The sequence below is a fragment of the Escherichia sp. E1130 genome (assembly GCF_005781065.1).
Taxonomy (GTDB): domain Bacteria; phylum Pseudomonadota; class Gammaproteobacteria; order Enterobacterales; family Enterobacteriaceae; genus Escherichia.
The window spans coordinates 1-57,671 of record NZ_VATL01000012.1 but is presented as its reverse complement, the minus strand read 5'-3'; the positions used below and the strand labels follow the sequence as shown (position 1 = coordinate 57,671).

Below are 57,671 nucleotides of genomic sequence, written 5' to 3'. Positions count from 1 at the left end.
CCAAAGGTTTTCTCGCCCTCGCCGTGCCGGTATTAAGCGTGCTGCCGTGGGTGGCGACGCAAAAACGCTGGAGAGATTTCTTTATTTACGGCTGGCTGGCAATCATCAGTTGTGTTCTGACGGTTCTCCCCTGGGGGTTAGCAATAGCGCAACGGGAGCCTGACTTCTGGCACTATTTTTTCTGGATTGAGCATATTCAACGCTTTGCGATGGATGATGCCCAACATAAAGCCCCGTTCTGGTACTACTTGCCTATCATCATTGCCGGTAGCCTGCCATGGCTGGGATTACTCCCCGGTGCGCTGCGTTCTGGCTGGAAAAACCGCAACCATTCCGCAACCGTCTATCTCTTGAGCTGGACGGTGATGCCACTGCTGTTTTTCTCCGTCGCTAAAGGCAAGCTGCCGACCTATATTCTTTCCTGCTTTGCGCCTCTGGCAATACTGGTGGCGTATTACGCGTTGCAGGCAGCAAAAAATAATCCTCTGGCGTTGCGGATTAATGGCTGGATCAATATCGCATTTGGCGTCACTGGCATTATTGCCACGTTTATCGTTTCGCCCTGGGGCCCCATGGGCACACCCGTCTGGCAGGCTTTCGAAATCTATAAGGTCTTTTGCGCATGGTCGATTTTTTCGCTGTGGGCATTTTTCGGCTGGTATACGTTAACGAACGTGGAAAAAAACTGGCCCTTTGCGGCGCTTTGTCCGTTGGGGCTGGCGTTGCTCGTGGGTATTGCGATCCCCGATAGAGTCATGGAAGGCAAACATCCGCAATTTTTTGTCGAGATGACGCAAGAATCACTCCAGCCGAGCCGCTATATTCTTACTGATAGCGTCGGTGTTGCCGCAGGTCTGGCATGGAGTCTGCAACGCGATGACATCATCATGTATCGCCAGACGGGGGAGTTGAAATATGGCCTCAATTATCCGGATGCGAAAGGCAGATTTGTCAGCGGTGATGATTTCGCCAGCTGGCTTACTCAACATCGCCAGGAGGGGATTATTACTCTCGTGCTTTCGGTCGACCGCGATGAGGATATCAACAGCCTTGCCATTCCACCTGCAGATGCTATCGATCATCAGGGGCGTCTGGTGCTCATTCAGTATCGGCCCAAATGATCTGGCTGATTTTAGTCTTTGCCAGCCTGCTTAGCGTAGCCGGGCAGCTCTGCCAGAAACAGGCAACTCGCTTTGTGGCAATAAGTAAACGGCGCAAACATATTGCACTGTGGCTGGCGCTGGCATTGATGTGTCTGGGGCTGGCAATGGTGCTCTGGCTGCTGGTATTACAGAACGTGCCGGTAGGCATTGCCTATCCAATGTTGAGCCTGAATTTTGTCTGGGTGACGCTGGCAGCAGTAAAACTGTGGCACGAACCAGTGTCTTTTCGTCACTGGTGTGGGGTGGCCTTCATTATTGGCGGCATTGTGATTCTCGGGAGTACGGTGTAATGGGCCTGATGTGGGGATTATTCAGCGTCATTATTGCCTCAGTTGCGCAATTAAGCCTGGGTTTTGCGGCGAGTCATCTGCCGCCAATGACGCAATTATGGAATTTTATCGCGGCGCTTTTTACTTTTGATTTCGGTGCCCGGATGCTGGTCGTCGGCCTGGTTGGCTATCTGATCTCCGTTTTTTGCTGGTATAAGGCGTTGCATCGGCTGGCACTCAGCAAAGCCTATGCCTTACTGAGTATGAGTTATGTACTGGTATGGATTGCATCAATGGTACTTCCCGGCTGGGAAGGGACCTTCTCGCTGAAGGCTATGCTGGGTGTAGCCTGTATTATGGGTGGATTAACGCTGATTTTTCTACCAGCAGCAAAACAACGCTACTGACTTTTGCAGCCAGACTGACATTGTCGCCCCCATTCCTCAACACTATAACTGCTCGCCGAAATAACTTTCACCGTGCGCTGCTTTTCCCGGTTGATGCAATAAAGCGCATCCTGTAGCGGAGAAAGCAGGTCACCTGATTCAACGCTAAAGTCAGTTTGCACTTCGGCAATCATTTTTATCGTGCCGCCAGTATCACAAAGCTTTAGTACATGTCTGTTGTCTTGTTTATCGCTGCATGATTTTTTAACCAGCCATTCCATTGCACTATCCTGTCTGATAAGAATTGTCACATTAATTTACAGATTAACAGATAAACTCATTATCAATGGCAATGGAATAGCGGAAATGAGAGATGAAACTAATGATTTCTTAATACTGGCGTTGCACCCACTCTTTTAATGCCTGACGTGAAATCTTAATGCCGCCGTTTTTCAGCTCCGGCGGAAGCGTCAGCCAACGCACCGGTTGTTGAAAACGGGCCAACTTGTCTTTCACCCATTCGCTAAGATCAACGGTTTCGTGGTCATACTCCACCACCGCTACCGGTCGATGACCAAACTCCTTGTCAGTAACGGGGACGATAAACACCTGCAAAACCGCAGGATGCGCGGCAATCACACGTTCGACTTCTTCTGGCTGAATGCCTTCGCCACCACTGAAGAACAGATTGTCTAAACGTCCGACAATGGTCAGCTTGCCATTATGCATCTCACCGCGATCGCGCGTGGCGTACCAGCCTTCGTCATTAACCAGCGGCACCAGTTTCCCGTTACGCCAGTAACCTTCTGCCATACTGGCAGCCCGCAGCCACACTTCATCATTAACGATTTTCACTTCCCGCCCCGGCAGCGGCGAACCGACGTCAGCCAGGCCGTCCGCTTCTTTCGCGCAAACCGTGGAAGCGAACTCCGTCAGACCATAGCCGCAAAAGCAACGAATGCCCTGCTCGCGCGCCTGCTCCGTCAACTCAACCGGAATTGCCGCGCCGCCAAGTAACACCGCTTTCAGGGAAACTGAACTGCGGTTAACCAGCAAACGCCAGAGCTGTGTTGGCACCAGTGAAGCGTGAGTACAGCCTGCCAGCATTTGCTCCAATGGCTGTTTATCACGTACCGTCATCCGCGCACCAGCGTATAACCAGCGCCACATAATTCCCTGACCAGAGACGTGAAACAACGGCAAAGAGAGCAACCAGTCATCGTGATCGCCAAACGGAATCAGCGATAACACCCCTTCGGCACTGGCAAGATGGGCCTGATAAGTATGAACTGCGGCTTTCGGCAAGCCAGTGGAGCCAGAGGTTAACGTCATTGAGCACAGACGCGTCGGCTGCCACGCAGCGGCATATGCGCCTTCAACCAGCTGAATGTGCAGCGACGTTAACGCCGGAAACGTGTTTTCCCCTTCCGGCACCAGCGCAAATTGCAGAGTGAGATTTGGCAGCAATTCCTCAAGCAACGGTTGCGGCAGTTGTGGATTCACGGGCAGCACCCGCGCCCCACATTGCAGTAACGCCAGCCAGGCCAGCAGCGTTTGCGGCGTATTCCACGCCCGCAACATTACGCCGCTGCCCTCAACCACACCCTGCGCCGCAAAGCCGGAGGCTAATTCATCGACGCGAGCACAAAGCTTGCGCCAGTTGAGTTGCTCGTCATTAAGACGTAAGGCGATGGCTTCTCCCCGCACCTGCCGCCAGTGACGCCACGGCCAGTCAGAGAAGATCATAACAGCCGCTCCAGTGCATCAACTTCCACTAATGGCAGCGGGCTACCCGGCCAGCGACGAACCTGCTGCGCCTGCATCAGATCCAGCGTATCCAGCCCCGGAATGGTGTCTGGCGTTAACCAGGCAGCAATCCGCGCCAGTTGCGTTAAGCCTAAGCTCGACTCGATGGAAGAACTGATCACCGCCGTCAGCCCCAGCGCGTGCGCCGCCTGCACCTGCTCGCGGACTTTCTCCAGGCTGCCCGTGAGCGTGGGTTTGATCACCACCGCACGCACGCCCTCTTCCGCCACAAAGGCAAAATCCGGCTCGCGCAGGCTTTCATCCCAGGCAATGGCAATGCCGGTTTCACGGGCAAATGCACGCGAATCATCGCGGGTTTTGCACGGCTCTTCGAGAAACGCGATGCGGTGGCGATAGTCCGGGTTAACGTATTTGGCAAACTGCTGGCCTTTCAGCGGCGTCCAGGCGCGGTTCGCGTCAAGACGCAAATTCAGATCCGGAATTGCCTCCAGCAAAAGATTGACCACCATGCCGTCGCGCACGGCTTCGTACAATCCCACTTTGACCTTCGCCACTTTCTCGCCAGGCATATCGGCAAGTTTGAGGATCAGATCGTCCGGATCGCCATTACACAGCGGCGCAGCACGGTAATTGGCCGCCTGCGGGAGCGTATCTGCCAGTTCAGCCAGCGCGCAGCTCACGCCAAAGGCGACGGAAGGCATCTGTGGTAGCTCGCAATAGCCTGCCAGCCAGTTATGTACCCAGGCAAGCAGCACACTTTGCGCCTCTTCCCAGTTTTCCTGACTGAAGCCCGGCAATGGGGAGATCTCCCCCCACCCTTCGCGCTCGCCCTCACGCAGGCAAACGTATAGCCCGTCGCGGGTTTTTAACCGCCTGTCGCGCAGAACCACCCCCGCGTCCATGGGGATCTGCCAGCGGTATACCTGCGCGCTACGCATTACGGATTCCGTTTAAATTTGCTGAAATCAGGCTGACGTTTCTGGTTGAAAGCGTTGCGACCTTCCTGACCTTCTTCCGTCATGTAGAACAGCATGGTGGCGTTACCCGCCAGTTCCTGCAGACCTGCCTGACCGTCACAGTCAGCGTTCAGTGCAGCTTTCAGGCAACGCAGCGCCATCGGGCTGTTTTGCAGCATTTCACGGCACCAACGGACGGTTTCTTTTTCCAGATCGGCCAGCGGCACCACGGTGTTCACAAGGCCCATATCCAGCGCCTGTTTTGCGTCGTACTGACGGCACAGGAACCAGATTTCACGCGCTTTTTTCTGCCCGACGATGCGAGCCATATAGGAAGCTCCCCAGCCGCCGTCGAAGGAACCGACTTTCGGGCCAGTCTGACCGAAGATGGCATTATCTGCCGCGATAGTCAGGTCGCACATCATGTGCAGAACATGACCGCCGCCGATGGAGTAGCCAGCCACCATCGCGACAACCGGTTTCGGACAGGTACGGATCTGACGCTGGAAGTCCAGCACGTTGAGGTGATGTACGCCGGAATCATCTTTATAACCGCCGTAGTCACCACGTACTTTCTGGTCACCGCCGGAGCAGAACGCTTTATCGCCCGCGCCAGTCAGAATGATCACGCCGATGTTGTCGTCATAACGGGCATCCGCCAGCGCCTGGATCATCTCTTTTACCGTCAGAGGACGGAAGGCATTGCGCACCTGCGGACGATTAATGGTGATTTTTGCGATACCGTCGGTGGATTTTTCATAACGAATGTCCTCGAAACCTTCGGAGCAGTCGTGCCATTCAACCGGTGCGTAAAGCATTGCTTCATCAGGATAAATCATATTGTGTCCTTTAGTCAGAAACGCAAGATCTGCGCCAGACTTGCGATTACGCCAGCGGGATTTTCCCGATGCGCGTTATGTCCGGCGCGAGGAATGACATGGCAGTCGGCAGCCAGTTCCGCTGCCAGAGCGCGGAATTTGCTGTCACGTTCACCACATAAATAATAAAACGCAAATGTGCGAGCGCTAAGGTTAGCACGTAAATCAGGCTGGACGGCGAGAGAAGTGGCCTCCAGCATCGCGGCAAGGGTTGCGCCGTTATTGTTGCTGCGCAGCGCCACCAGCTCCCGGCGTTGATCGTCATTGAGCGAGGCAAAAACAGGCTGTTGATACCAGTCGGCAAATACCGCCGTTAACGGTTCTGAACAAAAACGCTGCGCCCAGCGATGATCGGAAAGCTGACGTTCCGTGCGTTGTTCAGCACTTTGCAGCCCGGGATGCCCACCTTCGACAATCACGCCACAAAGCCCCGCCATCCCCTGACAAGCCGCCATCATCGCCACCCGTCCACCGAGCGAGTACCCCACCAGCCAGAAGTTAAGGATGTTGTAACTAACAAAGGTTTTACGCAGTAAGTCGGTGACATCATCAAATCCATCGACGCTAATTGCCGCCGAACCGCCGTGACCTGGAAGATCAACATACAACCGCGAGTAGTCTGCAAACGCCTCGCCGACTTCCTGCCATTCGAGGCAATCGCCGGAGAAACCATGCAAAAACACCAGCCAGGGTAAACCTGGCTTGCCGTGTTTTGCCTGTGCGTGCAGGATCATAAATGGCTTACCTGCGCCAGCAGTTGCTGGAGGGTTTGCGCGCCGTCGGTGTCGTTAACCACCATTTCAATCACCGTGGTGGTCGGAGTGCGCCAGGCGTCGGCAAGTGCCGTTTCAAGTTCCTGCCAGTTTTGCGGACGATGATATTTCAGCTCAAACATCGCGGCAGCGTGCTCAAAATGGACGTTTTGCGGCATCAGATAGAAACGCTCGCGCTCGCTTTTCGGCGTCGGCAACAGCGAGAAAATTTGTCCGCCGTTGTTGTTCACCACAATTAATACCAGCGGCGCGGAAACCTGACGCAATAGCGCCAGCGCGTTGAGATCGTAAAGTGCTGAGAGATCACCCACAATCGCCAGCGTCGGTTTGCCGCTGGCCCGCTGAACGCCTGCGGCGGTAGAGAGCAACCCATCAATTCCGCTGGCCCCACGGTTGCTGTACACCGGATAGCCTGCCGGAAGTTGCGAGAGAGCATCGATCAAACGTACCACCAGGCTATTACCGACAAACAGTTGCCCCTGTTCAGGCAAATAGTCGCTGATGCGGTGCGCCAGTTGTGCTTCGCCAAACGCATCACGACGGGCAACAACTGCCTGCATTGCCTGTTCAGCCAGACGCGGGATCTCCACGCACCAGGGCTGGCGTTTTTCAGCCGGATGCAGCTCCAGCCAGTCGGCAATATTGGCGACCAGGCGACGTCCACGGTGGTGTGCCGGGTCAAGCTGCCCTTCGATGTTATCAACAATCCAGTACTCTTCTGGTTCACAGCTTGCCTGCCATTGCAGTAACCGTTTACCGGTCAGGCTGCTCCCCAGTTGCACGACAATCTGCGCCTGTCGCAGTTCGCTGGTCGCTTTGGCATTGCCTAACCAGAGATCGGCACACGGCAGCGGCTGCCCGGTTTGCGACAGCACGTCGCCAATCAGCGGCCAGCCAAGTGTTTGCGCCCACAGGGCAACTTTTTTGCCCTCTTCCGCACTCATGCGCCCGGCAACCACCACGCCGCGCTTTTGCCGCCAGAAGAACCAGTCGCGCTGTTTTTCGCTCTCAAGACGAGGCGCTTCACGCAGCCACGGTTTGTCGCCCTGCCACCAGTCGCCAAGACGTTGTTGCCAGCTAAGTCCGGTATCGTCCATCTCGCCATAAAGCGGTTCGGCAAACGGGCAGTTGATATGGACTCCACCCGCATGCAGCGTGCCTAAAGCGTGGTCGATAGTAGAAACCAGCCAACGGGCGGGAATATCCTGCGTCGGGCGCGGCAGTGAAATGCTATGCGTAGGATGAGAGGCGAACATGCCCGGCTGACGAATTGCCTGATTTGCGCCGCAGTCAATCAATTCCGGAGGACGATCGGCGGTTAACAGGATCAGTTTTTCTCCGGTTAACCCAGCTTCAATCAGTGCCGGATAGAGATTCGCTACCGCCGTGCCGGAAGTCACTATCACCGCCACCGGCTGCTTGCTGACTTTCGCCAGCCCCAGCGCCAAATGCCCCAGCCCACGCTCATCAAAATGAGTGTGATGAATGAAAGCGGAATTTTCCGCCGCCGCCAGAGTTAATGGCGTAGAACGAGAGCCAGGGGCGATGCAGACGTGTCTGACGCCGTGACGTGTTAATGCTTCCAGAATGACCGCCGCCCAGCGTCGGTTAAATGCGCTTACTGACATGAGTTTGTCCGGTATCAATATTGCGGCTAAGTATAAGGAGCTACAAAAAGAGATTATTGATATGAATCGGTAATGATGCGACTCATTACTATTCCAATTGTAATAAAGTGCGCAGTCCTGCCGCTTTGTTGTCGATTTCCTGCCACTCCAGTTCGGGGTCTGAGCCTCGGACAATACCCGCTCCGGCATACAATCGCACGACATTGCCACTGATTTTCGCCGAGCGCAGGGAAACGCAGAATTCGCTTTGTTGTAATGAGAGATAGCCCGCAGAACCCGCATACCATTCACGGGTAAACGGTTCGTGCCGGGCGATGAACTGCCGTGCCAAATCGCGCGGTAAACCTGCCACCGCTGCCGTTGGCTGCAACTGATGCAGACAAACCACATCATCTGCCGTATTAAGCGAGGTCCAGATACAGCGACGCAGATGCTGCACTTTACGCAGACGAAGCACCTGCGGCGGTAAAACATCCAGCGCCTGGGTGTCGCTCTGTAATCGCTGGCAGATATCTTCCACCACCAGCATATTCTCGCGCTGGTTTTTATCATCCGCCATCAGCCACTCGCCCAGTTGCTGCGCCTGTTTATCATCAGGATGATTCGCCACCGTTCCCGCCAGTGCTTCAGTACGCAACGCTTTGTCACGCCGCCGCCAAAGCCGCTCAGGAGATGAACCCAGGAACGCGCTTTCGCCATCAAAGGCCATGTAGAAATGGTAGCAGTTCAGGTTCAACCGACGGCTGGCAGCCATCATTGCCGCCGCGTTAACTGAATCGGAGAAATGCAGGTCGGTCGCCCGCGCCAACACCACTTTATCCAGTTCACCTTCAGCAATGGTGTCGGTCGCCAGTTTAATTAACCCCGTCCAGGCTGGTTTGTCCGGCCAGTGATTTTCTTGGGTGATGGTTAAATGCAGAGCTGGCAACGGTTTAATGTTTGCCAGAGCAGCAATGTATTCCTTTGCCTGATGTGCGTCTTGCTGAAGGGAGTTTTCGCTGAAAAGGGTCAGTCGAAGGGTCGCTTTGCCTGCACAGCGTCGCCATTCCAACCGCGGGAGGAGTAAATTGCCCTGGGAAGGGTCAAACGCATTCAGCCCCCAGATACGTAAGTCGGTGTGATCCGGGTATTGTCGGAGAAAACGCTGCGCCTGCGCCAGCGACGAAAAGCTGGCTATTGTACCCAGCACGGCAGCCTCTTCATCACCATTGCGTTGTTGCCAGTAAAATTGCGGATACATTTGCTGGCTGGCCAGCCAGCTTAAGGCATCAAAGGCGTCATTTAATGGGAAAGGAACATCAAAAACCCGAATGCCGGGCGTCGCTGGAAACTCTTGCGACAGATGGCGCAATAGATTTTCCAGCGCCGTAGTGAGTGATTGCACGCGGACCTCTCCCTGTTAAAAGCCTCACATTATACGGGGTACTGCAAAAAAAATGCAGTACCCCAGTGTAGGGAGGTTTTAACGGCGTGCCAGCAACAGTCCTAATACCAAACCAACCGCAGCGCCAACGCCAATCCCCTGCCACGGTTTTTCATGAACGTAGTCGTCGGCGCGATAAACCGCTTGCTTCGCCCGATAGTAATAGCTGTCCGAAGCCTGACTGACTCTTTTTTTCACATCATCCAGCGCCTTCTCTGCTCGCGCCTTCAGCTCAACATATTTCTGATCGGCGGGATCGCCAGAGGAGCTCAGCACTTCTTCCAGTGTTTCACTCAGCAACGTCAGGTCGTCATCGATGCGTGTATCACCAAATTGATTAGACATTCTCGTTCTCCATTTGCTTAAAACCTGCCACTAACTATAGACAACGGTTATCAATTACGCCTGAATGACTTCGCGCGCCATCCCAATGTGGGGAATACCATCTTCCTCGTAGATATCCGTTACGGGGATAAAGCCAAAACTGCGGTAAAAGTTTTGTAAGTGCGCCTGCGCTCCCAGATAAATCGCCTTGTCCGGCCAGTGGCGCGTACATGATTCCAGCGCCTTACTCATCAGTTGCTGCCCCACTTTTTCGCCCCGCAACGCTTCGCTGACAATCACGCGACCAATCACCACCGGTTCGAGATCATCATCACTTTTCAGAATCCTCGCATACGCTACCAGTTTCCCGTTTTGCCAGCCGAGAACATGACGATTTTCACCTACCAGATCGTCACCATCGACATCCTGATAAGGACAGTTTTGTTCGACAACGAATACCGCACAACGCAGTTGTAATAAGGCATAAAGCTGAGAAACCGATAATTCAGAGTGATGAAGATCCTGCCAGTCGATCATGATGCGCTCCTTTTGGTTGTATGCCTTATACTAGCCGGATTATTTTTAGAAATGTGATGGTCTTATGGAATTAATTTTCTTAGGTACTTCGGCGGGAGTTCCGACCCGGGCGCGTAATGTCACGGCGATATTGCTTAATCTGCAACATCCGACCCAGGCCGGACTTTGGTTATTTGACTGTGGCGAAGGCACTCAACACCAAATGCTGCACACGGTGTTTAATCCCGGCAAACTGGACAGGATTTTTATTAGCCATCTTCACGGCGATCATCTTTTCGGTCTGCCCGGTTTGCTGTGCAGTCGTTCCATGTCAGGTATTGTGCAACCCTTAACCATTTATGGTCCGAAAGGTATCCGTGAATTTGTTGAGACAGCGTTACGCATTAGTGGCTCGTGGACCGATTATCCACTGGAGATTATTGAAATTAGCGCAGGCGAAATTCTTGATGATGGCTTGCGTAAAGTGACAGCTTATCCGATGGAACATCCGCTGGAATGTTACGGCTATCGCGTAGAAGAACATGATAAGCCTGGTGCGCTGAATGCCCGGGCATTAAAGGCTGCAGGCGTACCGCCAGGCCCATTGTTTCAGGATTTGAAAGCCGGAAAAACTGTCACACTGGAAGACGGTCGGCAGATTAACGGCGCTGATTACTTAGCCGCGCCTACACCAGGAAAAGCGATCGCCATTTTCGGCGATACTGGTCCTTGCGATGCCGCGCTGGCGCTGGCCAAAGGTGTCGACGTAATGGTTCACGAAGCGACTCTGGATTTGGCGATGGAGGCCAAAGCCAACAGTCGCGGCCACAGCTCCACACGCCAGGCGGCGGCACTGGCCCGTGAAGCTGGTGTCGGTAAGCTAATCATTACCCATGTTAGTTCACGCTATGATGATAAAGGCTGTCAGCACTTGTTACACGAGTGCCGGACGATTTTCCCGGCAACTGAACTGGCGAGCGATTTCGCGGTGTTTAGCATTTAAGTCGAAAGCGGTGGTTAGTTGGCAGATTAATTTAATGATACCAACGCACTTATTTGCCATTTTTTCATCTGTTTGCCGGATACGTTTGATGTCGATATCCGGCAAACAGATTTATCATTTATAGTTTTGTGAATTGTCCAGATCTTCCGCCAGCCCAATCAGACGAATAAATTCCGCTCTGTAGCCTTGTTGATCCGGTCCTTTTGCTTGCCGCGCCCACTGTTCGATCTGCTGCCAGGATGTATTATTCAGGTATTCAGAACCGCGCAATTTTAGCCCATACGCAGAGACTGCTGCGCGAAAACGCATATATTCTGAAGGTGCGTTTATTGTGGGTGCCAACGGGAATTCAACTAACTGACTTTCTTTTCCCTGCGGGTATTTCCAACGAATCTTTAACCAGGCCAGTTCTTTCGCTTTATCTGATTTCGCTGATTTGTTATCCGGGGCATAGCGTAACTTATCAATTGATGCTTTTTGCCCATTCAGCGTTAGCTGCCGGTGTCGACGTCAAGGCTAAACGTCGCCAACGGGTTTTGCGCTACCTGCTTAACCGGATTATCATCGAACTGCTGATAGCGAGCGGTTCCTGGATTTGCGATACGTGTAGCTTTTGCTTTAGCCGCTCTTTCAAATGTTGGCGCTTCCTGCAATCGCCCCTGCAAAGCCTGTTTGTCTGAGGATTGTTGCGCTTCATGCTGGGCTAAGGTTTTTGCTTTCGCGGCTTTAGCGGCGGCGGCTCTTTGCTCCGCCACTTTTGTTGCCGCTTGTTGCGCGGCAAGTACTTGCTGGTCTGTGGGTGTAGTAGATTGTTGTTGCTGACTTTCCTTATCATCAGATTCCGGCCCACATCCTGACAAAATCAAACTACTAATAAGCAACATGATTATATTTTTATTTCGCATATAAAATCCTTTTAAATAAACTCAACCACCAGACATAAAATAGACTCTTTGTATAATCCGGCTAATCTTAATAAAATACGATCTCGAAACCTATAACAAATAATGATTCAACAACGAAACCTATCAACAATTTATATATGAAAAAAATAACCTTTTCCTTTTTTATATTGTTCCTGTTTTCACTTCCTCTGATTGTTTTTTACCAACCCTGGGTCAATGCATTACCACCAACGCCCCAGCACGCAAGTCCCGAGCAATTAGAAAAAACAGTTCGTTATTTTACACAAACTGTGCATCCACGTAGTGCCGACAATATTGATAATCTGAATAGGTCCGCAGAGTATATAAAAGAGGTCTTTGTCAGTAGCGGCGCCAGAGTTACCGGGCAGGATGTCCCCATTACTGGTGGCCCCTACAAAAACATTGTTGCTGATTATGGTCCTACCGATGGACCACAGATTATTATCGGTGCGCACTATGACTCTGCCAGCAGTTACGAAAACGATCAATTAACCTATACGCCGGGAGCGGATGATAACGCCAGCGGTGTGGCAGGATTACTCGAACTGGCACGTTTGTTACAGCAGCAAGCGCCGAAAATAGGTGTGCAACTGGTCGCCTATGCGTCGGAAGAACCGCCCTTCTTTCGTAGCAATGAAATGGGGAGCGCGGTACACGCCGCTTCGCTTGAGCGTCCGGTGAAATTAATGATAGCACTGGAGATGATAGGTTATTACGACTCCGCACCAGGGAGTCAGGATTACCCTTACTCTGTCATGTCCTGGCTTTATCCCGACCATGGTGATTTTATTGCTGTCGTCGGCAGAGTGCAGGATATCAGCGCTGTGCGTCAGGTAAAATCTGCGTTGTTATCAGCAAAAGAGTTGCCTGTTTATTCTATTAATGCACCTGGTTTTATTCCCGGTATCGATTTCTCCGACCACCTTAATTATTGGCAACACGATATTCCCGCCGTAATGATTACTGACACCGCTTTTTATCGTAATAAACAATATCACTTACCTGGCGATACCGCAGACAGACTCAATTATCAGAAAATGGCTCAGGTGGTGGATGGCGTTATAACCTTGTTGCAAAACAGTAAATAATAAAAATTTCTCGAGGAAGATCCAGAAAAAGCAACATGCGCATTTTATTTTCCCTCGTCTGTTTTAAGATGCGAAAAATTAAATTCAACGGAGGAAAAACAAATGGGAATGATTGGCTATTTTGCAGAAATTGACTCAGAAAGAATTAACCGACTGCTTGAGTCTACTGAAAAACCCTTAATGGACAATATTCATGACACGCTTTCAGGTTTACGGCGACTGGATATTGATAAACGCTGGGATTTTTTACATTTTGGCCTAACGGGTACCTCTGCTTTTGATCCAGCGAAGAATGATCCGCTGAGTCGTGCCGTGCTTGGTGAACACAGCCTCGAAGATGGCATAGATGGTTTCCTGGGATTGACCTGGAATCAGGAGTTAGCCGCGACAATCGACCGCCTGGAATCACTGGATCGAAGTGAGCTGCGTAAACAGTTTTCCATTCAGCGACTCAATGAAATGGAGATTTATCCGGGAGTGACCTTTTCAGAAGAGTTAGAGGGGCAACTCTTTGCTTCGATCATGCTTGATATGGAAAAGCTGATTAGCGCGTACAGACGTACGCTACGGCAAGGGAATCATGCGCTGACGGTTATTGTTGGGTGACATAGCTTGATGTCTGGGGGAGAAAGACCTATCAGTTTAGATTTATGCAAAGATCATCTTAAATAAATCTTTAACCAAGACCCGGTTTTGATCCCCTTGTATAAACACTGCTATATGCTTGCTTTATCGCATTCTTAAGTTAAACCCGTTTATTCAGTATATAACAGCGATACCACTAGTGCTGGCAACGATCTGGCCTGTTAGATGAAAACAGTGTTTAACCATTCGTTACCTGAAAATAATCAGGCGAGCAAAAAGCCTGTTCAATTTTGCGATGATTTTTTATAGTTCGTGTTGGTTATGGCGACAAGGAAAAGCATCAATGTTATCTTTCACAAATTGCAGTAATACAGAATCAACATCTTTTGCAAGTTGGTCACAATGTGTGATAAGCATTTTGAATATTTCATCCTTTGTAATCTCATGAAAATTTTCTACCTTCTCTTTTAACTCATTATATCGGATTCTTGCAGTAACCATTTTTTTGGCAAGTTCTAACAATCCCAACGCTTGCAATTGTTGGTGAATATGATCACTTTCAAAAAAGATCCCACAATCCATTCCTTCCCAACCAACATATTCATGCCATTCATAAACCAGCATAAAAGTTTGTAAAACTGGCTGTAATAATTGAATATCTGCAAAACTAAACCAAAACTTACGCTTGAGATCCCACTCATATTCAATCGCCAATGCTATTTTGTTTAAGGCATCTCCAGCATCCTTATTTTTACGAAAAATCAATTCCGTCAGTGTATAGCGTTGTTCATCAATACGCCGAAGAGCTTCTGCAATATCATAGTTTGTAGCCAACAAAACATTCTCTGCTTCCTGATGTGTGACGTCTACTTTTGCAGTCAATATATTGATTTGATCAATATGAAAGAATTTAATGGCCTCATCAACATTACCGCCAGTCCTCTCTAGCAAACGTCTGGCAGACTGGATACCGACAGGTACGTGCTCCCGAAGTTTGCGAATTTCACTTAACCATTCCATGTCAAACCCCTTTAAATATTTATGATGCTATATATAACAACGTCTGGATCACGACCCAGCCTGACTGAATATTTCACCTTTTCCTGCTTAACATCCATGTTATGATGCGCCTGAAACTAATAAGACGTGTGGCATTGTCATTATTTATCCGCTAATGAATTCAAACAATGCCATTCATTTGATGAATACATTATTTCAGGGAATAATTATGACACCTTTAGAACGCATTACCCAACTTGTTAATATCAATGGTGATGTTAACGAGCCTGCTACCCCCCGTCCATTGTTATCTCTTGAGGATTTTTTTATCGGCAATAATATCCTCGGTTCAATATGTTGCAATGTGACTCCAGAACAATCTCCGCAAGCTATCTACCACCATTTGCTGAAAATTCGTGAGCGTAACGATGTCAGTGATGTTTTGGTAGAAATTACGATGTTCGATGACCCTAACTGGCCCTTTAGCGAAAGAATTTCAGTTATCACTTCTGCCTCACCCGAAGAAGTTCAGAATTGGTTTGCAGAAGAAATTGCCCCTGATGAGTGCCGGGAAGGATGGGAAGAAGATACAGATCATGGATGGGTTGAAGTCCCTGCGGGTATGCATCCGGTTAATTGTTGGTGGGATTAAAACATATTGCTCATTACGAAAAACTTTTAAAATACTTCATGGAGGATGTATATTGTCATTTTCAACGGGTGCTGTAATTATCATTTTTGCGTGTTATGCATTAGCCTTTATCATACCAATACTCTTTATCGTACCGTTTCTTCTTCGATGGGATAAAGAGAAAATGGATAACACCGGTTTCATTTCTTTAATCTATCTGGAATTGCCAATCGGCACTACCGCATTAGCCTATTTATTTTATTTCATAAGTATTTCGATTCTTTCTTTGAATATATTTTCAACCTGATACCCTATACATTAATTTTATGGTATGTGTGTTTTCTAAGGAAAAGCATATATTGCAGCCCACGAAAGATTTTATTTACAGGCTGGCGCGCCTTTGCCATTATATTTGTTTTACATACATTCTATTTATTCCCCATGAAAAACGAATCAGATTATGACACTGCTGTGAATACGGCACTAAGACAAGGGGATGGTACTGCATTGGATAAACTTTGGAAAACATGCCCGGAGGGTATCAATTCACTTTTGTTCAATATGAAATTTAACTATAACAGAACATATAACTTTGACTACCCAATCACTTCATTCGAGAAAGTTATCCAGTGTAGTGAATTTAAAGACGACTTTACCAGCGATTATGCTGTCAACTATTCTTTTGCTAACGTAACAAGCATTAATTTCTTAAAATTTCTATATAGCAAAATAGATGATAATAAAAAGAAAGAGATTCAGAATGATAAAGGTATTATAGACACTAGATTAATTGATTTAAAGCGATGTTTAAGAGACGAAAAGTGCAGTGCACAAAAAATCCAAATGCTCGATTTTCTACTAAAGCTCGTTCCAAAATGGCAAAAGCATTTATTTATCAAACCGGTAGACTTGCATAATTCTATTTTAAATTCAAATAAGCTTAGTGCTTCTTATTTTTCAAAATTTGTTCAACCTGAAAATGAAAATGACATTATCGCTATGCATGTTGTTTTAGGTGATAACCAGTCCGTAATATCAAAAATAAAGAACAAAGAATACCTACCTTCCGTGATTGGTCAAGAATATGGTGATTTTGGTGAAAATATAACATTAGTAAAGTTTATTATAATGAATGGTACAGAAGACATGATCGACTTCATCATTAACGATTTAAACGTTGATGTGGCGTGTTATGCAAGTGCGTCAACCATAAACTATAATACTATTGTCTCTTCAGACTATAATTATAAATACAATAAACGTTTCCAAAATAAAACCTGCACAAACCCAATCAAATCATAACACCATAAAAAAACCGCCGAAATCGGCGGTTTTTTAACATCAATATTCAACCTTACATCAGCGGCATGGCTAACCGCACAATGCTAATCAGCGGTTGTGGCCATACACCCAGCACCAAAACCAGCAGTGCAGAGATGAGCACCACGATACCGCCCGCGCTGTACTGCCAGTTTGACGGTGCATCGCGACCCGGTTGTTCCGGGGCGTGCAGGTACAGGCTCACCGCTACGCGCAGGTAGTAGTAGAGGCCGATTGCCGAACCGACAACCACGGCACCCACCAGCCACCACAAGTGTGCCTGGACACCGACCGCCAGCACGTAGAACTTACCAATAAAGCCCAGCGTCATCGGGATACCGGCCAGAGACAGCATCATCACCGTCATCACTGCCGCGAGGATCGGACGATGCCAGAACAGACCGCGGTAAGAGAACAGGGAATCAGCATCCGGGCCACGATATGGGCTGGACATCAGGCTGACCACGCCGAACGCGCCGAGGCTGCTGAACAGATAACCGGCCAGGTAAACCCCTACCGCTTCCATCGACATCTCGCCAGTTTGCAGCGCAATCAGCGCCACCAGCAGATAGCCGAGGTGAGAGATAGATGAGTAACCGAGCAGACGTTTGATGTTGGTCTGGCTCAGCGCCATCAGGTTACCGAAGATGATGGAGGCAAAGGCGATAATCGCCAGCACCACGCGAATCGCTTCGCTGTCACCCACTGGTGCGTAAAGGAACAGACGCATCACCACACCGAAGATAGCGATTTTGCTCGCCGTCGCCAGGAAAGTGGAAACCGGCGCAGGCGCGCCCTGGTATACGTCTGGCGTCCACAGGTGGAACGGCACCAGAGAGAGTTTGAAGCCGAGGCCAACAATCATCAGGCCGAAACCTGCCAGCAACAGCGGCTCGTTGAGCATACCGTCACCGAGGTTTTTACCCAGTGCAACGAACGACAGATCCCCAGACTGCGCATACACCAGCGCCATACCAAACAGCAGGAAAGAAGACGCTGCGGCAGAAAGAATGGTGTATTTGATACTGGCTTCCAGCGAACGTTTCTGGCGGAAAGCGTAACCGACCAGACCAAACAGCGGCAAAGAGATCAGTTCGATACCGAGGAACAAAGACGCCAGATGGTTGGCATTCGCCAGCAGGATCCCGCCCAGTGCGGCAATTAACACCAACAGGTAGAACTCGTCCTTGTTGTCGTTATAGCCTTCAAGCCACGGGTAGGCGAAAGTACAGGTGGCGAGGCTCGCCAACAATACCAGCCCGGTGTAAAGCATGGCGAAACCATCAACACGCATCAGTGGCGTAACGTCCATAGCGCCTGCCTGGCCGACAAACCAGAGCGAAACCAGCGCCGCGTTAAGCCCAATAACCGAGAGCGTAGCGTTGAGGAAATGATTGCGTCGCCACGCAATGGAGAGCATCACAACCACCACCGTCAAGCCGACGATCAGCAACGGTAGCAGTGCGATCAGGTTTTGTGGAGTTATTGTCATGGCGATTTACGGCCTTGTAGTAGTAACGGAATTAACAAACCACTGCTGGATATTGCCAATCGCGGAGTGCGAGGTATCCAGAATCGGCTGCGGATAGAAGCCCAGCAGTACCAGCAGCACCACCAGCAACAGGATCATAAACAGCTCGCGCAGCGACATCCCTGGCAGTTCTTTGCTGGCAATCTCGCTTTTCGCTTTACCGAAGTAAGCGCGATGTAACATTGCCAGCGAATAAACAGATGCAAAGACCAGCCCAAAGGTAGAGATAACGGTAATCACCGGGACAACCTGGAAGCTGCCGAACAGAATCATAAATTCGCCGACGAAGTTACCGGTGCCTGGCATCCCAAGCGTTGCCACCGCAAAGAACAGCGACAGTGCTGGCAGCCATTTCATCTTGCTCCACAGACCGCCCATCATGCGCATGTCGCGGGTATGGATACGTTCATAGAGCTGACCGCAGAGAATAAACAGACCCGCCGCTGACAAGCCGTGCGCAATCATCTGAATTACCGCGCCCTGGTAGGCCAACTGGCTGCCGGTGTAGATGGCAATCAGCACGAAGCCCATGTGGGAAACCGAGGTGTAGGCGATCAGACGTTTGATATCGGTCTGGGCGAAGGCCATCCACGCACCGTAGAAGATGCCGATAACACCCAGCCACATAGCGATTGGTGCAAACTCTGCCGACGCGTTCGGGAACAGCGGCAGGGAGAAACGCAGCAGACCGTAAGCGGCGGTTTTCAGCAAGATCCCCGCGAGGTCAACGGAACCGGCGGTCGGAGCCTGGGAGTGCGCATCCGGCAGCCAGCCATGCAGCGGAACCACCGGCATTTTCACCGCGAAGGCGATGAAGAAGCCCAGCATCAACAGGTATTCCACGCCGTTAGACATCGGCGTATTCAGCAGCTCTTCATAGTTGAAGGTCCAGACGCCGGTCGCGTTGTAGTGAACAAAGACCAGCGCCAGGATGGCGATCAACATCACCAGACCACTCGCCTGGGTATAAATGAAGAACTTGGTTGCCGCCGTGATACGCGTTTTACCGTCAGAAGCTTTATGCCCCCACAGTGCGATCAGGAAGTACATCGGCACCAACATCATTTCCCAGAAGAAGAAGAACAGGAACATGTCGATGGCAAGGAACACGCCGATAACGCCGCCCAGGATCCACATCAGGTTGAGGTGGAAGAAGCCCTGATATTTTTCGATTTCGTTCCACGAACAGAGTACCGCCAGCACGCCGAGCAGACCGGTCAGCACGACCATCAGCAGCGACAGACCGTCAATGGCGAGATGGATAGAGATACCAAAACGCGGGATCCACGGCATGTCGAATTCAGACTGCCACTGCGGAATTCCGGCGGATTGCGTCAGTGAATAACCGCCCTGCAACCACAGTTGCAGCGACAGCGCCAGCGTCAATCCCATGGTGATCAGCGCTACCCAGCGCGGCACCTTTACGCCAAAGCGTTCGGTCTGCCAGCACAGGAAGCCGCCGATAAAGGGGATTAGTATTAACCAGGGTAATAACATAGCTAAGTATGTCCCTTATATTTACTCCTGCTCAGGCTATCTCACTCGCCAGCCCGAATCCCGGCAGTGCTCGCAATCCTCACGTACTTAAGTACGCTCCGGTTGCTGTGCGCTGGCGGTATCCGGTCTGACTTCGCCGATGACGCCTGTACTTCAGGAACAGTTACCTAAAATTTATTCTTAGTTCACAGACCCGGCGCAGCGCCGGGTATATTCACTCAGCCAACAACTCAACGCAGTACCATCAACAGTGCCAGCACCACGACCGCACCGATGCTCATGGATGCCACATACCAGCGCAGGTAGCCGTTCTCGCTTAACAGCAGACCTTTACCTGCAAAGCGGGAAAGAACCGCCGGGATGTTCATCATTGAGTTCAGCGGATCGCGTTTCAGCAACCAGGCAATCCCCAGGAACGGCTTGACGAATACTTTGTCATACAGCCAGTCGAAGCCCCAGGCGTTGTACCACCAGGTGCCCAGCAGGCGGCCCGGCGCACTGTTGGCGATGGAGGTCACCAGAGTACGTTTACCCAGCCACAGCCAGGCTGCCAGCAGAATGCCGACAACCGCGACCACGCCAGAGGTAATTTCCAGGGTCAACATGCTGCCGTGCGCCAGTTCCGTCGTTTGCGGAAGCACGCCCTGCAGCGGCGGTACAATCAGTGCGCCAACGAAGGTGGAAAGGATCAGCAGCACAATCAGCGGCAGGCTGTGAGTTACCCCTTTCACGGCGTGAGCGTGAATTTGTTCTTTTCCGTGGAAGACGATGAAAATCATACGGAAGGTGTAGAGCGAGGTCATAAACGCACCGACCAGACCTGCCACCATCAGATTGATATGACCATTCGCCATCGCACCCGCGAGGATCTCATCCTTACTGAAGAAGCCCGCAGTGACCAGCGGCAGTGCCGACAGTGCTGCGCCGCCCACCAGGAAGCAGAGATAAACCAGCGGAATAGATTTACGCAGACCGCCCATCTTGAAGATGTTCTGTTCGTGATGGCAGGCCAGAATGACGGAACCGGATGCCAGGAACAGCAGCGCTTTAAAGAACGCGTGGGTCATCAAGTGGAAAATCGCCGCATCCCATGCCTGCACGCCAAGCGCGAGGAACATGTAGCCAATCTGGCTCATGGTAGAGTAAGCGAGAACACGTTTGATGTCGGTCTGTACCAGCGCGGCAAAACCGGCCAGCAGCAGCGTAACCGCCCCAACAATACCCACCAGATGCAGAACTTCCGGCGTCATCAGGAACAGGCCGTGGGTACGGGCGATCAGGTAGACACCTGCGGTTACCATCGTTGCGGCGTGGATCAGCGCGGAGACAGGCGTCGGGCCCGCCATCGCGTCAGCAAGCCATGTCTGCAACGGCAGCTGCGCAGATTTACCAACCGCACCGCCCAGCAGCATCAGCGTCGCCCACATCAGCATGTTATTGCCGTCAGCAAAGTGCGCAGGCGCCAGTTCCACCATTTCACGGAAGTTCAGCGTACCCAACTCGTTGTAGAGAATGAACAGCGCGAAAGCGAGGAACACGTCACCCACACGGGTCACGACGAACGCTTTCATTGCCGCAGCGCCATTCTTCGGATCGGTGTAATAGAAACCGATCAGCAGATAGGAGCACAGGCCCACGCCTTCCCAGCCGAGGTACATCAGCAGCAGGTTATCGGCGAGAACCAGAACGACCATGCTGGCGATGAACAGGTTGGTGTAGGCGAAGAAGCGAGAGTAGCCCTCTTCACCGCGCATGTACCAGGAGGCGTACATGTGGATCAGGAAACCCACACCGGTAACCACCGAGAGCATGGTCAGCGACAGGCCGTCCAGCACCAGATTGAAACCGATGTTAAAGTCGCCTACCGACATCCACGTCCACAGCGGCTGGCTGTATGCCTGCTCACCGTTAGCGAAGAAGTCAACGCCGATAAAGGCAGTTACCAGCGCCGCCAGGCCCACAGAGCCAACGCCGACGATCGCCGAGACGTTTTCAGACCAGCGCCCACGGGAGAACGCCAGCAGGACGAAGCCAATCAATGGCAAAATAATGGTTAAGGCAAGCATGTTCATCCGCGCATCTCACTTACTGAATCGATGTTCAGGTTCTGGCGACGACGGTGAAGTTGCAGCAGCAGCGCAAGGCCGATACTCGCTTCTGCCGCCGCGAGGCTGATGGCGAGAATGTACATCACCTGACCGTCGGTCTGGCCCCAGTAGCTTCCGGCGACCACAAAGGCCAGCGCGGAGGCGTTAATCATGATTTCCAGACCAATCAGCATAAACAGCAGATTGCGACGGATAACCAGACCGGTTAAGCCAAGAACGAATAAGATTGCCGCGAGGATCAGTCCATGTTGTAAGGGGATCATGCGTGCTCCTCCGTTTTTCTTTTCGCGCTGTCGTCTTTACGATTGCTCAGCACTTCACCCGCACGCTCTTCACGACCGACGTGGAAGGCCACAACCAGACCCGCGAGCAGCAGCATAGAAGCCAGTTCCACCGCCAGTACGTAAGGCCCGAACAGCGTAATACCCACTGCTTTAGCACTGATTGGCGTACCGTCGATACCCTGATCGTTAACACCGAGGATGGCGTAAACAATCACCACCAGCATGATGGCCGACAAAATTGCCGGACCAATCCACACCTGCGGTTTCAGCCACTGGCGTTCTTGTTCGATTTCCGAACCGCCCAGGTTGAGCATCATCACCACGAACACGAACAGCACCATAATGGCACCCGCGTAGACGATAATTTCCAACGCACCGGCGAAGTAAGCGCCCAGCGAGAAGAACACCCCGGAAATCGCCAGCAGCGAAATAATCAGGTACAGCAGTGCGTGTACCGGATTGGTATGGGTGATCACTCGCAAGGTCGCAAGTATGGCTATCAGGCCACAGATATAAAAAGCGAACTCCATTGCCCCTCTCCTTACGGTAACAGGCTCTTGACGTCGATAGGCTTGGCTTCGTTCTCTGCTTCGCCCTTATCTTTGCCGTCGATTGCCATACCTGCCATCCGGTAGAAGTTATATTCCGGGTATTTGCCCGGACCGGAGATCAGCAGATCCTCTTTCTCGTAAACCAGGTCCTGGCGCTTGTATTCCCCCATTTCGAAATCCGGGGTTAACTGAATCGCCGTGGTCGGACAGGCTTCTTCGCACAAACCACAGAAAATGCAGCGTGAGAAGTTGATGCGGAAAAATTCCGGATACCAGCGACCGTCTTTGGTTTCTGCTTTTTGCAGCGAGATACAGCCGACCGGGCAGGCTACCGCGCAGAGGTTACAAGCTACGCAACGCTCTTCGCCGTCCGGGTCGCGGGTCAGAACGATACGACCACGATAACGGGGCGGCAGATAGACCGGCTCTTCCGGGTACATTCGCGTTTCGCGTTTGGCGAACGCGTGCAGGCCGATCATCCAGATACTACGAACCTGGGTGCCGAAACCTACTAACAATTCTTTTAAGGTCATGGTCTTATTGCCCCTTATTGCGCCTGCCAGAGAATGACAGCCGCCGTTACCAGCAAGTTGATCAGCGTCAGCGGCAGGCAGATTTTCCAGCCGAAGGACATTACCTGGTCATAACGCGGACGCGGTAACGACGCACGAATCAAAATGAACATCATCATAAAGAACGCGGTTTTCAGCGCGAACCAGATGAATGGCGGTAACAACGGGCCTTGCCAGCCACCGAAGAACAGCGTCACCATCAGTGCAGAGATGGTCACAATCCCGATGTATTCACCCACGAAAAACAGACCGAACTTCATGCCGGAATATTCAATGTGGTAACCATCCGCCAGTTCCTGCTCGGCTTCCGGCTGGTCAAACGGGTGACGGTGACACACCGCCACGCCCGCGATGGCAAAGGTAATAAAACCAAAGAATTGCGGGATGACGTTCCACACATGCGCCTGGCTGTTGACGATGTCGGTCATGTTGAATGAACCGGCCTGCGCCACCACGCCCATCAGGGAAAGCCCGAGGAACACTTCGTAGCTCAGGGTCTGCGCAGAAGCACGCATCGCACCCAGCAGCGAGTATTTGTTGTTACTTGACCAGCCCGCAAACAGCACCGCGTAAACCGCCAGACCGGCCATCATCAGGAAGAACAAAATCCCGATGTTCAGGTCGGCAACCACCCAACCTGGGCTGACTGGCACAATCGCAAAGGCCAGCAGCAGCGAGGTAAAAGCAATCATCGGTGCCAGGGTAAAGATGACGCGATCCGAGAATTTCGGGATCCAGTCTTCTTTAAAGAACATTTTGATCATGTCCGCAACCAGCTGGAGCGAACCGCCCCAGCCAACACGGTTAGGTCCGTAACGGTTCTGGAACAGACCCAGCAGGCGACGTTCGCCAAAGCTCATGAATGCCCCACAGGTGACAACCACCAGCAGGATCACCACCGCTTTGAGGATGGTCAGCAGGATCTCAATCAGTTCCGGTGATATCCAACTCATTGTTGTGCCTCCTTGAGATCCTCAAGATGCGCGCCGGCCAGCACCGGAGCAATGCCGGACATACCCATCGGCAAGCCCACCTGCCCTGCCGTCAGCCCTTCGGCGATTTCAACCGGTAGCGTGACCGTGTTGCCATCGTAGCTAAAGGAGACGCGTGTCCCCGCATTCACACCTAACTTCGCGGCATCTGCCGGGTTGAGTTTGATGTACGGCTGCGGCATACGGCTCTGGAAGACCGGAGCACGCTGTGACAATTCATCGCTGCCAAACAGGTGGTAGTACGGCGCGATACGCCATTTCCCGTCCTGCGGCTGGAAGCGTGCCGGTACGCTGATGAAGTAATCCAGACCATTTTCGCTGGTTTCAAACAGACGCACGCCCGGATCGCCAAAGCGCAGTTTGCCGCCCACTTCGTCCTGGAATTTGTTCCACGCCTGCGGGGAGTTCCAGCCTGGCGCCCAGGCAAACGGCACTTGCGAACGGTGCGCCGTCGGCTGGTTGTTACCTTCCATCGAGAAGGTGAACATGGTGTCAATGTCCTGCGGCTGACGCGGCTCATGAACGCTGATGTTGGCGCGCATGGCAGTACGACCGCTGTAACGGTGCGGCTCACGGGCCAGTTTCTGCCCACGAATGCGGAATGTCGCATCCGGTGCGGCATCTTTGATACCCGCCAGTTCCGGGATTTTCGCCACAACGGCGTCAATCACGTGGTCGAGCTGCGTCCAGTCCACTTCTCGGCTCAGCAGGGTGCTGTGCAACGAGTGCAGCCAGCGCCAGCTTTCCAGCATGACAGTTTTGCTGTCGTAATAGGACGGGTCGTAAACCTGGAAGAAACGTTGGGCGCGGCCTTCGTTATTAATTACCGTACCGTCGCTTTCAGCAAAGCTGGCGGCGGAAAGCACCAGATGGGCGTTTTCCATGATCGCTGTGCGTTGATGGTCAACCACCATCACCAGCGGCGCTTTAGCCAGCGCAGCATTCACGCGGGTAGCGGAAGCGTGACGATGCAGATCGTTTTCCAGCACCACCACCGCGTCGGCGCGTCCGGTTTCCAGTTCGGTTAACGCTTCTTCCAGCGAACCACCGCCCATAATGCCCAGCCCCATACTGTTGACGGAACGGGCAATCATGGTGATACCGACGTCAGCACCGCGACCTTTCAGGGCTTTCGCGACGTTAGCCGCCGCCTGAATCACCTCTAAGCTACCGGCGTTCGTCCCGGAGATAATCAACGGTTTCTTCGCACCAGCCAGTGCCTGCACGATGACGTCGATTTTGCTTTGCAGCTCAGGTTCAATACCGTCAACCGCTGGCGCAGAGTTGTCCAGCGCATGGGCGATGGCAAAACCTAAACGCGCCTGATCTTCAACCGGTGCGCGGTAAGTCCACGCCGCAATATCATCCAGACGGGTGTCATCAACGTTGGTAACAAACAGCGGATGTTTCGCACGTTGACCGATGTTGAGGATTGCCGCAATCTGCCAGTCAGCCACTTTCTGTGCTGCCGCCATTTCGCGCGCTTTACCTTTCACCGCCTGACGAACTGCCAGCGCGACGCGCGCGCCGGTCTGGGTAACGTCTTCGCCCAGCACCAGTACCGCATCATAAGATTCGATTTCGCGCAGTGCCGGAGTATAAATGCCGCCTTCACGCAGCACTTTTAGTGCCAGTTGCAGACGTTCCTGCTCACCGTGAGCGATACCGGTATAGAAGTTTTCTTCGCCCACCAGCTCACGCAGCGCAAAGTTGCTTTCCACGCTGGCACGCGGAGAACCAATACCGATCACTTTCTTCGACTGACGCAGAATATCTGCCGCGCCCTGCATTGCCTGTTCGGCGTTGAGGGTAATGAAATCATCGCCACGACGCTGTACTGGCTGACGCGGACGATCTTTCAGGTTGACGTAGCCGTAACCGAAACGACCACGGTCGCAGAGGAAGTAGTGGTTTACCGTACCGTTGTAACGGTTTTCGATACGACGCAGTTCGCCGTAACGTTCACCGGGGCTGATGTTACAGCCGATGGAACATTGCTGGCAGATGCTCGGCGCAAACTGCATATCCCATTTACGGTTGTAACGCTCGGAGTGCGTTTTGTCGGTAAATACGCCGGTCGGGCAAATTTCGACCAGGTTACCGGAAAATTCGCTTTCCAGCGTGCCGTCTTCCGGGCGACCGAAGTAGACGTTGTCGTGCGCGCCATAAACGCCCAGATCTGTACCGTCAGCGTAATCTTTGTAGTAACGCACGCAGCGGTAGCAGGCGATGCAGCGGTTCATTTCGTGAGAGATGAACGGCCCCAGGTCCTGATTGCGGTGGGTACGTTTGGTGAAACGGTAGCGACGGAAGGTATGCCCGGTCATCACGGTCATATCCTGAAGATGGCAGTTACCGCCTTCTTCACATACCGGACAGTCGTGCGGATGGTTAGTCATCAACCACTCGACCACACTTTCACGGAACTGTTTCGCTTCTTCGTCGTCAATGGAAATAAAGGTGCCATCGGAAGCCGGTGTCATACAGGACATCACCAGGCGACCACGCGTGTCTTCCGCGTTTTGGTATTGCTTCACCGCACACTGGCGGCAAGCACCGACGCTTCCCAGCGCCGGATGCCAGCAAAAGTAAGGAATATCAAGGCCCAGAGACAGACAAGCTTCCAGCAGGTTGTCCGCTCCGTTGACCTCGTATTCTTTGCCGTCTACATGAATTGTAGCCATTAGCATGCTTCCAGTTTTCTCGGTCAGGGACCGAGCGTTAATCGAAATTCGGTTACCAGCGCTCTTTCAGCAGGTTCGGCTGAATCCCATTAATCAAATGGGTATTGCTGAACGGCTGTTTGATTCCCGCCTCAAATTCTTCGCGGAAATATTTGATGGCGCTCTGTAACGGCTCCACTGCACCAGGTGCGTGGGCACAGAAAGTTTTACCCGGGCCTAAGAATCGACACAGTTGCTCAAGTGTTTCGATATCGCCCGGCTGACCTTCGCCACGCTCCAGCGCACGCAGAATTTTCACGCTCCACGGCAGACCGTCGCGGCACGGCGTACACCAGCCGCAGGACTCACGGGCGAAAAACTCTTCCAGGTTACGCACCAGCGACACCATGTTGATCTCATGGTCAACCGCCATCGCCAGCGCCGTACCCAGACGGCTTCCCGCTTTACCGATACTTTCGAATTCCATCGGCAGGTCAAGGTGCGCTTCGGTCAGGAAGTCGGTGCCCGCGCCGCCTGGCTGCCAGGCTTTGAATTTCAGACCGTCACGCATACCACCGGCGTAATCTTCGAGGATCTCGCGCGCGGTGGTGCCGAACGGCAGTTCCCACAGGCCCGGATTTTTCACCCGACCGGAGAAGCCCATCAGCTTGGTGCCAGCATCTTTACTTTTCGAGATGTTCTGATACCACTCCACGCCGTTAGCGAGGATCGCCGGAACGTTACACAGAGTTTCGACGTTGTTGACGCAGGTTGGTTTACCCCATGCACCGGAGGTTGCCGGGAATGGCGGTTTTGAGCGAGGGTTAGCGCGACGCCCTTCCAGGGAGTTGATTAACGCCGTTTCTTCACCGCAGATATAGCGCCCTGCCCCGGTATGGACGAACAGTTCAAAATCAAAACCTGTTCCCATAATATTTTTACCGAGCAGACCCGCTTCGGTCGCTTCGGCAATGGCACGGCGCAGATTCACGGCTGCTTCAATATATTCGCCACGCAGGAAGATGTAGCCACGGTAGGCTTTCAGCGCAAACGCGGAAATAAGCATGCCTTCCACCAGCAGGTGCGGCAGTTGCTCCATCAGCAGACGGTCTTTATAAGTGCCAGGCTCCATTTCATCGGCGTTACATAGCAGGTAACGGATGTTCATGGATTCGTCTTTCGGCATCAGGCTCCACTTCAGGCCAGTTGAAAAGCCTGCACCGCCGCGCCCTTTCAGACCAGAGTCTTTAACCTGATTAACGATCTCGTCCGGAGACAGCCCGGTCAGCGCCTTACGCGCGCCTTCGTAACCGTTTTTGCTGCGGTATTCGTCCAGCCATACTGGCTGTTTGTCATCACGCAGACGCCAGGTTAGCGGATGCGTTTCGGGAGTACGGATAATGTTTTTCATTTATACCGCTCCAGCAGTTCAGGGATCGCTTCCGGGGTCAGATGCGCGTGAGTGTCCTCATCGATCATCATGTTTGGCCCTTTATCACAGTTCCCCAGGCAGCAAGTTGGCAGCAGCGTAAAGCGGCCATCAAATGTCGTTTGCCCTGGTTTGATGTTCAGCTTTTTCTCCAGCGCCGCCTGAATGCCCTGGTAACCGTTGATGTGACAAACCACGCTGTCGCAATAACGGATCACATGGCGGCCTACCGGCTGACGGAAGATCTGGCTGTAGAACGTTGCCACACCTTCGACGTCGCTCGCCGGAATACCCAGCACATCGGCGATCGCGTGGATCGCGCCATCCGGCACCCAGCCACGCTGCTTCTGAACGATTTTCAGCGCTTCAATGGACGCCGCACGCGGGTCTTCGTAGTGGTGCATCTCGTGCTCAATCGCTTCACGCTCTGCCGCACTCAGCTCAAAAGCCTCGGTTTGTGGTTGTTGATTCTCGTGCATAATTAGCGGTCCACATCTGACATAACAAAATCGATACTGCCCAGATAAACAATCAGGTCAGACACCAGGCTGCCGCGGATCGCCGCCGGAATTTGCTGCAAATGCGCATAACTTGGCGTACGGATACGGGTGCGATAACTCATGGTGCTGCCGTCACTGGTCAGGTAGTAACTATTGATCCCTTTAGTCGCCTCAATCATCTGGAAGGATTCATTGGCAGGCATCACCGGACCCCACGACACTTGCAGGAAGTGGGTGATCAGGGTTTCGATATGTTGCAGCGTGCGCTCTTTCGGCGGCGGCGTGGTCAGCGGGTGATCCGCTTTGAACGGGCCTTCCGGCATGTTGTTGAGGCACTGCTCAAGAATGCGCAGACTCTGGCGCAGCTCTTCCACTTTAAGCATTACGCGGGTGTAGCAGTCAGAAACACCACCACCCACCGGGATTTCAAAGTCGAAGTTTTCATAGCCAGAATAAGGACGCGCCTTACGCACGTCGAAGTCGATCCCGGTAGCACGCAGGCCCGCGCCAGTGGTGCCCCACTCCAGCGCCTCTTTCGCGCCATAGGCGGCAACGCCCTGGGAACGACCTTTCAGAATGGTGTTTTGCAGCGCCGCTTTCTCGTAAGACGCCAGACGTTTCGGCATCCAGTCGAGGAACTCACGCAGCAGGCGATCCCAGCCACGCGGCAGGTCATGCGCTACGCCGCCAATACGGAACCACGCCGGGTGCATACGGAAACCAGTGATTGCTTCCACCAGATCGTAAATTTTCTGCCGATCGGTAAAGGCAAAGAACACTGGCGTCATTGCGCCGACGTCCTGAATAAAGGTCGAGATATAGAGCAGGTGACTGTTGATGCGGAACAGTTCGGAGAGCATTACGCGAATGACGTTAACGCGATCCGGCACGGTGATCCCAGCCAGTTTCTCTACCGCCAGCACGTAAGGCATTTCGTTAACGCAGCCGCCGAGATATTCGATACGGTCAGTATACGGAATGTAGCTGTGCCAGGACTGGCGTTCGCCCATTTTCTCAGCGCCACGGTGGTGGTAGCCGATGTCGGGTACGCAGTCGACAATCTCTTCGCCATCGAGTTGCAAAACGATACGGAAAGCCCCGTGCGCCGACGGGTGGTTTGGACCAAGGTTGAGGAACATGAAGTCCTCGTTTTCGGTGCCGCGCTTCATCCCCCACTCTTCCGGTTTGAAGGTCAGGGCTTCCATCTCCAGATCCTGTTTGGCTTTGGTCAGCTCAAACGGCGAGAATTCGGTAGCGCGCGCCGGGTAATCTTTACGCAGCGGGTGACCTTTCCAGGTTTGCGGCATCATGATGCGGCGCAGGTTCGGGTGACCGTCGAAAGTAATGCCAAACAGATCCCAGGTTTCACGCTCATACCAGTTAGCGTTCGGGAACAGTTTGGTAAAGGTCGGTACGTGCAGGTCGTTTTCTGCCAGCGCCACCTTCAGCATGATGTCGCGGTTACGATCGATAGAAATCAGATGGTAGAAAACGGAAAAATCCGCGGCAGGTAACCCTTCGCGGTGTGTGCGCAGACGTTCGTCCATGCCGTGTAAGTCAAACAGCATGACGTAAGGTTTCGGCAGTTTCTTTAAGAAATCGCCAACTTCCAGTAATTGTTCACGCTTGATCCACACAACGGGAACCCCGGTGCGAGTCGCCTGAACAGTAAAGGCATCCGGCCCAAAACGGTTGCGCAGTTCGCCAATCACCGGATCATCAAGATGATCGCGGGTCTGCCAGGCGGGTTCTTGCGCGGTTAAGTCGGTCATATTGTTCACCATTGCAAATGGTCCGTGGTGACTGTCGGCGCAGTAAGCTTCGCGAAATAGATTTAGGAATAAGCGAAGAAAAATCCCTTTGCCGACAGGCGCAAATTAAATCTCGTCAGGTGTACGCAGGTTGGTTACGGCAATGCGTTCACCGCGCTTGCGTTCGCGCTCTGATTGCATATTGGCGCGATAAACGCCTTGATCGCCAACCACCCAGGAGAGCGGACGACGTTCTTTACCGATAGATTCCTGCAACAGCATCAGTGCCTGCATGTACGCTTCAGGACGCGGCGGGCAGCCCGGGATATACACATCAACCGGGATGAATTTATCGACGCCCTGCACAACGGAATAAATATCGTACATACCGCCGGAGTTGGCACAGGCACCCATTGAGATAACCCATTTTGGTTCCAGCATCTGGTCATAAAGACGCTGAATAACCGGTGCCATTTTTGTAAAGCAGGTTCCTGCCACCACCATCAGGTCAGCCTGACGCGGCGAAGCACGCAATACTTCTGCGCCAAAACGCGCCACGTCATGCACCGCGGTAAACGAAGTCACCATCTCAACGTAACAGCAGGAAAGACCGAAGTTATACGGCCAAATTGAGTTTTTACGACCCCAGTTAACCATGTCATTGAGCTTGCCCATAAACACGTTTTTGTTAACTTCTTGCTCCAGAGGGTCGGTTACGATCTCCTGCTTTTGCAGGGGGTAACGGTCGTTCTCACCGTTGGGATCTATGCGGGTGAGCGTATAATCCATCTTAATGCCTCGCGGTTAGCGTTGACGATTAGCGATACTGTTCGTTTCCGGGTTCATACGCTCGCGGCGTGAACGCGCGGGCGTCCAGTCCAGCGCGCCAATACGCACCAGATAAACCAGACCTGCCAGTAACACAAAAATAAAAATTGCAGCTTCCACAAAGCCTACCCAGCCGCTTTCGCGGATAGAGGTTGACCATGCGAACAGATACAGCGCTTCAACGTCGAAGATAACGAAGAACATGGCCACCAGATAAAATTTGGCGGACAGGCGTAAGCGGGCGGAGCCGACCGAGTCGATACCGGATTCAAACGGCACGTTTTTCGACCTCGCGCGTGCGCGACCGCCTAAAAACCAACCGCCTACCAGCATCAGGCAACACAGGCCAATGGCAACGATAAGAAAGATAGCGAATGCCCAGTGATGAGCGATGACTTCAGTGGATGTTGACATACTCATTGCTTACTCATCAAAAGTAGCGCCAGATTCACTGCTCTTCACGGCAGATGGACGCCACATCGATTCATGGGGAGGAATAAAAAAAACCTTACAACTACTGTAATAACAATTTTATACAGTGAATTGATGTGGTCTTTTACCCCTTTCTATAACCTTTTGTCAACTTTAACAAAAGCTTCTTCACATTAATTTACATAATACCAACAACCCTTGCATTTAATGCTCTTCATCCCAGATCATTGACGACTCCAGGAAAATTAGATGTTGTTGAATCGTGTCCGTTGTGAAGCAATGGAAAAAATACGGGCCTATTTTGACAGGAATTTGTGTCGATTCCTCCCCCTAAAAGAGAGTATTTTCTTGATCTGTGACACGCTTTTGTTAATCCATAACAAAAATACAGCAACAAGTTCACGTATTTTTTAACATTATTGTAGCAGGAGATTTTTATCAGGCGATTTTTTGTTCGCGCGTATAGAGAATGGAGGTCGGTTGAAAAACGAACACATTTGTTCAAAATCAGGAAAAGTCGTCATCATTTATTGTAAAAAAAAGCCACTGACGTTCAAAAAAACATCAGTGGCTTGTTTTTACAAATGTGGTTACCTGGTACCAGGCAATTATTCGTAATCGCCTTCAATTAACAGAGAATCATCCCCTTCATGAGCTCCTGTCGCGCTGAACTGCCATGGATTCTGATAACTCTCCATAGCCTGATATATCACCTGGGCCAGTTCATTACCGCTGGACGGATCATAGCAGAGCAAATATTCGGTATCTGGCAGTGGTGGTAAACCGTCCACAGCACTCAAGACGCGCAGGTCCGGACTCATCATCTCAACCGGCCTGGCCGTTACACCCAATCCCGCTTTCACGGCAGCACGGACCGCCGGCAACGTGGAGGCGACATAAGCCAGACGCCATGGAATATCTGCTTTATTGAGTGTTGCCAGAACCATATCGCGGAACGGACTAGGATCATCCAGCAACACCAGAGGGATCGGCTCGCCTTTTTGCAATACGTATTCCGCAGCGCAATACCAGTGCGTTGGAGAAGTTCTCAGGTTCAACGCCTTAAAGGTATCAGGACGATTTGTGGTAACCATTAAATCCACTTCCTGGGACTTCAGCATATCTGCCATGTAAGCATTACGCTTAACGCGGACATCCAGCGCAAGTTTCGGATAAACCGAACTCACGCGATTAAGCAGGAAAGGTAAGATCGTATCAGCAGATTCATCTGAAGCGCCGATTGTTAACACGCCCTGAAGATTACTGAACATCAATGATGAGCAAGCTTCATCATTAAAACGCAGGATCTTCCTGGCATAGCCAAGAAGCTGAATGCCATGTTCAGTTAACAGTTTGTTACGACCATGCCGAGCGAACAGTTCTTTCCCAACGAGTTGTTCAAGACGTTGCATTTGCTGACTAACAGCGGACTGAGTACGACACACGGCGGCAGCTGCGGCAGCAAAAGTGTTCAGATCGGCAACAGCAACAAATGTTCTCAGCAGATCGAGGTCGAGGTTAATTATCGGACGATTTGCACTTATCATATATTATCACTTACTGGCGGCTCATACTGAGCTGGTTAATGCTGTGCACACACAAACAAGCAATTCCATTTGTAATGTGCCTCCCTGGCAGTTTCATCCGGAAGTCTGGATGAAAGTTAAAATGCATATGAGTTGCACTAATAAGAACGACTCACATTGTTCCGTTATAATGCCTGAAGTAGTTCACAGAATATATCTTCAGGAATCGCATATCTATTAAGTTACTCACTCTTTTCTATTTATGACATGCGAGTGTTTGCGTAAATGTAAATGTTGATCCTTGTTCCACTACTAGCAAAGCGGCGCCAACCCAGCGTGAACACGCATAAGCGGCGATGATTTGTCTGCATCAAAAGTGGGGGTTCCGTCATTTAAGCGAGCATTTTACCCTAAAACCCATTTATTTATAAGGGCCATTGCGAATTATCTGATGCAAAGTTATGTTATGTTAGGCAAAGTAATCTTCTATTATTAATAAGCACAACAAAACCTTTTTGAATATTAAATAATAATTAATTAGCACACCCTGCATTCATTAATTACGCTTAACAATAGTTTCGCACGTCATCACCTATACGACACTTCGGCAATCACTACTCTGTTAATGTTTCACTTATAATGAAAATATCATGAATATGTTATGTTCGTGATTTCTTAAATCAAAGGAAATTCGCACATTTATCTACCAGACAAAAAACTATGCATTAGATTAATACTTAGAATAAATCACTACAAAACACAAATCATTAAGCATATGCATCTCAATATTTAACGATTATTAAGTTATTAACAGCACATTCCCTTCTTTTACTCTCGCAAAATCTTGTTCTGCAGAACTTCAAAACACCGCCTCGGGGGAGTACATTGTTCTAAGCTGACTTCCACGGCAGGGAGTGGCGATAACAGCAAAAAAGGTCAAGATTCATGTCACCCATTGAAAAATCCAGCAAGTTAGAGAATGTCTGTTATGACATCCGTGGTCCGGTGCTGAAAGAAGCAAAACGCCTGGAAGAAGAAGGTAACAAGGTATTGAAACTGAACATCGGCAACCCAGCCCCGTTCGGTTTTGACGCTCCTGATGAGATCCTGGTTGACGTGATACGCAACCTCCCGACCGCTCAGGGCTATTGTGATTCAAAAGGCCTCTACTCTGCGCGTAAAGCCATCATGCAGCACTATCAGGCGCGAGGCATGCGTGATGTTACCGTGGAAGATATTTACATCGGCAATGGTGTATCGGAGCTTATCGTTCAGGCAATGCAGGCCTTGCTGAACAGCGGGGATGAAATGTTGGTTCCTGCACCTGATTACCCACTATGGACCGCGGCGGTTTCGCTCTCCAGCGGTAAAGCGGTGCACTACCTTTGTGACGAGTCCTCTGACTGGTTTCCGGACCTTGATGATATTCGCGCTAAAATTACGCCTCGTACGCGCGGTATCGTTATTATCAACCCGAACAACCCTACCGGCGCGGTTTATTCCAAAGAGCTTTTAATGGAAATTGTGGAGATTGCGCGTCAGCATAATCTCATTATCTTCGCCGATGAAATTTACGACAAAATTCTCTACGACGACGCCGAGCATCACTCGATCGCGGCGATGGCGCCTGACCTGCTGACCATTACCTTTAACGGTCTGTCGAAAACGTATCGCGTGGCAGGCTTCCGTCAGGGCTGGATGGTGCTGAACGGGCCGAAAAAACACGCCAAAGGCTACATCGAAGGTCTGGAGATGCTGGCCTCAATGCGACTTTGCGCCAACGTTCCCGCACAACACGCGATTCAGACCGCATTGGGCGGCTATCAGAGTATCAGTGAATTTATCTTACCAGGCGGGCGTCTTTACGAGCAGCGTAATCGCGCATGGGAATTGATTAACGACATTCCAGGCGTTTCCTGCGTGAAGCCACGCGGCGCGCTGTACATGTTCCCAAAAATCGACGCCAAACGTTTTAATATTCACGACGACCAGAAGATGGTGCTGGACTTCCTGTTACAGGAAAAAGTTCTGCTGGTTCAGGGGACGGCTTTTAACTGGCCGTGGCCGGATCACTTCCGCATAGTTACGCTGCCGCGCGTTGATGATATCGAACTGTCATTAAGTAAATTCGCTCGTTTCCTTTCTGGCTATCATCAGCTGTAATCTTAAATTCACTGCCGGAGATTGCATCCGGCAGTGTTATCCCCCCACAATGATCTCATGAAGTCATCACACGCAAGGTCGTTATGAAGCAGAGCCATTTTTTTGCCCATCTCTCCCGTCTGAAACTCATTAACCGCTGGCCGTTAATGCGCAATGTACGGACAGAAAATGTGTCTGAGCACAGTTTGCAGGTGGCGATGGTCGCCCATGCGCTGGCTGCTATTAAAAACCGTAAGTTTGGCGGAAATGTCAACGCTGAACGCATCGCTCTGCTGGCGATGTACCACGATGCCTCTGAAGTGCTCACCGGCGATCTCCCTACCCCAGTGAAATATTTCAACTCGCAAATCGCTCAGGAATACAAAGCCATTGAAAAAATCGCCCAACAAAAGCTGGTCGATATGGTTCCGGAGGAGTTGCGGGATATTTTCGCGCCATTAATCGATGAAAATGCGTATAGCGATGAAGAAAAGTCGCTGGTGAAACAGGCTGATGCACTTTGTGCCTATCTGAAATGTCTGGAAGAGCTCGCAGCCGGAAATAATGAATTTTTGCTGGCAAAAACGCGGCTGGAAGCGACGCTTGAAGCGCGCCGCAGCCAGGAGATGGACTACTTCATTGAAGTCTTTGTTCCCAGCTTCCAACTATCGCTCGATGAGATTAGCCAGGATTCGCCGCTGTAAGCAGACAGATACCAGCCGACGCAGCCTGATAAGACGCGCCAGCGTCGCATCGGGCTCTCGTTAAAACGGAAACAGCATCGGAATCATCACCACGCAAACCGCCATCACAATAACGGTGAACGGTACTCCCAGCTTCACAAAATCACTAAAGCTGTAATTTCCCGGCCCTAAAACCAACGTGTTAACCGGTGAGGAAACTGGCGTCATAAAGGCGGCGGATGCTGCCATCGCCACCACCATGGCAAATGGATACGGCGAGACGCCCATTGTTTTAGCCGCGGCCAGCGCAATCGGCGCCATCAACACAGCCGTTGCCGTATTCGAAATAAACAAACCAATCACCGCCGACAAGACAAACAAACAGCCAAGCATCATATGCGGCCCGTAACCGCCGCCGATGTCCATTAACCCTTTCACCGCCAGCGCGACACCGCCTGTTTTCTGTAGCGCTACCGCGAACGGCATCATCCCAACGATCAAAATAATGCTCGGCCAGTGAATGGATTTATAGGCGCTTTCAGCATCGATACAGCGGAATTTCCCCATCAGCAGGCAGGCAATGATAGCCGCGATGGGATTAGGGATTTCATCAGTCAGCATTAACGCCACCATCAACACCAGACAGAAAATGGCATGGGGTGCCTGACTGTGCGCAGGCGATGCTTCACTCACTTCTTCCGGTAAGTTCAGCGCCACGAAGTCGCGGCCCTGTTTTGCCAACATACCGATAAGCTTCCAGTTACCGACGACCAGAATGATATCGCCCAGCAGCAGAGGCTCATCCGCCAGCGAACCTTCTAGCGCCACGCCGTTGCGTTTCAGGCCCACCACATTCAGTCCGTAGCGCGTACGAAAGCCAATTTCGCGCACCGATTTACCAATCAACTCAGACTCAGGAATTAATGAAATCTCCGCCATGCCAACATCAAGGGCTTGATCGGAAAAATACTCGCCGCGCAGCACCATCGGTTCCAGCAATTGTTCACTACAAAATTGTCGGAGATCGACATCAGCCGCAGACATATCAATAAGCAAAACGTCACGCGCCCGGAATTCAGAAACCCCGTTCACGTTCACAATAACGCGACGAAAACGCCGCCAGCGTTCAACACCGATGACGTTAGCGCCATAACGTTCACGTAATTTGAGATCGTCCAGTCGCTGGCCAATCATCGGCGAACCGGGACGAATGGCCAGGCGACGCGCGCGCCCGGTAAGTCGGTATTCACGGATAAGATCGCGGAAGGTACGACGCGTCCAGCCTTCGCGCGGCGGGGTCTGGGCATCCCCTTTCAGCATGAAACGCATCACTAACATATACAAGATGCCCAGCACCAGTACGACCAGGCCGATGGGGGTTACGCTAAAGAAACTAAAACCATGATAGCCTTCACGCAGCAATTCACTGTTAATCACCAGGTTAGGTGGCGTTGCCACCAGCGTCATCATGCCGCTGATCAGCCCGGCAAAACTTAACGGCATCATCAGGCGCGACGGCGACGTTTGCATGCGCATAGCGACGCTTAACACCACAGGGATAAAGATAGCGACGACGCCCGTTGAACTCATAAACGCGCCAAGGCCCGCAACGGTCAGCATCAACAAAACCAACATTTTGATTTCACTGTTGCCTGCCACTTTAACCAGCCATGTCCCCATTACAGTGGCGACACCCGTGCGGACTAAACCATCGCCAATAATAAACAAGGCGGCGATCAGTACCACGTTAGGATCGGAAAAACCGGAAAACACTTCAGGGACGGTCAGCGTACCGCTTAATGCAAACGCAACAATGACAAACAAAGCGACCGCATCCATACGCACTCTGCCAGTCGCAAACAAGACGATAGCAACCGCCAGTAATGAAAGAACCCAGATCAATTCACCGTTCACAACGTATCCTTGTTAATTGAGGGGGATGGCCTAATTCTGCCACAAAAAAGCCCCGTCGGGACGGGGCTAAATCATGATCTGGCGTTTCACGCAATAATAACGTCACCATTTGGCTGTTTGATCACAGTAATTTGTTCCAGACTATGGAGGACCAAATCTACCTCATTCAGACGCGGCGTCTCAGCCGGTGCATTGACTGCGATAACCTTGCAACCCGCCGCCAGGCCAGAAAGCACACCAGCGGGAGCATCCTCTACCACCACGCATTCCTGCGGCGCAAGGCCCAACAGTTGTGCACCTAACAGATATGCATCCGGCTCTGGTTTTCCACGTTTAACCCGCTCTGCGGTAACAAACACTTCCGGCGCGGGAAGTCCGGCGACTTTGTGACGTGCTCGCGCAACAGGCATGGAACCAGAAGTGACAATGGCCCACGGAATCCCCGCTTTATTCAAATGATTGAGTAAAGCTATCGCCCCTGGGAGTGCGGTAATACCTTCGGTTTCCGTGGCCTCGATTTGTTCCAGACGGGTAAACTCGGCGGCAATTTCCGTCTCCGATTTGCCCATCATGAAATGGCGCAGAGACGTAATCGCCTGTTTACCATGAATAAACGCCAGCACATCTTCCGGTGCTAGCCCATGACGTCTGGCCCAGTTGCTCCACGCCCGCTCTACCGCGGGCAGAGAATCCACCAGCGTTCCATCCAGATCAAACAGAAAACCTTTACACCGCACGCGGGCCTCCTCAGGCGTTGATGATTTGGTTAATTTCGTTAGCGCTCAGGTGATACTGACGCGGGCAGGCATGCCAGACATTCAACATGCGCAGATATTTCTCCCACATTGGCGTCTGGGCATTAAAACCGTGAGTTCCGGCATCAAAATGGGTGTAACGCCCTTCAACGTTAACCATAAAGCGGACATAACCGAGATAACGTGCTTCGGTGGCGGCGTCAAAGCCGAGGAAGGTGACACGACGTTCATCGATGGATTGCTGGTCCTGTAAATTAGACCAGGAAACATGCAGCGCGTGATACATCTCCATAATGTCGATGATAGTGCGGCAAGTTTCTTCTTTCAGCTCGCCAAACTCGCGATCCAGTTCACGCATTTGTAAACCATAACCACGCTCAATGATTGTTTGCAGGCGACGGTAACGTTCAGCATTTGCCGGATCGAGCATAGTCATCATTTTGTACTGGTTAGACAAAATAAGACGTTGTGCGTTGGTCATTTCCATTGTTGACTCCTGTATCACTCTACTACGGTGAAAAAAAAGAAGGCCGATGTCTGCCTTCTTTTATATGCGTAATCAGGGGTCAATTACAAATCATCAAGGAAAGTTTTATCCAGTTGTTTGAAGGCGCGCTTAAGCGTGTCAGCTAATGCCTGGTAATCTGGCTTGCCTTCAACAGGTGCCAGCACCTGTCCAGACTCCTGCAATTTACCGCGAACTTCATAAAACCAGTTGAGGATTGCAGGTGGTAATGGCGTTACAGAACGCTTGCCCAGCCACCACAGTCCCTGCATGGGTAAGCTTAGGGCGAACAACGCAGTGGCGACTGCCGGACCAAGCTGACCGCCCAGCGCAATCTGCCAGCAGAGAGTAAACACGGCGATCGGCGGCATAAAGCGGATCGCATAGCGCGTCATCTTAATGACACGATTCTCAACAAAGACCGGGGCAAGGCGTTTTTCCAGCGGCCACGTCTTTGAGTAATGCTGTCCCCGGCGAAACAAGCTAAAAAAATTAACAGAACGATTATCCGGCGTTGACATGCTTCACCTCAACTTCACATATAAAGATTCAAAAATTTGTGCAAATTCACAACTCAGCGGGACAACGTTCAAAACATTTTGTCTTCCATACCCACAATCAGGTATCCTTTAGCAGCCTGAAATGGCCGAGTAGTACATATTCATTGAGTCGTCAAATTCATAAACATTATGCCATTGGCTGAAAATTACGCAAAATGGCATAGACTCAAGATATTTCTTCCATCATGCAAAAAAAATTTGCAGTGCATGATGTTAATCATAAATGTCGGTGTCATCATGCGCTACGCTCTATGGCTCCCTGACGTTTTTTTAGCCACGTATCAATTATAGGTACTTCCATGTCGAGTAAGTTAGTACTGGTTCTGAACTGCGGTAGTTCTTCACTGAAATTTGCAATCATCGATGCAGCGAATGGTGAAGAGTACCTTTCTGGTTTAGCCGAATGTTTCCACCTGCCCGAAGCACGTATCAAATGGAAAATGGACGGCAATAAACAAGAAGCGGCTTTAGGTGCAGGCGCCGCTCACAGCGAAGCGCTCAACTTTATCGTTAATACTATTCTGGCACAAAAACCAGAACTGTCTGCGCAGCTGACCGCTATCGGTCACCGTATCGTACACGGCGGTGAGAAGTATACCAGCTCCGTAGTGATCGACGAGTCTGTTATTCAGGGTATCAAAGATGCAGCTTCTTTTGCACCGCTGCACAACCCGGCTCACCTGATCGGTATCGAAGAAGCACTGAAATCTTTCCCGCAGTTGAAAGATAAAAACGTTGCTGTATTTGACACGGCGTTCCACCAGACTATGCCGGAAGAGTCTTACCTCTACGCCCTGCCGTACAACCTGTACAAAGAGCACGGCATCCGTCGTTATGGCGCGCACGGCACCAGCCACTTCTATGTAACTCAGGAAGCGGCAAAAATGCTGAACAAACCGGTAGAAGAACTGAACATCATCACCTGCCACCTGGGCAACGGTGGTTCCGTTTCTGCTATCCGTAACGGCAAATGCGTTGATACCTCTATGGGTCTGACTCCGCTGGAAGGCCTGGTAATGGGTACTCGTTCTGGTGACATCGATCCGGCGATCATTTTCCACCTGCACGACACCCTCGGCATGAGCGTTGATGCCATCAACAAACTGCTGACCAAAGAGTCTGGCCTGCTGGGTCTGACCGAAGTGACCAGCGACTGCCGCTATGTTGAAGATAACTACGCGACGAAAGAAGACGCGAAGCGCGCAATGGACGTTTACTGCCACCGCCTGGCGAAATACATCGGTGCATACACCGCGCTGATGGATGGTCGTCTGGACGCTGTTGTATTCACCGGTGGTATCGGTGAAAACGCAGCGATGGTTCGTGAACTGTCTCTGGGCAAACTGGGCGTGCTGGGCTTTGAAGTTGATCGCGAACGCAACCTGGCTGCACGTTTCGGCAAATCTGGTTTCATCAACAAAGAAGGTACCCGTCCTGCGGTGGTTATCCCAACCAACGAAGAACTGGTCATCGCGCAAGACGCGAGCCGCCTGACTGCCTGATTTCACACCGCCAGCCCAGCTGGCGGTGCTGTTTTGTAACCCGCCAACCGGCGGTAACGAAAGAGGATAAACCGTGTCCCGTATTATTATGCTGATCCCTACCGGAACCAGCGTCGGTCTGACCAGCGTCAGCCTCGGCGTGATCCGTGCAATGGAACGCAAAGGCGTTCGTCTGAGCGTTTTCAAACCTATTGCTCAGCCGCGTACCGGTGGCGATGCGCCCGATCAGACAACGACTATCGTGCGTGCGAGCTCTTCCACCACGACAGCCGCCGAACCGCTGAAAATGAGCTACGTTGAAGGTCTGCTTTCCAGCAATAAAAAAGATGTGCTGATGGAAGAGATCGTCGCGAACTACCACGCTAACACCAAAGACGCTGAAGTGGTTCTGGTTGAAGGTCTGGTACCGACACGTAAACACCAGTTTGCCCAGTCTCTGAACTACGAAATCGCCAAAACGCTGAACGCGGAAATCGTCTTCGTTATGTCTCAGGGTACTGACACCCCGGAACAGCTGAAAGAGCGTATCGAACTGACTCGTAACAGCTTCGGTGGTGCCAAAAACACCAACATCACTGGCGTTATCGTTAACAAACTGAACGCACCGGTTGATGAACAGGGTCGTACTCGCCCGGATCTGTCCGAGATTTTCGATGACTCTTCCAAAGCTAAAATCAACAATGTTGATCCAGCGAAGCTGCAAGAATCCAGCCCGCTGCCGGTTCTCGGCGCTGTGCCGTGGAGCTTTGATCTGATCGCGACTCGTGCTATCGATATGGCACGCCACCTGAATGCCACCATCATCAACGAAGGCGACATCAACACTCGCCGCGTGAAATCTGTAACTTTCTGTGCACGTAGCATTCCGCACATGCTGGAGCACTTCCGTGCAGGTTCTCTGCTGGTAACTTCCGCAGACCGTCCTGACGTACTGGTTGCCGCTTGCCTTGCTGCAATGAACGGCGTAGAAATCGGCGCCCTGCTGCTGACTGGCGGCTATGAAATGGACGCGCGCATTTCTAAACTGTGCGAACGCGCTTTCGCCACCGGCCTGCCGGTATTCATGGTGAACACCAACACCTGGCAGACTTCTCTGAGCCTGCAGAGCTTCAACCTGGAAGTTCCGGTTGACGATCACGAGCGTATCGAGAAAGTTCAGGAATACGTTGCTAACTACATCAACGCTGACTGGATTGACTCTCTGACTGCCACTTCCGAGCGCAGCCGCCGTCTGTCTCCGCCTGCGTTCCGTTATCAGCTGACCGAACTGGCGCGCAAAGCGGGCAAACGTATCGTTCTGCCGGAAGGCGACGAACCGCGTACCGTTAAAGCAGCCGCCATCTGTGCTGAACGTGGTATCGCAACTTGCGTACTGTTGGGCAACCCGGCAGAGATCAACCGAGTTGCAGCGTCTCAAGGCGTAGAACTGGGCGCAGGCATTGAAATCGTTGATCCAGAAGTGGTTCGCGAAAAATATGTTGCTCGTCTGGTCGAACTGCGTAAGAACAAAGGCATGACCGAAACCGTTGCCCGCGAACAGCTGGAAGACAACGTGGTTCTCGGTACCCTGATGCTGGAACAGGATGAAGTTGATGGTCTGGTTTCTGGTGCTGTTCACACTACCGCAAACACCATCCGTCCGCCGCTGCAGCTGATCAAAACTGCACCGGGTAGCTCTCTGGTATCTTCCGTGTTCTTCATGCTGCTGCCGGAACAGGTTTACGTTTACGGTGACTGTGCGATCAACCCGGATCCGACCGCAGAACAGCTGGCTGAAATCGCCATCCAGTCCGCGGATTCCGCCGCAGCCTTCGGTATCGAACCGCGTGTGGCTATGCTCTCCTACTCCACCGGTACTTCTGGTGCAGGTAGCGACGTAGAGAAAGTTCGCGAAGCAACTCGTCTGGCGCAGGAAAAACGTCCTGACCTGATGATCGACGGCCCGCTGCAGTACGACGCTGCGGTAATGGCTGACGTTGCGAAATCTAAAGCGCCGAACTCTCCGGTTGCAGGTCGCGCTACCGTGTTCATCTTCCCTGATCTGAACACCGGTAACACCACCTACAAAGCGGTACAGCGTTCTGCCGACCTGATCTCCATCGGGCCGATGCTGCAGGGTATGCGCAAGCCGGTTAACGACCTGTCCCGTGGCGCACTGGTTGACGATATCGTCTACACCATAGCGCTGACTGCAATTCAGTCTGCACAGCAGCAGTAATCTCGTCATAATCCGCAGCCTTACTGCTGCGGATATCAGAACCGGAAATAGCCACTATTTCCGGTTTTTTATTCTCTTAATTTGCATTACTCCTTTCTGATTATCTTGCTTAACTGCGCTGCATCAATGAATTGCGTCATCTCACTTTGCATACTTACCACTTTGTCTTGTGCAAGGGAAAATTTGCGCTATGTCAGCAATCACTGAATCCAAACCAACCAGAAGATGGGCAATGCCCGATACTCTGGTGATTATCTTTTTTGTTGCTATTTTAACCAGTCTCGCCACCTGGGTTGTTCCGGTGGGAATGTTTGACAGTCAGGAAGTGCAATATCAGGTTGATGGTCAGACAAAAACACGCAAGGTTGTAGACCCTCACTCATTTCGCATTCTGACCAACGAGGCGGGCGAACCAGAGTATCACCGCGTACAACTGTTCTCGACGGGCGATGAACGTCCCGGCCTGATGAACTTCCCGTTTGAAGGGCTAACCTCTGGTTCGAAATATGGGACCGCCGTTGGCATCATCATGTTTATGCTGGTGATTGGCGGCGCGTTTGGCATCGTGATGCGTACAGGAACTATTGATAACGGCATCCTGGCGCTTATCCGCCACACACGAGGGAATGAAATTCTTTTCATTCCGGCGTTATTTATTCTCTTTTCACTCGGCGGTGCGGTATTTGGCATGGGGGAAGAGGCTGTCGCCTTTGCCATCATCATCGCGCCACTCATGGTACGGCTGGGTTATGACAGTATCACCACCGTCCTGGTAACCTATATCGCTACGCAAATCGGTTTTGCCAGCTCGTGGATGAACCCGTTCTGCGTGGTCGTCGCCCAGGGGATCGCTGGTGTTCCGGTGCTTTCTGGCTCCGGTTTGCGCATCGTGGTATGGGTAATCTCTACTCTGATTGGCCTGGTCTTCACCATGGTGTACGCCTCACGGGTGAAAAAGAATCCTCTGTTGTCACGCGTTCATGAGTCCGATCGTTTCTTCCGCGAAAAACAGGCGGATGTCGAACAGCGCCCATTTACCTTTGGTGACTGGCTGGTATTAATTGTTTTAACCGCCGTCATGATCTGGGTGATTTGGGGCGTTATCGTCAATGCCTGGTTTATTCCTGAAATTGCCAGCCAGTTCTTCGCTATGGGTCTGGTAATTGGCATCATCGGCGTTGTCTTCCGTCTGAATGGTATGACGGTAAACACCATGGCTTCATCATTTACCGAAGGCGCGCGAATGATGATAGCCCCCGCCCTGCTGGTTGGTTTCGCCAAAGGGATTTTGCTGCTGGTAGGTAACGGCGAAGCCGGTGATGCCAGCGTACTGAATACCATCCTCAACAGCATTGCCAATGCCATTAGCGGCCTTGATAACGCGGTCGCGGCGTGGTTTATGCTGCTCTTCCAGGCGGTATTTAATTTCTTCGTGACATCCGGTTCTGGCCAGGCCGCGTTAACCATGCCGTTACTGGCACCGCTTGGCGATCTGGTCGGCGTTAACCGTCAGGTTACCGTGCTGGCCTTCCAGTTTGGCGATGGCTTCAGTCATATCATTTACCCGACCTCGGCTTCGTTAATGGCCACGCTCGGTGTTTGCCGGGTGGACTTCCGTAACTGGATAAAAGTGGGGGCAACACTGCTTGGACTGCTGTTTATTATGTCCAGCGTGGTGGTGATAGGCGCTCAGTTGATGGGCTACCATTAAAAACGTTAAGAGCCGCGATTGCGGCTCTTTTTTCATTCTGCCGTTTCAGTCTCTACGGCTTCATTGTTGGCATTGCGCTTCATCCACAACGCCAAAGCTTTTAGCGAGTCTGGTGTGAACTCATCGCAACGCGCGGTGATTTCTTCTGGCGTCAGCCAGCAGACCTCGCTGACTTCATCTTCCTGAAGGGCGAAAGGGCCGTGAGAAACACAGCTGAACAACGCGCCCCAGACACGGCAATTTTTATCTTCGAAATAGAACTGCCCGTGCTCGGCAAAGGGGACACCGGCAATGCCCAACTCTTCTTCCGCTTCGCGACGTGCGGATTCCAGCAGTTGTTCATCAGCCTGGACCACACCACCAGCAGTAGCATCTAACATGCCGGGTAAAAAGTCTTTTGTCTCGGTACGACGCTGGACCAGAATTTTGCCCATACCATCATGCACGACGATGTAAGTTGCACGATGACGCAGACACTGTGCCCGCATTTGTTCCCGGCTGGCTTGTGCAATGACTTCGTTATCTTCATTGACAATATCCACCCATTCAGTACTTGCCAAACGACGCTGTTCCATTATCAGGAAACCTTCTTTTTCTGGCGCTCTTACGGCGCATTTTGAGTTGTTGGGTAAATTACGGATTAATCGCGACCTGCGCAATGATACTTTGATCATTGAGTGCGATTACGCTTAGTACGTCATCTTCGAGCATGCCGTAGCTCGCCAGATTGCCGCCTTTCGGAATGCTAACCGAACCGGGGTTGAAGTGGAAAATCTCCCCCCGCTGCTCCGCCACCGGCAGATGGGTATGACCATACACCAGCACGTCGTTCTGGTTTAACGCCGGCAGATTATCCGGGCCAAACAGATGCCCATGTGTCAGAAACAGGCGCTGTTTTTCCAGCAACACCTGTTGCCATGGCGCGGTCATTGGGAAATGCAGCAGCATTTGGTCCACTTCACTGTCGCAGTTGCCACGTACAGCGATGACTTTATGCGCCACTTCATTCAAGCGTTCCGCCACCTTTGCCGGCGCATAGCCCTCCGGTAAAGCATTGCGTGGGCCGTGATTCAACACGTCGCCAAGAATCACCAGCCACTGCGCGCCGCTTTGGGCAAACAACTCCAGTACACGTTCCGTCGCCGGTAACGACCCATGAATGTCCGATGCAAACATCAGTTTCATCACTCACTCCTCGTCGAAAAAACGTAAGCTATGATACTGGATTCTGTCGCTGCTATCAGCCAGATTGCTTTGCTGAAAGTGCAATAAAACGCTGAACTGAAGCACGCTGCCACTGGAATGCCGCATAATCCACCATACGCTCCGGCACCTCATCGCCGTGCAGCACCAGACGATTAATCATTAGCGCTAAATCAGTATCGGCAATGCACCACTCGCCAAACAAATTAGGCTGGTTATGCGTCAGTAAATGTTCTGCCATTGCGAACAATTTCTGCGCGCTGGCTTTTCCCTCCGCCGTTAGCGGTGCTTTTTTTGCGCCAGCAAAAACGACATCCGTCGAACGCTCTTCACGCAGAGGCATCAGGTCGCTCCGCAGCCATGCCTGAATCTGCCGTGCACGCGCCCGGTTTTGCAGATCCAATGGATAAATGCGTTCCCAGGTCGGCGGCGCAAAACGGTCTTCCAGATATTCCGCTATGGCAGAGGATTCACTCAACTCAAAATCATCAATCTGTAACAAAGGCACGCGGCGTGTCTGCCCGTAACCTTGCCACGTCGGCTGTAAATGTTCACCGCTGTCAAGGTCGATAGTCTTTATATGAAAAGGTAGTCCTTTCTCCTGCAACGCCACCCAGGCAGATAACACGTAGGGGGAGAAAAAATGGGCATCTGACCAAAGCGTGATAGCGGGTTTACTCATTATATCCTCGGCGATAAAGGGGCTTGCTCTCAAACTATAGAGCCTTTTTGCCACGGTTACTTGATGAAAACTCACGCAAGCCTCCCGGGTTTCTATACTTGAGATGTTCAGATTATTAGACAACCGGAGCTGCAATGATCGATCTCTATTATGCCCCTACCCCAAATGGCCACAAAATTACGCTGTTTCTCGAAGAGGCTGGCCTGGATTATCGTTTAATTAAGGTTGACTTGGGGAAAGGCTGTCAGTTTCGCCCGGAGTTTTTGCGCATTTCGCCGAACAATAAGATTCCGGCAATTGTTGATCATTCACCGACTGATGGCGGCGAACCGTTAAGCCTCTTTGAGTCAGGTGCAATATTGTTGTATCTGGCAGAGAAAACGGGACTATTTTTAAGTCACGACCCGCGTGAGCGCGCCACCACCTTACAATGGTTATTCTGGCAGGTTGGCGGCCTGGGGCCAATGCTCGGACAGAATCATCATTTTAATCATGCTGCGCCACAGACTATTCCTTACGCTATTGAACGTTATCAGGTTGAAACCCAGCGTCTGTATCAGGTACTCAATAAGCGCCTGGAAAACGCCCCCTGGCTTGGCGGCGAAGATTACAGCATTGCGGATATTGCCTGTTGGCCGTGGGTAAATGCATATGCTCGCCAGCGAATTGACCTTGCTATGTACCCGGCAGCGAAGAACTGGCATGAGCGGATCCGTTCGCGCCCTGCCACCGGGCAATCACTATTAAAGGCTCAATTGAATGATGAGATCTCAGATAGTTAACTGAGAAAGGTTCTCGTGTATTATTCCAGTCTAAGTAAAACAACAGGGAACCTGCAATGTCACAACCTGCCGCTATTATTCGTATAAAGAACCTTCGTTTACGTACATTTATCGGAATTAAGGACGAGGAAATTAACAACCGTCAGGATATCGTTATCAATGTCACGATCCACTACCCCGCCGATAAAGCGCGTACCAGTGAAGATATTAATGACGCGCTGAACTATCGCACCGTCACCAAAAACATCATTCAACACGTAGAGAATAACCGTTTCTCTTTGCTGGAAAAATTAACTCAGGATGTGCTCGATATCGCACGAGAACATCACTGGGTAATCTATGCTGAAGTGGAGATCGATAAACTGCACGCGCTGCGCTACGCCGATTCGGTATCAATGACCTTGAGCTGGCAGCGTTAACCGCCATATCGGGAGGCTGCATGAATATAGTGATCACCGGAGGGACTGGATTAATTAGTCGCCATTTAATCCCGCGTTTGCTGGAGTTGGGCCATCAGGTCACTGTGGTGACGCGTAACACGCAGAAAGCCAGTTCAATCCTCGGCCCTCAAGTGACACTATGGCAAGGGCTTGCCGATCAAAGCAACCTCAACGGCGTTGATGCGGTAATCAACCTGGCTGGCGAACCGATTGCCGACAAACGCTGGACTCGCGAGCAAAAAGACCGACTGTGCCAAAGTCGCTGGAATATTACGCAAAAACTGGTGGATTTAATTAACGCCAGCGACAGGCCACCGTCGGTCCTTATTTCTGGTTCGGCGGCGGGATATTACGGTGATTTAGGTGAAGTAGTGGTTACCGAAGAAGAGCCTCCGCATAACGAATTTACCCATAAACTCTGCGCCCGCTGGGAAGAAATTGCCTGTCGGGCGCAAAGCGACAAAACGCGTGTGTGCCTGCTGCGTACCGGTGTGGTGCTGGCACCAGATGGCGGAATTCTCGGCAAAATGCTGCCGCCGTTTCGCCTCGGTTTAGGTGGCCCCATTGGCTCTGGTCGGCAGTATCTGGCCTGGATTCATATCGATGATATGGTCAACGGGATTCTCTGGCTGCTGGATAACGATCTGCGCGGACCGTTTAATATGGTTGCCCCCTATCCGGTACGCAACGAACAATTTGCCCACGCGCTCGGTCATGCACTGCATCGCCCGGCAATTATGCGCGTCCCCGCCACCGCTATTCGGCTGTTAATGGGCGAATCTTCAGTTCTGGTATTAGGCGGGCAACGTGCGCTGCCAAAAAGGCTGGAAGAAGCGGGATTCGCTTTTCGCTGGTACGATTTAGACGAGGCGCTGGCAGACGTTATTCACTGATGTGTTTTACCGCGAACATCCGCCAGTTAGTTCCTGGTAATTCAGAATTAGTGGATTTTCGCCAAAAGCTCGTCTGGCGAAAGTCGGGTCAGTGTCAAAACTAACTCTCGGTCTAAACCTCTCTCCAGCATCTCCTGAGCAATACGCAGGGCTTCTTCGTGTTTGCCCTGCATTGCGCCTTCTTCACGTAATCTGTCAGCAATGGTCATCAGTTTCTCCTTTTCTTGTGGTGCGCGTTCTGTTATCTCACCAATAAATGCACGGAAACGCTGGGCATCTCCCGTTTGTAATACATAATTAAACAGGGCTTTTAGCTGTCTGTCATTAGTGTTCCCTGTAACTAGCAGCGAAACAATTTGATCGACTAATCCTAACAGATCGCGCTGGCGAATATGTTTCTGCATTAACTCCAGTAACGCCATTTTGCGGTGTTGCATAATCTCGTCATCCGGCACTACGGTAATATCCACCAGCGGAAAAGCCGATGAATAAATTTGGCGGGCAATAGCAGGTTCTGCAAATTCATCAAGCCAACATAGAGAATAAGGATAAGGACTTCTGCAACCATGATAAAACAGCATCGGGATCACTAACGGAAGCTCTTTATAGCCTGCATCAAGATGGTTTTGCATTGCCGCGATAGAATAGCGCATCATGCGAAAAGCCATTAATTCTTCCGCCTTACTTTGGTGTTCAATAACGACATAAATATATCCCATCCCCTCATCAGTTTTCACTGACCACAAGATGTCGGAATAATATTGCCGCAGGTTTTCATCAATAAAACTGTTTGGTTCCAGTTTTAACGTCGATAAATCACAAAGTTTACGTAGAGGCGCAGGAAGGTGAATATCAATAAAATCCCGTGCGGTGTCCGGATGACGTAAAAAGGATTTAAATACCGCATCATGCGGTGTGGAAGTTGTCGATATGGTCATGGCGTTCCGTCACCCCTCAAATTTAAGATGACGAGACAATAACCACCCTTTATAAGCAATGCAGCAGGCAGTTTTTATATCTGGACAGTGAATTCAGAACTATTTTAAGTGGACTGCAATATATACATGTCAATGGAAGCCAACTCGCAAATTAGCCTTGAAAATACTCCGGAAGCATTAGCCACCGGAGAGGAAATTATTTCAGCGATCCCTTAAGGAACTGTTGCAAACGAGGACTTTGCGGGTTGCCAAATAATTGTTCTGGCGCACCCTCTTCTTCGATTTTCCCCTGATGGAGGAAAATAACATGTGTGGAGACATGGCGAGCAAATTCCATTTCGTGGGTTACCACCACCATCGTTTTGCCCTCTTCCGCCAGCTGCTGCATAATGCGCAGCACTTCGCCCACCAGCTCTGGATCAAGGGCCGATGTAGGTTCATCAAACAGCAGAACTTCTGGTTCCATTGCCAGCGCCCTTGCGATGGAAACACGCTGTTGCTGACCGCCGGACAGATGCACCGGATATTTCCCCTGCGCACGTTCGTCTATGCCGACTTTCGCCAGATATTTCACCGCCCGCTCGCGCGCTTCATGCTTGCTCAGGCCCAGCACCTGAATGGGCGCTTCCATGACGTTTTCCAGCACCGTCATGTGGCTCCAGAGATTGAAGTGCTGGAACACCATCGTCAGGCGCGTGCGCAGTAAACGCAGCTGATTTTTATCGGCGACTTTCAGTTGACCGTCTTTGTCGCGAACCAGATTGATAGTCTGGCCGTTAACCACGATCGAGCCTTCACTCGGTTTTTCGAGGAAGTTAATGCAACGCAGAAAGGTACTTTTCCCCGATCCCGACGATCCGATGATGCTGATCACATCTCCGGCGTTCGCTTGCAGTGACACCCCTTTCAGCACTTCATGTTCGCCGTAGCGTTTGTGCAAATCGATAACGTTTAATTTATTCTCGGACATCGTATTCTCAGTGCGTTGAAGAAGGTTTCACATGCTGCAACCAGCGTTTTTCCGCTCTGCGAAAGAGGCTGATCAGGACATAAGAGATGATTAAATAGAGTACCGCAGCAATGCCAAAGGCGGTAAAAGGTTGATACGTCGCGGCGTTGATATCACGGGCAATTTTCAGCAGATCCGGCACCGTGGCAGTAAACGCCAGCGCAGTAGAGTGCAACATCAGGATCACTTCGTTGCTGTAGGCCGGTAACGCAATACGCAGCGCCGACGGTAAAATAATGCAGCGATACATTTTAAAGGTCGAGAAACCATAGGCTCTGGCAGCTTCAATTTCCCCGTGCGGCACTGAGCGGATCGCTCCGGCAAAAATCTCGGTGGTGTAAGCACAGGTGTTGAGCGTCAGCGCCAGCACGGTACAGTTCAGGCCACTGCGGAAAAAGGCGTTAAGGAACTCGGTACCCTTAACAATCTCCAGCGTGTACATGCCGGAATAGAACACCAGCAACTGCACATACAGCGGCGTACCGCGAAAAATATAGGTAAATAACCAGATTGGAAACTGGATGTATTTATTACTTGAGACGCGACCAATCGCCAGAAACAGCGCCAGAATTCCGCCTATCACTACTGACAAAATCAGCAACCAAAGGGTAATCGCCACGCCGGTAAAGCGATAACCGTCGGTCCACAACAGCGGTTTCCAGTATTCATGTAAGATTTCGATCACAGGTCAGCCCTCTTCACACCCACGGAGTAGCGGCGCTCAAGGAACAGCAGCACACCATTGGAAACGGTGGTGAAAACCAGATAAATCACGCCACAAACGATGGCGAAATAGAACGGTTCCCATGTACTTTTGCCTGCCAATTGGGTGGCTTTCACCACATCTTCCAGGCCGAGTAACGAAACCAGAGCGGTAGATTTGAGGATCACCTGCCAGTTGTTGCCAATGCCCGGCAGAGCGTAACGCATCATCGCCGGAAACATAATCCGCCGAAATACTTGCCCGCGAGTAAAACCGAACGCCGTAGCCGCCTCTATTTGTCCTTTCGGCACCGCCATAAACGCGCCACGGAACGTTTCGGTGAAGTAAGCACCGTAAATAAAACCCAGGGTGATAATACCGGCAACCATCGGGTCGATATCAATCTGTCCGACGCCCATCGCTTCCGTCACCGCGTTTAGCGCAATCTGCAAACCGTAAAATATCAGCAGCATCAACACCAAGTCCGGCACGCCGCGAATCAGCGTGGTGTACCCTTCGAAAATCAGCCCCGAAAGCCGATTTTGCGAGAGCTTACCGCCAGCGCCAATTAAACCGATGATTACAGCGAGCACTACAGAGCTGATAGCCAGCTCCAGCGTGACGAGCGCCCCCTGTAAAATAACACCTGAAAACCCATACAACATGCAGCCTGTCCTGTCGTGTGTGGTGAATTTCCTGCCTCTTGTCTCCCTCCAGTTACCCAAAGGGAGCGGGCTTTCTTTCACCGATGGTGATTAACCACCATAAACATCAAAATCGAAGTACTTTTTCGCTAATTTCTCGTAAGTACCGTCAGCGCGCATTTCGGCAAAGGCTTTGTTCAGTGCCTCGCGCAGTTCGTTATCTTCTTTACGCAGGCCCATGCCGGTGCCTACGCCAAACAGTTTTTCATCTTTAACAGACGGGCCACCGAATTTGTAATCTTTACCGACTGGCTGTTTGAGGAAACCTTCGCTGGCGGCAACTTCGTCCTGGAACGCGGCATCAATACGCCCGGCGGTCAGGTCAGAATAAATGTTGTCCTGCCCCTGATAAGAGACGATTTCAATGCCTTTTGGCGCCCAGTGCTCGTTACCAAATGTCTCCTGGGTCGTGCCCTGCAATACGCCCACCCGCTTGCCTTTCAGCGATTCTACTGTCGGCTGAATGTCGGAATTTTTCGCCACAACCAGGCGAGAATCGGCGGCGTACAATTTGTCGGTGAAGGCTATTTCCTGCTGGCGTTTTTCGGTGATGGAAAGCGATGACATGATGGCGTCAATCTTCTTCGCTTTTAATGACGGAATTAACGCATCCAGCGGGTTTTCGACAAATGTACATTGCGTATTGATGCGTTTGCACAGTTCCTTCGCCAGGTCGATATCAAAGCCAACCAATTGACCTTGTGAATTTTTTGATTCAAACGGTGCATAAGTCGGGTCAGTACCGATGCGAATATTTTGCGGAATAGCAGCAAAAGCAGCAGTCGCGCTGGAGAAGGCCAGAACCAAGGAGAGCGATAGCACCAGTTTTTTCATAATGTCCTCAACTGACAGTCTTTTAATAGGGAATATTTACAGGTTTGTTACACTTATCGTGCCATAAAATTGACCAACAAGGCAAAATATCCTGGCCCGTTAATCGTATTATTTTTCATTAAAATTGCTTAAGTATGCATTTCAATGCACCACGATAGTGCAACAAACCTATAATGCACCATGATAATGACGCTATCAGGTGCAGCTTCCCTGCGACGTATCAGTCACCGTAGACATTAAAATCGAAGTACTTTTTCGCCATCTTGTCGTAAGTACCATCCTGGCGCAGTTCGCCAAGCGCCTTATTAAACGCAGCCGTCAGTTCAGCATCATCTTTACGTAGCCCGACACCGGTGCCGTCACCGAAGTATTTTTTGTCTTTCACTGAAGGGCCAGCAAAGGCGAACTCTTTACCGGCAGGTTGCTTAAGGAATCCTTCACTGGCGGCGACTTCATCTTGTAACGCAGCATCCAGACGCCCCGCAGCAAGATCGGAATAGACTAAATCCTGGTTGGCATAAGCCACAACATCAATACCTTTACTGCGCCAGGTATCGTTAGCGTAGGCTTCCTGAGTGGAGCCTTGCAGCACTCCGACATGTTTACCTTTCAGTGAATCCAGCGTTGGCTGAATAGGTGAACCTTTAGCGGCAATCAGACGGGAATCCGCGGCGTACAACTTGTCAGAGAAAGCAATCTCCTGCTGACGTTTATCGGTAATGGAGAGCGACGAAATAATAGCGTCGATTTTTTTCGCTTTCAGTGAGGGGATCAGCGCATCAAAGTCACTGGCAACCCAGGTACATTTCACCTGCATCCGTTTGCACATCTCGTTACCGAGATCGATATCAAAGCCAACAAAGTCACCTTTGGCATCTTTCGATGAGAACGGTGCATAGGTGGTATCCGTTCCGATACGTACCGTCTCCGGCAGCGCCGCGTAGCTGGAAGCTGCTGCGGAGATACCGACTAACAAAGACAGAGCGAGAATCGACTTCTTCATACATAACCCTCAAGTGAAATGGCTTTTTTATATTGTGTATTGTGTTGTGTGTTTGCAGGCTCGTTCATGCAGGTCTTATGCCATCTTGCCGACAGCAGCAACATTCAACGTAAAATATGTTAATAAGACGTTGCATTATTGTCCTGAAATTGAAGATAGCAGGTATGGCGGTTGAATCGCAGCGTTTCGATTCAATGGAAGGAACAAAATGTCGAGGATTTGATCGCGGTTGCAAAATTGCCCTGAAACAGGGCAACAGCAAAGTTATGCGCCCTGCCAGCGGGCAAAGAGATCTACGGGAAGGGTTATCGCAAACTGGTCAAGAACACGGTTAACCGTCTGATTTATCACATCATCAAGGGATTGCGGGCGATGATAAAACGCCGGAACGGGAGGCATAATCACCGCACCGATTTCAGCCGCCTGAGTCATTAAACGCAGGTGGCCTAAGTGCAACGGTGTTTCACGCACGCAGAGCACCAACGGGCGACGCTCTTTCAGCACCACATCTGCCGCGCGGGTCAACAGGCCATCGGTATAGCTATGGACAATGCCGGAAAGGGTCTTGATTGAACAGGGTAAAATCACCATGCCCAGCGTCTGGAAAGAACCAGAAGAGATGCTGGCAGCAATATCGCGCGCATCATGAGTTACATCGGCTAACGCCTGCACTTCGCGCAGGGAAAAATCCGTTTCGAGGGATAAGGTCTGGCGCGCCGCCTGGCTCATAACCAGATGCGTTTCGATGTCTGTGACATCGCGCAGAACCTGTAATAAGCGCACGCCATAAATCGCGCCGCTGGCACCACTGATGCCTACAATGAGTCGTTTCATAGAGAGTTGCCCTGTCAGACTTGCAGGCAGACTTTGCAGGATTTCGGCGGGAGTTGCAAGTCAGGGTGCCAGACTGGCACCCTGAGTGAAGGCATCATCCTTCGTTATGCATTTCCAGGTTTTCCACTTCGTTCTGACGTTGCAATGCTTTGGCGTCGTCATTACGTAAAGTATCGAGAAAATCGAGATAGCCCTGATCAACATCTTTGGTGACGTAGACGCCGTTGAACACCGAGCATTCAAACTGCTGGATATCCGGATTTTCAGCGCGAACAGCTTCGATCAGATCGTTGAGATCCTGGAAAATCAAACCGTCGGCACCGATGATCTGGCGAATTTCATCCACTTCGCGACCGTGAGCGATCAGTTCCGTGGCGCTCGGCATATCAATACCATAAACGTTCGGGAAGCGAATCTCTGGTGCCGCAGAGGCGAGGTACACTTTCTTCGCTCCGGCTTCGCGTGCCATCTCGATAATCTGCTCAGAAGTGGTGCCACGCACGATGGAGTCATCCACCAGCAGGACGTTTTTATCGCGGAACTCGGCGCGGTTGGCGTTCAGTTTACGGCGCACGGACTTACGACGCAGTTGCTGACCCGGCATGATGAAGGTACGACCAACATAGCGGTTTTTAACAAAGCCCTGGCGGTATGGTTTGCCCAGAATTCGGGCGATTTCCAACGCGATATCGCAGGAAGTTTCCGGAATCGGGATCACCACGTCGATATCAAGATCTTCCCATTCACGGGCAATTTTCTCGCCCAGTTTCGTGCCCATATTCACACGCGCGCTGTAAACGGAAATTTTGTCGATGAACGAGTCAGGACGGGCAAAGTAAACATACTCAAACAAGCATGGATTGCTGACTGGATTGTCGGCACACTGACGGGTAAACAACTGCCCTTCTTCAGTGATGTAAATCGCTTCGCCTGGGGCGACGTCACGCAGGAACTCAAAGCCCAGCGTATCGAGCGCAACGCTTTCGGAAGCGACCATATATTCTGTGCGATTCTCGTCGATATCACGTTTCCCCAACACCAGCGGACGAATCCCGTTAGGATCGCGGAAGGCGACCATACCGTGGCCGATAATCATCGCCACGCAGGCATACGCGCCGCGAATTTGGCGGTTAGTCGCGGCAATGGCGGAGAAAATGTTGTCGGCTTCCAGCGGGTAGTGGCGGAAGTTGTCCAGCTCGCTGGCGAAGATATTAAGCAGAATTTCCGAGTCGGAAGTGGTGTTGATGTGGCGGCGTTTTTCTTCAAACAGTTTTTTACGCAACTCGTGAGCGTTGGTCAGATTGCCGTTGTGGGCAAGCGTAATACCATACGGAGAGTTAACGTAAAACGGCTGCGCTTCAGAGGCGCTGGAGCTGCCAGCCGTAGGGTAACGCACATGACCAATGCCCATATTGCCCTGCAAACGCTGCATATGGCGAGCTTCAAATACATCGCTCACCAGCCCGTTCGCTTTACGCAAACGGAAGCAGTTATTGGCATCTATGGTGATGATGCCGGCGGCATCCTGACCGCGATGCTGAAGCACCGTTAAGGCATCATAAATCGACTGGTTAACCGGCATAACACCGGCGATACCGACAATACCGCACATACGTCTTTTTCCTCGTTAAGCCACATCTCAGAGCACTTACGCTCTGGGCAAGAAACTTGACGAGCTTTGCAGATAATCAAAAAACCATCTGATGATAAAACTGAACTGCGGGATCAGCTGTGATTTGCTCCAGTCTTCGCTTTTCGACACCCCGGTAAAGGAGTCGAGAAAGAAGAGAATGGCAGCAACAATCAACACACCGCGCAACGCACCGAAACAGACGCCCAGCACCCGATCGGTGCCTGACAACCCCGTTTTCTCCACCAGCTGGCCTATCACGAAGTTCACGATAGCACCAACGATCAGGGTAGCGATAAACAGTACCGCGATGGCAATCCCATTTCGAACCAGTTCGTCTTCAAAGCCCGTAAACCAGACTGACAGGTAAGTGTAGTAATGACTGGCAACAAAGAAAGCACAACCCCATGTCACCAGCGATAACGCTTCACGAACAAAGCCACGGATCAGGCTAACCAGAGAGGAAAAAGCAATCACCGCGATTATGGCGTAATCAATCCAGACCATATGTGTCCCACGATTTTACGCCCTGTCATCCTGTTCGGGGCGCATTCTAACAGAAAAAGAAAACGTTTGCGTAGGGATTTCCTTCCCGCGCATCAATAAAAATGGCGCTGAAAAAATATTCAACGCCATCGACTTTTTATGCCTTTGCGGCATCGGGCAATCATTGTCGGATGCGGCGCGAACGCCTTATCCGACCTACAGTTCTGCTCCAGCACAGGCC

General features: G+C 51.3%; 56 protein-coding genes and 1 pseudogene (1 of these 57 running past the window's edge). 16 read left to right on the top strand and 41 right to left on the bottom strand.

Translation table 11 applies throughout. The features are described from left to right. The 3 genes in view from arnT to arnF are tightly spaced (each overlapping or abutting the next) and all read left to right on the top strand, a layout consistent with a single transcriptional unit that may run on beyond the window. Positions 1-1,121 carry the 3' portion of a lipid IV(A) 4-amino-4-deoxy-L-arabinosyltransferase gene (gene arnT, locus FEK66_RS11075; RefSeq protein WP_135494619.1) on the top strand. The gene continues 532 nt to the left of window position 1, outside the view, so 1,121 of the gene's 1,653 nt are visible here — the last part of the coding sequence; its start codon lies off the left edge, out of view; its stop codon occupies positions 1,119-1,121. Continuing rightward, positions 1,118-1,453 (top strand): 4-amino-4-deoxy-L-arabinose-phosphoundecaprenol flippase subunit ArnE, encoded by a 336-nt coding sequence (arnE, locus tag FEK66_RS11070; protein ID WP_130207182.1) that lies wholly within the window; start codon positions 1,118-1,120, stop codon positions 1,451-1,453. The genes arnT and arnE overlap by 4 nt, the downstream gene beginning before the upstream one ends. Beyond that, entirely contained in the window at positions 1,453-1,839 is a 387-nt protein-coding gene (arnF, locus tag FEK66_RS11065) for a 4-amino-4-deoxy-L-arabinose-phosphoundecaprenol flippase subunit ArnF (protein ID WP_135494621.1), read from the top strand. Before arnE ends, arnF begins: the two co-directional genes overlap by 1 nt. On the opposite strand, the gene pmrD is transcribed toward arnF, so the two are convergent. The 9 genes from pmrD to FEK66_RS11020 form a co-directional block, all read right to left on the bottom strand. After that, positions 1,833-2,099 (bottom strand): signal transduction protein PmrD, encoded by a 267-nt coding sequence (pmrD, locus tag FEK66_RS11060; RefSeq protein ID WP_135494624.1) that lies wholly within the window; start codon positions 2,097-2,099, stop codon positions 1,833-1,835. The two genes, arnF and pmrD, sit on opposite strands and share 7 nt — an antisense overlap. 109 nt (positions 2,100-2,208) lie before the next feature. After that, positions 2,209-3,564 carry an o-succinylbenzoate--CoA ligase gene (gene menE, locus FEK66_RS11055; RefSeq protein ID WP_135383261.1) on the bottom strand — a complete coding sequence of 452 codons (1,356 nt, stop codon included), beginning with the start codon at positions 3,562-3,564 and terminating at the stop codon, positions 2,209-2,211. Further along, positions 3,561-4,523, bottom strand: a complete 963-nt coding sequence (gene menC, locus FEK66_RS11050; RefSeq protein ID WP_135494627.1) for an o-succinylbenzoate synthase — start codon at positions 4,521-4,523, stop codon at positions 3,561-3,563. Before menC ends, menE begins: the two co-directional genes overlap by 4 nt. Further along, positions 4,523-5,380, bottom strand: coding sequence for a 1,4-dihydroxy-2-naphthoyl-CoA synthase (menB, locus tag FEK66_RS11045; protein ID WP_000639996.1), 858 nt, complete (start codon positions 5,378-5,380; stop codon positions 4,523-4,525). The genes menC and menB overlap by 1 nt, the downstream gene beginning before the upstream one ends. A gap of 14 nt (positions 5,381-5,394) precedes the next feature. Beyond that, positions 5,395-6,153, bottom strand: coding sequence for a 2-succinyl-6-hydroxy-2,4-cyclohexadiene-1-carboxylate synthase (gene menH / locus FEK66_RS11040; protein ID WP_130207192.1), 759 nt, complete (start codon positions 6,151-6,153; stop codon positions 5,395-5,397). Then, the gene (gene menD, locus FEK66_RS11035) at positions 6,150-7,820 is read right to left on the bottom strand and encodes a 2-succinyl-5-enolpyruvyl-6-hydroxy-3-cyclohexene-1-carboxylic-acid synthase (RefSeq protein WP_135407455.1); all 1,671 of its coding nucleotides are present in this window, start codon (positions 7,818-7,820) and stop codon (positions 6,150-6,152) included. The genes menH and menD overlap by 4 nt, the downstream gene beginning before the upstream one ends. Before the next feature lie 88 nt (positions 7,821-7,908). Further along, the gene (gene menF / locus FEK66_RS11030; RefSeq protein WP_135494630.1) at positions 7,909-9,204 is read right to left on the bottom strand and encodes an isochorismate synthase MenF; all 1,296 of its coding nucleotides are present in this window, start codon (positions 9,202-9,204) and stop codon (positions 7,909-7,911) included. A gap of 78 nt (positions 9,205-9,282) precedes the next feature. Beyond that, positions 9,283-9,588: a stress response protein ElaB gene (elaB, locus tag FEK66_RS11025; RefSeq protein ID WP_001564816.1), complete on the bottom strand. Its 306-nt coding sequence runs from the start codon at positions 9,586-9,588 to the stop codon at positions 9,283-9,285. 54 nt (positions 9,589-9,642) lie between these two features. After that, positions 9,643-10,104, bottom strand: coding sequence for a GNAT family N-acetyltransferase (locus tag FEK66_RS11020; RefSeq protein ID WP_135494633.1), 462 nt, complete (start codon positions 10,102-10,104; stop codon positions 9,643-9,645). A gap of 64 nt (positions 10,105-10,168) precedes the next feature. Here FEK66_RS11020 and rbn point away from each other — a divergent pair, with 64 nt between their 5' ends. Continuing rightward, a complete protein-coding gene (gene rbn, locus FEK66_RS11015; RefSeq protein ID WP_135410205.1) occupies positions 10,169-11,086 on the top strand; it encodes a ribonuclease BN in 918 nt (305 codons plus the stop codon). A gap of 114 nt (positions 11,087-11,200) precedes the next feature. Here the strand turns inward: rbn and FEK66_RS11010 are convergent. Then, positions 11,201-11,991, bottom strand: a pseudogene (locus FEK66_RS11010) (von Willebrand factor type A domain-containing protein). A 137-nt stretch (positions 11,992-12,128) separates the two neighbouring features. On the opposite strand from FEK66_RS11010, the gene FEK66_RS11005 reads away from it, so the two are divergent. Then, complete coding sequence (locus FEK66_RS11005; RefSeq protein WP_135494635.1) at positions 12,129-13,100, top strand: M28 family metallopeptidase; 972 nt, start codon at positions 12,129-12,131, stop codon at positions 13,098-13,100. 102 nt (positions 13,101-13,202) lie between these two features. Continuing rightward, entirely contained in the window at positions 13,203-13,706 is a 504-nt protein-coding gene (locus tag FEK66_RS11000) for a YfbM family protein (RefSeq protein ID WP_135494638.1), read from the top strand. Between the two features lie 282 nt (positions 13,707-13,988). Here FEK66_RS11000 and FEK66_RS10995 read toward each other — a convergent pair whose 3' ends face one another. Next, positions 13,989-14,705 carry a hypothetical protein gene (locus FEK66_RS10995; RefSeq protein WP_135494641.1) on the bottom strand — a complete coding sequence of 239 codons (717 nt, stop codon included), beginning with the start codon at positions 14,703-14,705 and terminating at the stop codon, positions 13,989-13,991. A gap of 208 nt (positions 14,706-14,913) precedes the next feature. Between FEK66_RS10995 and FEK66_RS10990 the strand changes: the two genes are divergently transcribed. Next, positions 14,914-15,336, top strand: coding sequence for a hypothetical protein (locus tag FEK66_RS10990; RefSeq protein WP_130207206.1), 423 nt, complete (start codon positions 14,914-14,916; stop codon positions 15,334-15,336). Positions 15,337-15,756: 420 nt separating this feature from the next. After that, on the top strand, positions 15,757-16,617 hold the full coding sequence (locus FEK66_RS10985; protein ID WP_135494644.1) for a hypothetical protein: 861 nt from the start codon (positions 15,757-15,759) through the stop codon (positions 16,615-16,617). A 52-nt stretch (positions 16,618-16,669) separates the two neighbouring features. On the opposite strand, the gene nuoN is transcribed toward FEK66_RS10985, so the two are convergent. The 14 genes from nuoN to lrhA all read right to left on the bottom strand — a co-directional run bounded on the left by nuoN (position 16,670) and on the right by lrhA (position 33,320). Next, positions 16,670-18,127 (bottom strand): NADH-quinone oxidoreductase subunit NuoN, encoded by a 1,458-nt coding sequence (nuoN, locus tag FEK66_RS10980; RefSeq protein ID WP_000156701.1) that lies wholly within the window; start codon positions 18,125-18,127, stop codon positions 16,670-16,672. 6 nt (positions 18,128-18,133) lie between these two features. Then, a complete protein-coding gene (gene nuoM, locus FEK66_RS10975; RefSeq protein WP_130257464.1) occupies positions 18,134-19,663 on the bottom strand; it encodes an NADH-quinone oxidoreductase subunit M in 1,530 nt (509 codons plus the stop codon). A gap of 230 nt (positions 19,664-19,893) precedes the next feature. Then, on the bottom strand, positions 19,894-21,735 hold the full coding sequence (gene nuoL, locus FEK66_RS10970) for an NADH-quinone oxidoreductase subunit L (RefSeq protein ID WP_001056618.1): 1,842 nt from the start codon (positions 21,733-21,735) through the stop codon (positions 19,894-19,896). Further along, positions 21,732-22,034: an NADH-quinone oxidoreductase subunit NuoK gene (gene nuoK, locus FEK66_RS10965; protein ID WP_000612644.1), complete on the bottom strand. Its 303-nt coding sequence runs from the start codon at positions 22,032-22,034 to the stop codon at positions 21,732-21,734. Before nuoK ends, nuoL begins: the two co-directional genes overlap by 4 nt. Then, entirely contained in the window at positions 22,031-22,585 is a 555-nt protein-coding gene (gene nuoJ / locus FEK66_RS10960; RefSeq protein WP_000393511.1) for an NADH-quinone oxidoreductase subunit J, read from the bottom strand. Before nuoJ ends, nuoK begins: the two co-directional genes overlap by 4 nt. Before the next feature lie 11 nt (positions 22,586-22,596). Then, positions 22,597-23,139, bottom strand: coding sequence for an NADH-quinone oxidoreductase subunit NuoI (gene nuoI, locus FEK66_RS10955; RefSeq protein WP_000172749.1), 543 nt, complete (start codon positions 23,137-23,139; stop codon positions 22,597-22,599). 14 nt (positions 23,140-23,153) lie between these two features. Further along, positions 23,154-24,131, bottom strand: a complete 978-nt coding sequence (nuoH, locus tag FEK66_RS10950; RefSeq protein WP_000118507.1) for an NADH-quinone oxidoreductase subunit NuoH — start codon at positions 24,129-24,131, stop codon at positions 23,154-23,156. Then, positions 24,128-26,854: an NADH-quinone oxidoreductase subunit NuoG gene (nuoG, locus tag FEK66_RS10945; protein WP_135494647.1), complete on the bottom strand. Its 2,727-nt coding sequence runs from the start codon at positions 26,852-26,854 to the stop codon at positions 24,128-24,130. The genes nuoH and nuoG overlap by 4 nt, the downstream gene beginning before the upstream one ends. 52 nt (positions 26,855-26,906) lie before the next feature. Then, complete coding sequence (gene nuoF / locus FEK66_RS10940) at positions 26,907-28,244, bottom strand: NADH-quinone oxidoreductase subunit NuoF (protein WP_000789507.1); 1,338 nt, start codon at positions 28,242-28,244, stop codon at positions 26,907-26,909. Next, positions 28,241-28,741 carry an NADH-quinone oxidoreductase subunit NuoE gene (gene nuoE, locus FEK66_RS10935; protein ID WP_000545042.1) on the bottom strand — a complete coding sequence of 167 codons (501 nt, stop codon included), beginning with the start codon at positions 28,739-28,741 and terminating at the stop codon, positions 28,241-28,243. Before nuoE ends, nuoF begins: the two co-directional genes overlap by 4 nt. Positions 28,742-28,743: 2 nt before the next feature. Further along, complete coding sequence (gene nuoC, locus FEK66_RS10930) at positions 28,744-30,546, bottom strand: NADH-quinone oxidoreductase subunit C/D (protein WP_000247878.1); 1,803 nt, start codon at positions 30,544-30,546, stop codon at positions 28,744-28,746. Between the two features lie 93 nt (positions 30,547-30,639). Next, positions 30,640-31,302 carry an NADH-quinone oxidoreductase subunit NuoB gene (gene nuoB, locus FEK66_RS10925; protein WP_000386733.1) on the bottom strand — a complete coding sequence of 221 codons (663 nt, stop codon included), beginning with the start codon at positions 31,300-31,302 and terminating at the stop codon, positions 30,640-30,642. Positions 31,303-31,317: 15 nt separating this feature from the next. Beyond that, the gene (gene nuoA, locus FEK66_RS10920) at positions 31,318-31,761 is read right to left on the bottom strand and encodes an NADH-quinone oxidoreductase subunit NuoA (protein ID WP_000062997.1); all 444 of its coding nucleotides are present in this window, start codon (positions 31,759-31,761) and stop codon (positions 31,318-31,320) included. A gap of 620 nt (positions 31,762-32,381) precedes the next feature. Continuing rightward, entirely contained in the window at positions 32,382-33,320 is a 939-nt protein-coding gene (gene lrhA / locus FEK66_RS10915) for a transcriptional regulator LrhA (protein WP_130207219.1), read from the bottom strand. A gap of 924 nt (positions 33,321-34,244) precedes the next feature. Here lrhA and alaA point away from each other — a divergent pair. Continuing rightward, entirely contained in the window at positions 34,245-35,462 is a 1,218-nt protein-coding gene (alaA, locus tag FEK66_RS10910; RefSeq protein ID WP_064526608.1) for an alanine transaminase AlaA, read from the top strand. An 83-nt stretch (positions 35,463-35,545) separates the two neighbouring features. Next, on the top strand, positions 35,546-36,145 hold the full coding sequence (gene yfbR, locus FEK66_RS10905; protein ID WP_130207221.1) for a 5'-deoxynucleotidase: 600 nt from the start codon (positions 35,546-35,548) through the stop codon (positions 36,143-36,145). Positions 36,146-36,205: 60 nt separating this feature from the next. On the opposite strand, the gene FEK66_RS10900 is transcribed toward yfbR, so the two are convergent. The 4 genes from FEK66_RS10900 to yfbV all read right to left on the bottom strand — a co-directional run bounded on the left by FEK66_RS10900 (position 36,206) and on the right by yfbV (position 39,819). After that, positions 36,206-38,038 (bottom strand): SLC13 family permease, encoded by a 1,833-nt coding sequence (locus tag FEK66_RS10900; protein ID WP_130207223.1) that lies wholly within the window; start codon positions 38,036-38,038, stop codon positions 36,206-36,208. Positions 38,039-38,124: 86 nt separating this feature from the next. Then, complete coding sequence (gene hxpA / locus FEK66_RS10895) at positions 38,125-38,775, bottom strand: hexitol phosphatase HxpA (protein WP_130260563.1); 651 nt, start codon at positions 38,773-38,775, stop codon at positions 38,125-38,127. A gap of 10 nt (positions 38,776-38,785) precedes the next feature. Next, positions 38,786-39,280: a YfbU family protein gene (locus FEK66_RS10890; RefSeq protein ID WP_064526599.1), complete on the bottom strand. Its 495-nt coding sequence runs from the start codon at positions 39,278-39,280 to the stop codon at positions 38,786-38,788. Positions 39,281-39,363: 83 nt separating this feature from the next. Next, positions 39,364-39,819: a terminus macrodomain insulation protein YfbV gene (gene yfbV, locus FEK66_RS10885; RefSeq protein ID WP_000106627.1), complete on the bottom strand. Its 456-nt coding sequence runs from the start codon at positions 39,817-39,819 to the stop codon at positions 39,364-39,366. A gap of 338 nt (positions 39,820-40,157) precedes the next feature. Here yfbV and ackA point away from each other — a divergent pair, with 338 nt between their 5' ends. From ackA to yfcC, 3 genes are all read left to right on the top strand, one after another. Beyond that, the gene (gene ackA / locus FEK66_RS10880) at positions 40,158-41,360 is read left to right on the top strand and encodes an acetate kinase (protein ID WP_130207228.1); all 1,203 of its coding nucleotides are present in this window, start codon (positions 40,158-40,160) and stop codon (positions 41,358-41,360) included. 73 nt (positions 41,361-41,433) lie between these two features. Next, positions 41,434-43,578, top strand: coding sequence for a phosphate acetyltransferase (gene pta, locus FEK66_RS10875; RefSeq protein WP_130207230.1), 2,145 nt, complete (start codon positions 41,434-41,436; stop codon positions 43,576-43,578). 190 nt (positions 43,579-43,768) lie between these two features. Then, positions 43,769-45,289 carry a putative basic amino acid antiporter YfcC gene (gene yfcC, locus FEK66_RS10870; protein WP_130207232.1) on the top strand — a complete coding sequence of 507 codons (1,521 nt, stop codon included), beginning with the start codon at positions 43,769-43,771 and terminating at the stop codon, positions 45,287-45,289. A 32-nt stretch (positions 45,290-45,321) separates the two neighbouring features. Here the strand turns inward: yfcC and yfcD are convergent, their stop codons facing one another. The 3 genes from yfcD to yfcF are packed head-to-tail and all read right to left on the bottom strand — an operon-like array spanning position 45,322 to position 47,174. Continuing rightward, a complete protein-coding gene (gene yfcD, locus FEK66_RS10865; RefSeq protein ID WP_130207234.1) occupies positions 45,322-45,864 on the bottom strand; it encodes an NUDIX hydrolase YfcD in 543 nt (180 codons plus the stop codon). Between the two features lie 58 nt (positions 45,865-45,922). Beyond that, on the bottom strand, positions 45,923-46,474 hold the full coding sequence (yfcE, locus tag FEK66_RS10860; RefSeq protein ID WP_064526570.1) for a phosphodiesterase: 552 nt from the start codon (positions 46,472-46,474) through the stop codon (positions 45,923-45,925). Between the two features lie 55 nt (positions 46,475-46,529). Next, positions 46,530-47,174, bottom strand: coding sequence for a glutathione transferase (gene yfcF / locus FEK66_RS10855; protein ID WP_130207236.1), 645 nt, complete (start codon positions 47,172-47,174; stop codon positions 46,530-46,532). 134 nt (positions 47,175-47,308) lie between these two features. On the opposite strand from yfcF, the gene yfcG reads away from it, so the two are divergent. The 3 genes from yfcG to FEK66_RS10840 are packed head-to-tail and all read left to right on the top strand — an operon-like array spanning position 47,309 to position 49,289. Beyond that, positions 47,309-47,956, top strand: coding sequence for a GSH-dependent disulfide bond oxidoreductase (gene yfcG / locus FEK66_RS10850; RefSeq protein ID WP_130207238.1), 648 nt, complete (start codon positions 47,309-47,311; stop codon positions 47,954-47,956). Between the two features lie 56 nt (positions 47,957-48,012). Further along, positions 48,013-48,375 (top strand): dihydroneopterin triphosphate 2'-epimerase, encoded by a 363-nt coding sequence (gene folX / locus FEK66_RS10845; protein ID WP_135494649.1) that lies wholly within the window; start codon positions 48,013-48,015, stop codon positions 48,373-48,375. 20 nt (positions 48,376-48,395) lie between these two features. Then, positions 48,396-49,289, top strand: a complete 894-nt coding sequence (locus FEK66_RS10840) for a TIGR01777 family oxidoreductase (protein WP_135494652.1) — start codon at positions 48,396-48,398, stop codon at positions 49,287-49,289. A 47-nt stretch (positions 49,290-49,336) separates the two neighbouring features. On the opposite strand, the gene FEK66_RS10835 is transcribed toward FEK66_RS10840, so the two are convergent. The 9 genes from FEK66_RS10835 to cvpA all read right to left on the bottom strand — a co-directional run bounded on the left by FEK66_RS10835 (position 49,337) and on the right by cvpA (position 57,451). After that, a complete protein-coding gene (locus FEK66_RS10835) occupies positions 49,337-50,227 on the bottom strand; it encodes an Rpn family recombination-promoting nuclease/putative transposase (protein ID WP_135494655.1) in 891 nt (296 codons plus the stop codon). Between the two features lie 196 nt (positions 50,228-50,423). Next, positions 50,424-51,197 carry a histidine ABC transporter ATP-binding protein HisP gene (hisP, locus tag FEK66_RS10830; protein WP_130260569.1) on the bottom strand — a complete coding sequence of 258 codons (774 nt, stop codon included), beginning with the start codon at positions 51,195-51,197 and terminating at the stop codon, positions 50,424-50,426. Between the two features lie 7 nt (positions 51,198-51,204). Next, positions 51,205-51,921, bottom strand: coding sequence for an ABC transporter permease (locus FEK66_RS10825; RefSeq protein ID WP_000569948.1), 717 nt, complete (start codon positions 51,919-51,921; stop codon positions 51,205-51,207). Further along, complete coding sequence (gene hisQ / locus FEK66_RS10820; protein ID WP_130207250.1) at positions 51,918-52,604, bottom strand: histidine ABC transporter permease HisQ; 687 nt, start codon at positions 52,602-52,604, stop codon at positions 51,918-51,920. The genes FEK66_RS10825 and hisQ overlap by 4 nt, the downstream gene beginning before the upstream one ends. Before the next feature lie 90 nt (positions 52,605-52,694). After that, the gene (hisJ, locus tag FEK66_RS10815; RefSeq protein ID WP_138211464.1) at positions 52,695-53,477 is read right to left on the bottom strand and encodes a histidine ABC transporter substrate-binding protein HisJ; all 783 of its coding nucleotides are present in this window, start codon (positions 53,475-53,477) and stop codon (positions 52,695-52,697) included. A 220-nt stretch (positions 53,478-53,697) separates the two neighbouring features. Further along, entirely contained in the window at positions 53,698-54,480 is a 783-nt protein-coding gene (gene argT / locus FEK66_RS10810) for a lysine/arginine/ornithine ABC transporter substrate-binding protein ArgT (protein ID WP_130207252.1), read from the bottom strand. Between the two features lie 264 nt (positions 54,481-54,744). Further along, positions 54,745-55,314 carry a flavin prenyltransferase UbiX gene (gene ubiX / locus FEK66_RS10805; RefSeq protein WP_130260570.1) on the bottom strand — a complete coding sequence of 190 codons (570 nt, stop codon included), beginning with the start codon at positions 55,312-55,314 and terminating at the stop codon, positions 54,745-54,747. A 94-nt stretch (positions 55,315-55,408) separates the two neighbouring features. Further along, positions 55,409-56,926, bottom strand: a complete 1,518-nt coding sequence (gene purF / locus FEK66_RS10800) for an amidophosphoribosyltransferase (RefSeq protein ID WP_130207254.1) — start codon at positions 56,924-56,926, stop codon at positions 55,409-55,411. Between the two features lie 36 nt (positions 56,927-56,962). Then, positions 56,963-57,451: a colicin V production protein gene (gene cvpA / locus FEK66_RS10795; RefSeq protein WP_000262113.1), complete on the bottom strand. Its 489-nt coding sequence runs from the start codon at positions 57,449-57,451 to the stop codon at positions 56,963-56,965. Positions 57,452-57,671 lie beyond the last annotated feature (220 nt).

Coding starts and splice junctions, on each gene's coding strand:
- arnE (WP_130207182.1), top strand. CDS start 1,118: ATGATCTGGCTGATTTTAGTCTTTGCCAGCCTGCTTAGCGTAGCCGGG.
- arnF (WP_135494621.1), top strand. CDS start 1,453: ATGGGCCTGATGTGGGGATTATTCAGCGTCATTATTGCCTCAGTTGCG.
- pmrD (WP_135494624.1), bottom strand. CDS start 2,099: ATGGAATGGCTGGTTAAAAAATCATGCAGCGATAAACAAGACAACAGA.
- menE (WP_135383261.1), bottom strand. CDS start 3,564: ATGATCTTCTCTGACTGGCCGTGGCGTCACTGGCGGCAGGTGCGGGGA.
- menC (WP_135494627.1), bottom strand. CDS start 4,523: ATGCGTAGCGCGCAGGTATACCGCTGGCAGATCCCCATGGACGCGGGG.
- menB (WP_000639996.1), bottom strand. CDS start 5,380: ATGATTTATCCTGATGAAGCAATGCTTTACGCACCGGTTGAATGGCAC.
- menH (WP_130207192.1), bottom strand. CDS start 6,153: ATGATCCTGCACGCACAGGCAAAACACGGCAAGCCAGGTTTACCCTGG.
- menD (WP_135407455.1), bottom strand. CDS start 7,820: ATGTCAGTAAGCGCATTTAACCGACGCTGGGCGGCGGTCATTCTGGAA.
- elaB (WP_001564816.1), bottom strand. CDS start 9,588: ATGTCTAATCAATTTGGTGATACACGCATCGATGACGACCTGACGTTG.
- FEK66_RS11020 (WP_135494633.1), bottom strand. CDS start 10,104: ATGATCGACTGGCAGGATCTTCATCACTCTGAATTATCGGTTTCTCAG.
- rbn (WP_135410205.1), top strand. CDS start 10,169: ATGGAATTAATTTTCTTAGGTACTTCGGCGGGAGTTCCGACCCGGGCG.
- FEK66_RS11005 (WP_135494635.1), top strand. CDS start 12,129: ATGAAAAAAATAACCTTTTCCTTTTTTATATTGTTCCTGTTTTCACTT.
- FEK66_RS11000 (WP_135494638.1), top strand. CDS start 13,203: ATGGGAATGATTGGCTATTTTGCAGAAATTGACTCAGAAAGAATTAAC.
- FEK66_RS10995 (WP_135494641.1), bottom strand. CDS start 14,705: ATGGAATGGTTAAGTGAAATTCGCAAACTTCGGGAGCACGTACCTGTC.
- FEK66_RS10990 (WP_130207206.1), top strand. CDS start 14,914: ATGACACCTTTAGAACGCATTACCCAACTTGTTAATATCAATGGTGAT.
- FEK66_RS10985 (WP_135494644.1), top strand. CDS start 15,757: ATGAAAAACGAATCAGATTATGACACTGCTGTGAATACGGCACTAAGA.
- nuoN (WP_000156701.1), bottom strand. CDS start 18,127: ATGACAATAACTCCACAAAACCTGATCGCACTGCTACCGTTGCTGATC.
- nuoM (WP_130257464.1), bottom strand. CDS start 19,663: ATGTTATTACCCTGGTTAATACTAATCCCCTTTATCGGCGGCTTCCTG.
- nuoL (WP_001056618.1), bottom strand. CDS start 21,735: ATGAACATGCTTGCCTTAACCATTATTTTGCCATTGATTGGCTTCGTC.
- nuoK (WP_000612644.1), bottom strand. CDS start 22,034: ATGATCCCCTTACAACATGGACTGATCCTCGCGGCAATCTTATTCGTT.
- nuoJ (WP_000393511.1), bottom strand. CDS start 22,585: ATGGAGTTCGCTTTTTATATCTGTGGCCTGATAGCCATACTTGCGACC.
- nuoI (WP_000172749.1), bottom strand. CDS start 23,139: ATGACCTTAAAAGAATTGTTAGTAGGTTTCGGCACCCAGGTTCGTAGT.
- nuoH (WP_000118507.1), bottom strand. CDS start 24,131: ATGAGTTGGATATCACCGGAACTGATTGAGATCCTGCTGACCATCCTC.
- nuoG (WP_135494647.1), bottom strand. CDS start 26,854: ATGGCTACAATTCATGTAGACGGCAAAGAATACGAGGTCAACGGAGCG.
- nuoF (WP_000789507.1), bottom strand. CDS start 28,244: ATGAAAAACATTATCCGTACTCCCGAAACGCATCCGCTAACCTGGCGT.
- nuoE (WP_000545042.1), bottom strand. CDS start 28,741: ATGCACGAGAATCAACAACCACAAACCGAGGCTTTTGAGCTGAGTGCG.
- nuoC (WP_000247878.1), bottom strand. CDS start 30,546: ATGGTGAACAATATGACCGACTTAACCGCGCAAGAACCCGCCTGGCAG.
- nuoB (WP_000386733.1), bottom strand. CDS start 31,302: ATGGATTATACGCTCACCCGCATAGATCCCAACGGTGAGAACGACCGT.
- nuoA (WP_000062997.1), bottom strand. CDS start 31,761: ATGAGTATGTCAACATCCACTGAAGTCATCGCTCATCACTGGGCATTC.
- lrhA (WP_130207219.1), bottom strand. CDS start 33,320: ATGATAAGTGCAAATCGTCCGATAATTAACCTCGACCTCGATCTGCTG.
- alaA (WP_064526608.1), top strand. CDS start 34,245: ATGTCACCCATTGAAAAATCCAGCAAGTTAGAGAATGTCTGTTATGAC.
- yfbR (WP_130207221.1), top strand. CDS start 35,546: ATGAAGCAGAGCCATTTTTTTGCCCATCTCTCCCGTCTGAAACTCATT.
- FEK66_RS10890 (WP_064526599.1), bottom strand. CDS start 39,280: ATGGAAATGACCAACGCACAACGTCTTATTTTGTCTAACCAGTACAAA.
- yfbV (WP_000106627.1), bottom strand. CDS start 39,819: ATGTCAACGCCGGATAATCGTTCTGTTAATTTTTTTAGCTTGTTTCGC.
- ackA (WP_130207228.1), top strand. CDS start 40,158: ATGTCGAGTAAGTTAGTACTGGTTCTGAACTGCGGTAGTTCTTCACTG.
- yfcC (WP_130207232.1), top strand. CDS start 43,769: ATGTCAGCAATCACTGAATCCAAACCAACCAGAAGATGGGCAATGCCC.
- yfcD (WP_130207234.1), bottom strand. CDS start 45,864: ATGGAACAGCGTCGTTTGGCAAGTACTGAATGGGTGGATATTGTCAAT.
- yfcE (WP_064526570.1), bottom strand. CDS start 46,474: ATGAAACTGATGTTTGCATCGGACATTCATGGGTCGTTACCGGCGACG.
- yfcF (WP_130207236.1), bottom strand. CDS start 47,174: ATGAGTAAACCCGCTATCACGCTTTGGTCAGATGCCCATTTTTTCTCC.
- yfcG (WP_130207238.1), top strand. CDS start 47,309: ATGATCGATCTCTATTATGCCCCTACCCCAAATGGCCACAAAATTACG.
- folX (WP_135494649.1), top strand. CDS start 48,013: ATGTCACAACCTGCCGCTATTATTCGTATAAAGAACCTTCGTTTACGT.
- FEK66_RS10840 (WP_135494652.1), top strand. CDS start 48,396: ATGAATATAGTGATCACCGGAGGGACTGGATTAATTAGTCGCCATTTA.
- FEK66_RS10835 (WP_135494655.1), bottom strand. CDS start 50,227: ATGACCATATCGACAACTTCCACACCGCATGATGCGGTATTTAAATCC.
- hisP (WP_130260569.1), bottom strand. CDS start 51,197: ATGTCCGAGAATAAATTAAACGTTATCGATTTGCACAAACGCTACGGC.
- hisQ (WP_130207250.1), bottom strand. CDS start 52,604: ATGTTGTATGGGTTTTCAGGTGTTATTTTACAGGGGGCGCTCGTCACG.
- hisJ (WP_138211464.1), bottom strand. CDS start 53,477: ATGAAAAAACTGGTGCTATCGCTCTCCTTGGTTCTGGCCTTCTCCAGC.
- argT (WP_130207252.1), bottom strand. CDS start 54,480: ATGAAGAAGTCGATTCTCGCTCTGTCTTTGTTAGTCGGTATCTCCGCA.
- ubiX (WP_130260570.1), bottom strand. CDS start 55,314: ATGAAACGACTCATTGTAGGCATCAGTGGTGCCAGCGGCGCGATTTAT.
- purF (WP_130207254.1), bottom strand. CDS start 56,926: ATGTGCGGTATTGTCGGTATCGCCGGTGTTATGCCGGTTAACCAGTCG.
- cvpA (WP_000262113.1), bottom strand. CDS start 57,451: ATGGTCTGGATTGATTACGCCATAATCGCGGTGATTGCTTTTTCCTCT.